Source organism: Streptomyces sp. DSM 40868, from assembly GCF_011820545.1.
GTDB lineage: Bacteria > Actinomycetota > Actinomycetes > Streptomycetales > Streptomycetaceae > Streptomyces > Streptomyces eurythermus.
Window position 1 is genome coordinate 5,045,001 of the sequence record NZ_CP050504.1, and the last position, 54,997, is coordinate 5,099,997.

Here is a 54,997-nt window from a genome sequence, read left to right on the forward strand (position 1 = left end):
AGTACCGCGGGAGCGGAGTGAAATAGTACCTGAAACCGTGTGCCTACAAGCCGTGGGAGCGTCGGAACGAGGCTTGCCTTGTTCTCGTGACTGCGTGCCTTTTGAAGAATGAGCCTGCGAGTTTGCGGTGTGTTGCGAGGTTAACCCGGGTGGGGAAGCCGTAGCGAAAGCGAGTCCGAATAGGGCGATTTTAGTAGCACGCTCAAGACCCGAAGCGGAGTGATCTAGCCATGGGCAGGTTGAAGCGGAGGTAAGACTTCGTGGAGGACCGAACCCACCAGGGTTGAAAACCTGGGGGATGACCTGTGGTTAGGGGTGAAAGGCCAATCAAACTCCGTGATAGCTGGTTCTCCCCGAAATGCATTTAGGTGCAGCGTCGTGTGTTTCTTGCCGGAGGTAGAGCACTGGATAGGCGATGGGCCCTACCGGGTTACTGACCTTAGCCAAACTCCGAATGCCGGTAAGTGAGAGCGCGGCAGTGAGACTGTGGGGGATAAGCTCCATGGTCGAGAGGGAAACAGCCCAGAGCATCGACTAAGGCCCCTAAGCGTACGCTAAGTGGGAAAGGATGTGGAGTCGCAGAGACAACCAGGAGGTTGGCTTAGAAGCAGCCACCCTTGAAAGAGTGCGTAATAGCTCACTGGTCTAGTGATTCCGCGCCGACAATGTAGCGGGGCTCAAGCGTACCGCCGAAGTCGTGTCATTGCAGCATGTACTCCCAACGGAGGCTGTGATGGGTAGGGGAGCGTCGTCTGCCGGGTGAAGCGGCACTGGAAGGTAGTCGTGGACGGTTGACGAGTGAGAATGCAGGCATGAGTAGCGATACAAACGTGAGAAACGTTTGCGCCGATTGACTAAGGGTTCCTGGGTCAAGCTGATCTGCCCAGGGTAAGTCGGGACCTAAGGCGAGGCCGACAGGCGTAGTCGATGGATAACCGGTTGATATTCCGGTACCCGCTGTGAAGCGTCAAACATCGAGCATCGTGATGCTAAGGCCGTGAAGCCGTTCCGGACCCTTCGGGGAATGGAAAGTGGTGGAGCCGCCGGACCAAGCGGTTAGTAGGTGAGTGATGGGGTGACGCAGGAAGGTAGTCCATCCCGGGCGGTGGTTGTCCCGGGGTAAGGGTGTAGGACGCAAGGTAGGCAAATCCGCCTTGCACATAGTCTGAGACCTGATGCCGAGCCGATTGTGGTGAAGTGGATGATCCTATGCTGTCGAGAAAAGCCTCTAGCGAGTTTCATGGCGGCCCGTACCCTAAACCGACTCAGGTGGTCAGGTAGAGAATACCGAGGCGTTCGGGTGAACTATGGTTAAGGAACTCGGCAAAATGCCCCCGTAACTTCGGGAGAAGGGGGGCCACACCTGGTGATGAGCTTTACGCTCTGAGCTGGGGGTGGCCGCAGAGACCAGCGAGAAGCGACTGTTTACTAAAAACACAGGTCCGTGCGAAGCCGTAAGGCGATGTATACGGACTGACGCCTGCCCGGTGCTGGAACGTTAAGGGGACCGGTTAGCTCACTTTCGGGTGGGCGAAGCTGAGAACTTAAGCGCCAGTAAACGGCGGTGGTAACTATAACCATCCTAAGGTAGCGAAATTCCTTGTCGGGTAAGTTCCGACCTGCACGAATGGCGTAACGACTTCTCGACTGTCTCAACCATAGGCCCGGTGAAATTGCACTACGAGTAAAGATGCTCGTTTCGCGCAGCAGGACGGAAAGACCCCGGGACCTTTACTACAGTTTGATATTGGTGTTCGGTTCGGCTTGTGTAGGATAGCTGGGAGACTGTGAAGCTCGCACGCCAGTGTGGGTGGAGTCGTCGTTGAAATACCAGTCTGGTCGTGCTGGATGTCTAACCTGGGTCCGTGATCCGGATCAGGGACAGTGTCTGATGGGTAGTTTAACTGGGGCGGTTGCCTCCTAAAGGGTAACGGAGGCGCCCAAAGGTTCCCTCAGCCTGGTTGGCAATCAGGTGTTGAGTGTAAGTGCACAAGGGAGCTTGACTGTGAGACCGACGGGTCGAGCAGGGACGAAAGTCGGGACTAGTGATCCGGCGGTGGCTTGTGGAAGCGCCGTCGCTCAACGGATAAAAGGTACCCCGGGGATAACAGGCTGATCTTCCCCAAGAGTCCATATCGACGGGATGGTTTGGCACCTCGATGTCGGCTCGTCGCATCCTGGGGCTGGAGTCGGTCCCAAGGGTTGGGCTGTTCGCCCATTAAAGCGGTACGCGAGCTGGGTTTAGAACGTCGTGAGACAGTTCGGTCCCTATCCGCTGTGCGCGTAGGAGTCTTGAGAAGGGCTGTCCCTAGTACGAGAGGACCGGGACGGACGAACCTCTGGTGTGCCAGTTGTTCTGCCAAGGGCATGGCTGGTTGGCTACGTTCGGGAGGGATAACCGCTGAAAGCATCTAAGCGGGAAGCCTGCTTCGAGATGAGGACTCCCACCCACTTGATGGGGTAAGGCTCCCAGTAGACGACTGGGTTGATAGGCCGGATCTGGAAGCACGGTAACGTGTGGAGGTGACCGGTACTAATAGGCCGAGGGCTTGTCCTCAGTTGCTCGCGTCCACTGTGTTGGTTCTGAAACCACGAACAGCCCCGCTTTTTAAGCGGTCTGGTTGATTGTTTCATAGTGTTTCGGTGGTCATAGCGTGAGGGAAACGCCCGGTTACATTCCGAACCCGGAAGCTAAGCCTCACAGCGCCGATGGTACTGCAGGGGGGACCCTGTGGGAGAGTAGGACGCCGCCGAACAATTTTTGGGAAAACCCCCGCACCTCACGGTGCGGGGGTTTTCTGCGTTATGGGCCTGTTCACGACGGGTCCATTAGGGTCGACGGCATGCGCTATGACCTCGTCATCTTCGACAACGACGGTGTCCTCGTGGACAGCGAGCCCATGTCCAACCGGCTCCTGGCCAGCTATCTCACCGAGCTCGGGCACCCGACGTCGTACGAGGACTCCGTCCGCGACTACATGGGCTCGGCGATGCACCGTGTCCACGACCTGGTGCTGGAGCGCACGGGCCGGCGGCTGCCGGAGGACTTCGACGAGGTCTTCCACGCGCGGGTGTTCGCCGCGTTCGAGCGGGAGTTGCGGGCCGTGCCCGGGGTGACGGACGTACTGGAGAAGCTGGCCGCGGACGGGGTGCCGTACTGCGTGGCCTCCTCCGGGAGCCACGAGCGGATACGGGTGGGGCACCGCACGACCGGGCTCGACCGGTGGTTCACCGACGAGCGGATCTTCAGCTCCGAGGACGTCGGGCGGGGCAAGCCGGCGCCGGACCTGTTCCTGTACGCGGCCGAGCGGATGGGAGTGGCCCCCGGGCGGTGCGTGGTCGTGGAGGACTCCCCGCTGGGCGTCCAGGCGGCCGTGGCGGCCGGGATGGACGTGTACGGGTTCACCGCGATGACACCGCCGGAGCGGCTCGAGGGCGCCGGTCGACTCTTCGCGGACATGAGCGAGTTGGCCGGCCTGCTGGTGTGACCCGGGACCGGGGCCCGGGCTGACATTTGTCATGCGGAGCCGCGGACGATCGTTTCTACTGCCGGACCCCGCCCGAAGGCGATGCTGAGGGCATGACGAAGACCACGGGGAACCAGGACGGCACGCCGAGCGCGTTGGACCACTTCAAGCCACTGCTCATCGACGTGGCGGTGCCGCTCGGCTCGTACTACCTCTTCAAGGAAGCCTTCGGGATGAGCACCTTCGCGGCGCTCGCCTGGAGCAGCGTGGTACCGGCCGTGCGGACCGTGTGGGCCCTGGTGAACGAACGCCGTACCAATGCGCTGGCCGTCCTGATCCTCGCCGTCAACGTCGTCTCGCTGTTGCTGAGTTTCGTCTCCGGCGACCCGCGGCTGATGCTCGCCAAGGACAGCGGGGTCAGCAGCACGGTGGCCATCGGCATCCTGGTCTCCGTCGGGCTGGGGAAGCCGATGATGACCGAGGCCATGAAGCCCTTCCTCGTGAAGGGCGACCCGGCCAGGGAAGCCGCCTTCCGGCGACTGGTGTCCGGGGCCGCGGCCGGGTCCGCCGCCTTCCGGCGCAAGGAGCGGGTGTTCTCCGTGGTGTGGGGGCTGGTCCTGCTGATCGAGTGCGTGGTGCGAGCAGTGGGCGCCTACACCGTGCCGGTGGACACCATGGTGTGGCTGGGCCCGGTCCTCCTGGTCGCGGCCATGGCGATCGGCTTCCTGCTCAGCGGCGGCCTGGCCGCCGGACCGATGGAGGACATGCTCACGGCCGAGGTGGAGGCCGGCCGGGTCGAGCGTCCGGCGGTGGCCGCCGCAGCCTGACTCCACCGCGGAACCGGTGGAGCTGAGGGAAATTCACCTTTGGCTGGATCTACCCACGGATACCCAGGGGCCCTACCCTCGCCGCCATGACCGATGTGCTGCGGCGCGGCCGGGCCTCGCTGGCGTTCGCCTTCTTCGCGCAGGGCGCCGCCTTCGCCCTGCTGGTCACGCGCATCCCGGCCGTCCAGGACCGGTACGGCGTCTCCGACGCGCTGCTCCCCGTCTTCCTGGCCGCCGTACCGGTCCTCGCCGGGGCCGGCAGCGTGGCCACCGAGCGGCTGGTGAAGCGGGTCCGGCCGAGCCGGGTGCTGCGCTGGTCCCAGCCGGTGGTGCTGCTGGCCCTGCTCGGGGCCGGTGCGGGCGGATCCGGGCAGGTGGCCGTGCTGGCGGTGGCACTGGGCGTCTTCGGCCTGGCGGTGGGCGCGCTGGACGCGTCCATGAACATGCTCGGGGTCAGCCTCCAGCGGTCGTACGGGCGCAGCATCATGCTGGGTTTCCACGCCGTGTACAGCCTGGGCGGGATCGTGGGGGCCTCGCTGGCCTGGGTCGGGGCGCACTGGCAGCTCGCGCTGTGGGTGTCGTACCTGCCGGTGGTGGCCGTGCTGCTGCCGGCGGTGCTGCTGGGGAGCCGGTGGTACGTCGACGGGGAGCCGGCGCCGGAGGGTGAGGCCCGGGGAGCCGGCGGTGGGGTCGGCTTCAAGTTGCTGTTGCCGCTGTGTCTGGTGATGACCTTCGCCTACATCGGGGACTCCACCGTCTCCAACTGGAGCGCGAAGTACCTGAAGGACGTGCTGGGCGGCTCGGAGCAGCTCGCGACCGTGCCGTACAACGTGTACATGGTGACCACGCTGGCCGGGCGGGCCGTCGGGGACCTCGGGGTGCGGCGGTTCGGGGCGGTGGCGGTCGTCCGGCTCGGGTCGCTGGTCGCGGCCGGCGGGTTCGCGGTGGTGGCGCTGGCGTCCGGCCCGTGGGTGGGGATGCTCGGGTTCACGCTGCTGGGCCTGGGGCTGTGCGTGCTCGTGCCGCAGACCTTCGCGGCGGCCGGGCGGCGCGCTTTCGAGCAGCACGGTCCGGGGGCCTCGGACGCGGCGATCGCGCGGCTGAACATCTTCAACTACGTGGGTTTCCTGATCGGTTCGCCGTTGGTGGGCGCCCTGGGGGACGCCTGGAGCTACCGGGGCGCGATGCTCGTACCGATGGTGTTGGTGCTGGTGACCCTGGGGTACGCCAGGTCGTTCGCGGCTCAACCGGACCGATACGGTGGCGGGCATGAGCGGCCGCGCACAGCTGATGTGGGACGAGGCAGTAACGGGCTATGACTTCGGTCCGAGCCATCCGATGGATCCGGTCCGGCTGGAGCTGACCCGCCGGCTGGTCGGCGCCTTCGGGCTCGACCGGGAACTGGCGGTCGTCGCGGCCAAACCGGCCGGCGAGTCGACGCTGAAGCTGGTCCACCGGGAGGACTACATCGACGCGGTGAAGACCGCGTCGGCGGACCCGGCGGGGGCCGACGGGTCGTACGGGCTCGGCACGCTCGACGATCCGGCGTTCGCCGGGATGCACGAGGTGTCCGCGCTGATCGCGGGCCAGTCCGTGGGGGCCGCCGAGGCGGTGTGGCGGGGGGACGCCGAGCACGCGGTGAACTTCGCGGGCGGGCTGCACCACGCGATGCCGGGCGGCGCGTCGGGGTTCTGCGTGTACAACGACGCGGCGCTCGCGATCGCGCGGCTGCTGGAGCTGGGCGCCGAGCGGGTCGCCTACGTGGACGTCGACGTGCACCACGGGGACGGGGTGCAGGCCGCGTTCTGGGAGGACCCGCGGGTGCTGACGATCTCGCTGCACGAGCACCCCGGCACGCTGTTCCCGGGGACCGGGTGGCCGCAGGAGACGGGCGCGGGCGCGGGGGAGGGCGCCGCGGTGAACGTGGCGCTGCCCGCCGGCACGGGCGACGCGGGGTGGCTGCGGGCGTTCCACGCCGTGGTGCCGGAACTGCTCGCCGGCTTCCGGCCGCAGGTCCTGGTCTCCCAGCACGGCGCCGACACCCACTTCGAGGACCCGCTCGCGCACCTGGCGGTCTCGCTGGACGCGCAGCGGGCGGTGCAGCTGGCGTGCCACGAGCTGGCGCACGCGCACGCGGACGGCAAGTGGGTCGCGCTCGGCGGGGGCGGATACGCGGTCGTCGACGTCGTACCGCGCTCGTGGACGCACCTGGTCGGGATCGTGGCGGGCCGGCCGGTCGCGCCGGAGACGGAGATCCCCGAGGGCTGGCGGCAGGACGTGTTCGCCCGGACCCGGCAGCTCGGGCCGCGGCGGATGACGGACGGACGGTGGCCGGTGGAGTACGGCGACTGGGAGGCGGGATACGACCCCGCCGACCGGCTCGACCAGGCCGTACTGGCCACCCGCCGGGCGGCGTTCCCACTGCGGGGCCTGCTGCCGTAGCACCGCCTGCCCCGGCCCGGCCGGCCGACGGTGCCACCCGCCGCCCGCCGGTCGTCGCTCGCCGCCTGTCGCTCGTTGTCTGCCGTCTGCCGTCTGCCGTCTGCCGTCTGCCGCTCGCCGTCCGCTGCTCACTGTCCCCGCTCGCTGTCTGCCGTCCCCGCTCGCCGCCCGTCCTCCGCCGCTGGGCGCTCGTCGTCCGCCGCCCGGCGGCCAAGCCCCGGCGGCGTGAGACTGCCCGCGGCCACGCAGGCTGCCGTAAGACCGTCGGCGCGCACAGGCAGCCCGTAAGACGGCCTCCGCCCTCGCCCGCGGACGGGCCGTTAGGCCATCCGCGCGAATCCCGCTGTTTCCGCCCCGCCGTCGGCCCCGATGGGCCACCATCGCATCCGTGTCCTCCCCCGCCCGGCTCCGCGCCCACCTGGTGGCCGCCGGGCTGGCCGGGGTGGTGGCGACCTCGCGGGAGGAAAGCCTGCGCAGTTACCGGCTGTTCGCGGCCCGGGATCCGCGCGTGCTGATCGGGATCGATCCCGAGGGCGCCTGGGAGTTCCCCGACCTGCTCGCGCTGATGGCGCGCACGTGCGGGGTCTCGGCCGACCCGTGCCACACGAGTGGGCCGGACGTGATCGATCCGGAGCGGACGCTCGCCGCGCTGGACGCCTTCGCCGGGCGGATCCGTCAGGCGGCCCGGCGCGGCGCGCCCGTGCTGCTGGGCACCGGGCACCCGCGGCGGCTGCTCGGTTTCTACGCCGGTCTGGCGGACGCGCTGTCAACGGCGGGATGTGAGGTCCTCACTCCGGCGCAGGGTCGTTGTGTCGACATATTGACCCGGTTCGGTCTACGTCCGCATCGCCTCGACTACGTACGAGGGGTTGCCCTGATGCGGGAACCGGCGAGCGGGCGCCCCGGTTGTGAGCCGGGTGCCCACAGCCACTCACCGCTGCCGGTTCGGGTCGCGCTGGAGGCCGCCGCACAGGCCGGCGGGCCGCTCCCCGAGCTGGTGATCGGAGATCACGGATGGGTCTGCGGCGCAGGTCAGCTGGGGTTCGAGGCCATCGGGCTGGCCGACACCGACGACCCGGCGCCGTTCGTCGGCGAGGCCGAGGGGAGGGTGGCCGTCGTCGTTCCGGTTGATGACGCAGTCCGGTCTGGTCACTACCGGCCGCTGGCCCGCTACGTGCTCAATCGGGCCTGTCTGTCACAGTAGCCGCTGATGGGTGCACCTCTTCCCCACTCGCATCACCCGCCCCTAGTCTGGGGAGTGAGCACGCAACGACGAAGAGTCACCGGAAGGGGAAGCCGGTGGCCGTCGAGTGCGGAAGGTTCAGGTGTGTCATGGCTGCAGCTGGCGAGAGGCCTCTGAACGAGGTTCAGTTCCTTACCGTGGCGGAAGTCGCCTCGGTGATGCGAGTGTCCAAGATGACCGTGTACCGCCTGGTGCACAGCGGTCATCTGCCCGCGATCCGGGTGGGGCGGTCCTTCCGCGTCCCGGAGCAAGCGGTACACGAGTACCTCCGCGACAGCTATGTGGGGGTGGAGACGGCCTGACGGCGACCCCCGGGTGACCGGGGGAGACCCCCTCGATTACGACCTCGGCGCTCGGTTGGGTAGGCTAGCCCCTCGTAGGTCGTGTGGGCCCATGGCGCCCAAACAACCGAGTGATGAGAAGTGAGCGAGGGTAGTCGTGGGCTCTGTTATCAAGAAGCGGCGCAAGCGGATGGCCAAGAAGAAGCACCGCAAGCTGCTCAAGCGCACGCGCGTTCAGCGTCGCAACAAGAAGTAAGCGGTTCCCCGCGCAAGCGGGTGTCCGTGAGCGACGCCGCGAGAGCGTGACGTCTGTGGCCCCCCACCAGCAGTGGTGGGGGGCCACAGGCATGTTCCGGGCATGTGCCGGACGGGGAAATTCCGTCCCCCCGCGCACCTGGGGTCCTGCCACCGCACCGCCGACCGGCTAGGTTGGCCGTGCAGGGGAAGGCGGGACACCGGATACGCGGGAGGGAGGCGGCGATCGTGGGAAGGGTCGTGCTCGTCACCGGGGTGGCCCGGCAGCTGGGCGGCCGGTTCGTGCGGCGGATCCAGCGGGACCCGGAGGTGGACCGGGTGATCGCCGTGGACGCCGTGCCGCCCGAGCACCATCTGGGCGGCGCCGACTTCGTCCAGACCGACATCCGGCAGCCGACCATCGCCCGCGTGCTCGCCGAGACCGGCGCCGACACGGTGGTCCACCTGGACGTGACCGGCACCGCGCTGGGCGGCGGCAGCCGGGCCACGGTCAAGGAGACCAATGTCATCGGCACCATGCAGCTGCTCGGCGCCTGCCAGAAGGCACCGGCCGTGCGCCGGCTGGTGGTGAAGTCCAGCACGAACGTCTACGGCTCGGCGCCGCGCGACCCGGCCGTGTTCACCGAGACGACCCCGCCCAAGTCGCTTCCGAGCGGCGGTTTCGCCAAGGACACCGTCGAGGTGGAGGGGTATGTGCGCGGGTTCGCGCGGCGGCGGCCGGACGTCGCCGTGTGCGTGCTGCGGTTCGCCAACATCCTCGGCCCCACCGTGGACACCCCGCTCGCCTCCTACTTCTCGCTGCCCGTCCTGCCGACCGTGTTCGGCTACGACCCGCGGCTGCAGTTCGTGCACGAGGACGACGTCGTCGAGGTGCTGCGGATCGCCTCGCACGAGCCGCGCCGGTCCACCCTCAACAGCGGCACCTTCAACATCGCCGGGGACGGCGTGCTGTTGCTGTCGCAGTGCTCCCGGCGGCTGGGCCGGCCCACCGTGCCGCTGCTGCTGCCCGCGGTCACCTGGGCCGGGTCCCTGGTGCGTACGCTCGGTATGACGGACTTCTCACCGGAGCAGATCCGGCTGCTCACCCACGGGCGGGTGGTGGACACCGGCCAGATGCGCGAGACGCTGGGCTTCACCCCCCGCTACACGACGGCCGAGACGTTCGCGGACTTCGCGCACGCGCTGGGCCCGGGGCTGCTGCCGCCTCAGGCCCTCGCCGGGGCCGTCGACCGGGTCGCCGCGCTGTCCGCGAGGGCGGTCGGCCACCCCCAGACGCACAGCGCCAACTGAGGAGCGGCAACTATGGCGGACGCCAAGGTCATTCCGTTCGACGACGACCGGTCCCGGGGGAGCGCCGCACAGCGCCAGGCGCGCCGCCGCGGCGGGGGCGGCCGGCGTGGCGCGCTCGGGGAACCGGGCGAGATGGGCGCGGTCCAGCCGCTGCCGGGCCGCGAGTGGGCAGGGGAGGACGAGCCGGTGGAGCCGCCGAGGACCGACGGGCAGGACGACGGGCGGGGCGGCGGCCTGGAGCGGCGGGTGGCGGCCGGGCTGGCCTTCCTGCGGCGCCGGCTCACCGGGGACTACGAGGTCGACGACTTCGGCTACGACGAGGAGCTGACCGACCAGGTCCTGATGTCGCTGCTGCGGCCGGTGTACGAGAAGTACTTCCGGGTCGAGGTGAAGGGCATCGAGAACATCCCGGCCGAGGGCGGGGCGCTGATCGTCGCCAACCACTCCGGGACACTGCCGCTGGACGGCCTGATGATGCAGGTCGCGGTGCACGACCACCATCCCGCCGGCCGGCACCTGCGGCTGCTGGCGGCCGACCTGGTCTTCGTGCTGCCGGTGGTCAACGAGCTGGCCCGCAAGCTGGGCCACACCCTCGCCTGCGCGGAGGACGCGGAGCGGCTGCTGGGCCAGGGCGAGCTGGTCGGGGTGATGCCGGAGGGCTTCAAGGGCATCGGGAAGCCTTTCGGCGAGCGCTACAAGCTCCAGCGGTTCGGCCGGGGCGGCTTCGTCTCCACGGCGCTGCGCCAAGGGGTGCCGATCATCCCGTGCTCGATCGTCGGGGCGGAGGAGATCTACCCGATGATCGGCAATGCCAAGACGGTGGCCCGGGTGCTGGGCATCCCGTACTTCCCGCTGACGCCGACGTTTCCCTGGCTGGGGCCGCTGGGGGCGATCCCGCTGCCGACGAAGTGGACGATCCAGTTCGGCGAGCCGATCCCGACGGACGGCTATCCGCCGGAGGCCGCCGAGGACCCGATGCTGATGTTCAACCTGACCGACCAGGTGCGCGAGCAGATCCAGCACACGCTGTACAAGCTGCTGGTGCAGCGGCGGTCGGTGTTCTTCTGAGCGTTCTCCCGCGCGCTGCGCCGGGGGGTGTATGGCCGTGGGGGCGCCCCTGCTCGGAAAGAGGCGCCCCCACGGCCGTGGCCGTACCGGGCTAGTCCGCGTCCTGGCCGTCGATGCCGAGGTCGGGGAGCAGGTCCGGGATGAGCGGCGGGATGGTGACGTCCGGCTGGGCCGACGGCGACTTGCCGGCGGACGGGGAGCTGCCGGTGGTGCCGCTCTTCGGCGGGTCGAGCAGGCCGCCGGTGTCGCCGCCGAGGAGGCCCTCGCCGCCGCTGCCGGTGGCCGGGTCGCTCGGCGTGTCGGTGCCGGAGTGCCGGCCGGGGGACGGGGTGTGGTGGCCGGTGGAGCCGGGCGGGGCCGACCGGTCGGTGCCGGAGGAGCCGGGGGACGCCGGTCCGGAGCCGCCCCGGTGCCTGCCCTCGCCGGGCCGGGCCGGCTGCTGCGGGAGCAGCGACTGGAGCGGGGCGACCTCTTCGTCTATGGCGTCGAAGACCGAGGACACCTCCTGTTTGACGTCGCCGAGCTGGACGGGGAGCTTGTCGCTGAGCGTGCTCCACGCCTGGCGGTGGGACCGGGAGAAGGCGTCCAGCGCCTGGATGGGGCCCAGGGAGTCAGGGTCGGCCTGGTAGGCCGCGTGCAGCAGCCGGTGGCCCTCGGTGACGTCGTGCCGCATTCCGGACAGGGTGCGGCGGATCTCGCCGATGGACTCGTGGTCCAGGTGGCCGCCCCGGCCGCGCTCCAGCAGCCGGCGGACCTCGCCGAGCCGGGTGGATGCCTGGTCGAGGTAGGTCTGGCCGCGCTGGTCGTCGCCGTCGGTCAGGTAGTTGAGCTTGAAATCCTCGATGCCGCGCTTCAGCCCGTACAGCGAGTCGCCGGGCAGGGCGTCGGAGCTGGCGGCGGCGACCCCGCCGAAGGCCCCGGCGGCCACGCCGACGCTGAGCCCGCCGGCCGCGAGGCCCTTGGTCAGCCTGGTGCGCGGGCGGAACTTGCCGAGCGGGCTCGCCCGGTGCTCGCCCCTCGCCCGGTGGGAACGCTGTTCCGGTACCGACGTGTCCGCCGCCCCGGTCCCCTCCTGGAGCATGGCCTCCATCGCGGCCACCAGCTGGGCCCGCTGGACGGCCTTGACCTCCGGGTCGAGCTGCGGCCTGGGCAGTGCGCCGAGACCCGCCGCCAGGGCCAGCAGCTCGCCCTGTCCGGTCGGTTCCTCGGCGGTCGGCGGGGAACCCGCCGGGTCTTCGGACTGCTCGGCCGCCGTGTCCCGGTCGGACTGCTCCTCCAGGGCCTGGGCGAAGGCGTTCGCCCGCCGGTGCGCCGATACGTTCGCGATCACTGGCGGCACCTCCTCTCGTCATGACGGTCGACTCCCCAGGGGGTCCTGAGGGTTGCACGCCCACGGCCGGGCCCCGGATCGGGTGATCAGGGAGGGCCGGGACGTGACCACAGGGAGCCTGTATCCCGCACAACGACTGGCGCGGCACTTGGGTTACGGACGGCGGGCGGGCGGTTCGGAAAGGCAACACGCCTTTACGGAGGGTGAGTTGGGTGTAGCGGACCGTCGCCCCGCTTCAGCGGGCGTCGTCGGGCAGCAGCCGGGCGAGGGTCCGCACGGCGCGGTACTGGAGGGTCTTGATGGCGCCCTCGTTCTTGCCCATGACACGGGCGGTCTCGGCGACGGAGAGGCCCTGGAGGAAGCGGAGCGTCACGCACTCCTGCTGCTGCGGGTTGAGCCGCCGTACGGCGTCCAGCAGGGCGGCGTTGGACAGGGATTCCAGGACGGAGTCCTCGGGGGAGCGCTCGACCTCGTTGGCGTCGAGCATCTCGCCGGTGGTGACCTCCAGGCGGAAGCGGCTGGACTTGAAGTGGTCGGCGACCAGGTTCCGGGCGATGGTGACCAGCCAGGCGCCGAAGTCGCGGCCCTGCCAGGTGAAGGTGCCGATCCTGCGCAGTGCCCGCAGAAAGGTCTCGCTGGTGAGGTCCTCGGCGGTGGCCCGGCCGCCGACGCGGTAGTAGATGTACCGGTAGACGGTGTCGCTGTACTGGTCGTAGAGGCGCCCGAAGGCCTCGGCCTCGCCGGACTGGGCGCGTTCGACGAGGTCCATCATGCGGGCGCTGTCGCTGTCGGCGGCCGGCCGGCGGGCGGTGGCCGCGCCGGTGGCGCGGCCCCGTCTGCCGACGGCGGCGCCGCCGTCGGCCAGTGCGTAGCACGGGCCAGCGGGCGCGGCGGCTGCGAAGGCGGGGACGGCGTACGCGGTGGGGACGAAGCCGCGCAGTGTTTCCTTGACCGTCGCGACCGTTGCGCGCAGCGTAGCCAGGCCCGAGGCGTCAACCCCGACGTGTGGGTACACGGGACTCCCAGAGGCAGAGCTTCCATCACGTGCAGTGCGGGACCGTTCACCCGTCGTAGCGACGGAGGGGTTCCGGTTTGCGTCTGAGGAGAATAACGCTTCGTACAGGCACCGCTACACCGAGTTGCTCAAATCGTCGTTTGCGTCGCTTCTGTTGCCGTTTGATGCCCGATCAAGTTCATGAATTTGATCGGTTGTTGAACGAAAAGAGACGTGTTTCGGTGAAGTACGAGACGTGTTGAAATGAGCGCGGCACAATCGTGCGCGCGGACGGGAGCTGTGCGGATGGGAGCTGTGCGGCCGGGAACTGTGCGGCCGGTCCGCGGCTACCGGCGGCGCCGGCTCAGGGCGATCGCGGCCGCGGTGCCGCCGGCGACCGCGCCGACGCCCGCGGCGGCCGGGATGCCGACCTTCGCCGCCTTGCGCCCGGTGCGGTAGTCCCGCAGCCGCCAGTCCTGCTCGCGGGCGTGCCGGCGCAGCTTCGCGTCCGGGTTGATGGCGTAGGGGTGGCCGACCAGGGAGAGCATCGGGATGTCGTTGTGGCTGTCGCTGTAGGCCGCGCAGCGGGAGAGGTCCAGCCCCTCGGCGGCGGCCAGCGCGCGCACCGCCTCCGCCTTGGCCGGCCCGTGCAGGGGCTCGCCGACCAGCCGTCCGGTGTAGACGCCGTCGACCGACTCGGCCACCGTGCCGAGGGCGCCGGTCAGGCCGAGGCGGCGCGCGATCACCTGGGCGATCTCCACCGGGGCGGCGGTGACCAGCCACACCTTCTGGCCCGCGTCCAGGTGGGCCTGGGCCAGGGCGCGGGTGCCGGGCCAGATGCGGTCGGCCATGTACTCGTCGTAGATCTCCTCGCCGATCGACTCCAGCTCGGCGACCCGGTGGCCCTTGACGATCGACAGCGCCGAGTCGCGGGCGTCCTGCATGTGCTCGGGGTCCTCGACGCCGGCCAGCCGGAACCACGCCTGCTGCCAGGCGAACCGGGCCAGGTCGCGGGTCTCGAAGAACTTCCGCTTGTACAGCCCGCGGCCGAAGTGGAAGAGCGCGGCGCCCTGCATCACCGTGTTGTCCAGGTCGAAGAAGGCGGCGGCCTTGTCGTCGCCGATCACCGGGAATTCCGGTTCCTCGGGCGTGGCGGTCTCCTGCGAGGACTTGCGGGCGGCCTCCGCCGAAGCCTCGCCTGCCAACACGCTCCGCGCCGTGGCGGAGCGCCTACGGGGAGTGAGCCATCCGAGAGCGGCCATGACGCGAGCATAGCCACTGTGTCCGAAGGTTCCGGAGTCGAGAGGTTGGCGTGGTGTGAACGCCGGGCGAAGGGGGAGCCGGGGCGCGCGAGAATGGCCGGTATGAGTCCGCTCTTCCGACGCAAGGCAGAGCCGCGAGCGCGGCTGGTGACCCTCATCCGCAAGCCCGGCTGTCATCTGTGCGACGACGCGCAGGTGGTGGTCGAGAAGGTGTGCGGCGACCTCGGAGTGCCATGGGAGGCCGAGGACATCACCCAGGACCGGGAACTCCACGACCGCTACTGGGAGCAGATCCCCGTGGTCCTGGTCGACGGTGAGCAGCACACCTTCTGGCGCGTGAACGAGGAGCGGCTGCGCCGGGCACTGACCGACTAGTCCAAAGCGACCGGAAAGTCGCTTAGGATCGACGGCGGTTTGGTCTCGGGGGCGGGATTCGTGAGGAGTGTGTGCGGTTTTGCCCCCAGTAACGAAGGAACGGCGGCGCGTGTGCGCTGGTTCCCGCTCCGGGCGTGAAAATGGCGTGACCCCGGTCACTTCTGCCGGGCAAATCGGACACCATCTTTGTGCACGCGTTCACAAAGACATAGCCTGCTGTCGACGGGGCGGTCTGGGGACGTGTGACCGCCTACAGCCCCGCTCTACCCGCAGGAGCACCGTGGCAACTGGCCGAACACACCGACCGGCGACCCGTAGCCGAGGGATTCCCGAGGCCACCGTCGCCCGGCTTCCGCTGTACCTCCGAGCGCTGACCGCACTGTCGGAGCGCTCGGTACCCACGGTCTCCTCCGAGGAGCTGGCCGCGGCGGCGGGGGTCAACTCCGCCAAGCTGCGCAAGGATTTCTCGTACCTGGGCTCCTACGGAACGCGTGGCGTCGGCTACGACGTGGAGTATCTCGTCTACCAGATCTCCCGCGAACTCGGCCTGACCCAGGACTGGCCGGTTGTGATCGTCGGCATCGGCAATCTCGGCGCCGCCCTGGCCAACTACGGCGGCTTCGCCTCCCGTGGCTTCCGGGTCGCCGCGCTGATCGACGCCGACCCGGCCATGGCCGGCAAGCCGGTCGCGGGCATCCCGGTGCGGCACACCGACGACCTCGAGAAGATCATCAAGGACAACGGGGTCTCCATCGGTGTGATCGCCACCCCGGCGGGCGCCGCCCAGCAGGTCTGCGACCGGCTCGTGGCCGCCGGCGTGACCTCCATCCTGAACTTCGCGCCGACCGTGCTGTCCGTCCCGGACGGCGTGGACGTGCGCAAGGTCGACCTCTCCATCGAGCTGCAGATCCTCGCCTTCCACGAGCAGCGCAAGGCCGGCGAGGAGACCCCCGCGGGCGACGGCGCCCTGCCCGCCGCCACCCCCCGCGCGGCCTCCGCCGACCAGGGACCCGACGGGGACGTCCCCGCCGTGATGCCGGCATGAGCCTCCTCGTCGTAGGTCTCAGCCACCGCAGTGCCCCGGTCAGCGTGCTGGAGCGGGCCGCGCTGAGCGCGGACGCCCAGACCAAGCTGCTCCAGGACACGGTCGCCGCCGAGCCCGCCACCGAGGCCGCGGTGCTCGCCACCTGCAACCGCATCGAGCTGTACGCCGACGTGGACAAGTTCCACGCCGGTGTCGCCGAGCTGTCCACGCTGCTCGCCCAGCACAGCGGGGTCGGCCTCGAGGAACTGACGCCGTACCTCTACGTGCACTACGAGGACCGGGCCGTCCACCACCTGTTCTCGGTGGCCTGCGGACTGGACTCGATGGTCGTCGGCGAGGGCCAGATCCTCGGTCAGATCAAGGACTCCCTGGCCCGCGCCCAGGAGCTGCAGACCGCCGGCAAGCTGCTGAACGAGCTGTTCCAGCAGGCCCTGCGGGTCGGCAAGCGCGCCCACTCCGAGACCGGCATCGACCGCGCCGGCCAGTCCCTGGTCACCTTCGGCCTGGAGCAGCTGGCCGTGGGCGCGGCCGTGCCCGACTGGGCCCGTGGCAAGAAGGCCCTGGTCATCGGTGCCGGATCGATGTCGTCGCTGGCCGCCGCCACGCTGGCGCGCGCCGGGGTCGCCGAGGTCGTCGTCGCCAACCGCACCTTCGAGCGCGCCGAGCGGCTCGCCCGGATCCTGCTGGAGGCCGACGACAACACGGTCACCGCCCGCGCGGTGCCCATGGACGCGGTCGCCGACGAGCTGACCCGTGCCGACGTCGTCGTCTCCTGTACCGGGGCGACGGGCCTGGTGCTCACGGCGGAGGCGGTCGCGCACGCGGTCGAGGGCCGCACCGGGCACCCCGTCGCCGAGACCGGCTTCACGGCCGTGAAACCGGCGGCCCCGCAGCGCCCCACCGGCCTCGGCGCCGACGACAACTGCCCGCTGGACCTGGCCGCCGTACAGCCCGGCTTCTCCGTCATGGGCGAGGCCGCCGTGGCCGGCATGGACGCGGCCACCCTGGAGCAGCACGCGGCCTGGGTCGCCGGCGGCAGCACGGTCGACCGCCGCGAGCGGCGCAGCCCCGAGGCGGACGCCGAGCTGATCACCGCGCTCGCCGCGACCGCCGCCACCGTCGGCCGGATCCCCGAGCGGCGCAAGCCGGAGCCGGTGGCCGAGCGCCCCGCGCCCTTCTTCTTCCTGCTCGACCTGGCCATGCCCCGCGACATCGACGCGGCCGTGCACCGGCTGGCCGGGGTCCGCCTGGTGGACATCGAGTCGCTCGCGGAGGCCTCCGCCGACGCGCCGATGGCCGCCGACGTGGACCAGGTCCGGCGCATCGTCGCCGACGAGGTCGCGGCCTTCGGCGCGGCCCTGCGCGCGGCGCACATCACCCCGACCGTGGTCGCGCTGCGCACCATGGCCGCCGACGTGGTCGCCAGCGAGCTGGCCCGCCTCCACGGCCGTCTGCCCGACCTGGACGAGCGCCAGCGCGGCGAGATCCGGCAGACCGTGCACCGGGTCGTCGACAAGCTGCTGCACGCGCCGACCGTACGGGTCAAGCAGCTCGCGGCCGAGCCCGGCGGCGCCGGGTACGCGGACGCGCTGCGCACCCTGTTCGACCTCGACCCCGAGACGGCTGCCGTCGTGTCCGGAGCCGGGGACAGCACGCGGAACAAGAACCGAGGGCCAGCATGAGTGAGAAGGCACTGCGGCTGGGGACCAGGCGGAGCAAGCTCGCCATGGCCCAGTCCGGTCAGGTGGCCGAGACCGTCCGCGAGGTGACCGGCCGGCCCGTCGAGCTGGTCGAGATCACCACGTACGGCGATGTGTCCCGGGAGGCGCTGGCGCAGATCGGCGGCACCGGTGTGTTCGTCACCGCGCTGCGGGACGCGCTGCTCAAGGGCGAGGTCGACTTCGCGGTTCATTCGCTCAAGGACCTCCCGACCGCGCAGCCCGAGGAACTGGTCCTGGCGGCCGTACCGGAGCGCGAGGACCCGCGGGACGTCATCGTGGCGCGCGACGCGCTGAAGTTCACCGACCTGCCGCGCGGCGCGCGCATCGGCACCGGCGCGCCGCGCCGCATGGCGCAGCTGAACGCGTACGCCCGCGCGCACGGACTGGACATAGAGACGGTCCCGATACGCGGCAACGTCGACACCCGCATCGGGTACGTCCGCGACGGCGAGCTGGACGCGGTCGTACTGGCCGCCGCCGGCCTCAACCGGATCGGCCGCGTCGGCGAGGTGACCGACTTCCTGTCGGTCGACACGGTTCTGCCCGCCCCCGGCCAGGGGGCCCTGGCGATCGAGTGTGCCGCGGACAACGCGGAACTGATCGCCGCGCTCGGTGAGCTGGACGACCCGTTCACGCGGGCCGCCGTCACCGCCGAGCGGTCACTGCTCGCCGCCCTGGAGGCCGGTTGCAGCGCACCCGTGGGAGCGCTGGCCGACCTTCTGGCCGACGGGCAGATTGTCAAGGAAATGCGCCTGCGCGGCGTCGTCGGCACGACCGACGGCACCCGCATGGTGCAGCTGTCCACCACCGGTCCCGTGCCCCAGACGCACGACCAGGCGTGGGCACTCGGTCGCGAACTCGCCACCGAGATGCTCGCCCAGGGCGCGGCCGGTCTGATGGGGGAGCGAGCACATTGAGCCCCACCGCCCTTCCTGCCGCCGGTCCGGAACACGGGCACGTCACCTTCCTAGGTGCCGGACCCGGGGATCCGGGACTGCTGACTCTGCGCGCCGTGGAGGCGCTGTCGAACGCGGACGTCCTGGTCGCCGAGCACGAGGTGCTCGACGTCATCCGGACGCACGCCCGACAGGGCGTCTCCGTCGTGCAGACGGACGCCGATGCCTCTTCGGTCTCGCCGCCGGGCACGGGCACGCCCCAGCTGACGGTAGTTGACGGCACGTCAACACCCGCCGCTGTCCCGGGCGGTGCCCCGGATGCCGCTCATCTTGTCATGGAGGCCGCGCGGGGCGGCAGGCGGGTCGTCCGTGCGGTGTCCGGGGATCCGGGACTGGACACGTGCGCGGCGGAGGAGATGCTCGCGTGCGCCGCGGCCGGGGTGCCCTTCGAGGTCGTCCCCGGGGTCGCGGCGGCGGTCGGCGTGCCCGCGTACGCCGGTGTGCCGCTGCGGGACGCCGACGGCGCGGACGTCCGCTTCGTGGACGCCCGGACCGCCTCCGACCGCTGCTGGTCCGAGGTCGGCACCTCCGACAGCACGGTGGTCGTCTCCACGACGCTGGACTCCGTGGCCGGCGCGGCGGCCGAGCTGGTCTCGGCGGGCCGCAAGCCGGACACCCCGCTGTCGGTGACGATCGCCGGTACGACGACCCGCCAGCGCACCTGGACGGCGACGCTCGGCACGATCGCGCAGACGCTGAAGCAGGCCAAGGTGCTGCCGTCGCCGGACGGCGGCCGGCCGGTGATAGCCGTGGTCGGCGAGCGTTCCGCCGCGGCCCGCCGCGACCAGCTGTCGTGGTTCGAGTCCAAGCCGCTGTTCGGCTGGAAGGTGCTCGTGCCGCGGACCAAGGAGCAGGCGGCCTCGCTCTCCGACCAGCTGCGCTCCTACGGCGCGGTGCCGCACGAGGTCCCGACGATCGCGGTGGAGCCGCCGCGCACCCCGCAGCAGATGGAGCGGGCGGTCAAGGGCCTGGTCACCGGCCGGTACGAGTGGATCGCGTTCACGTCGGTCAACGCGGTCAAGGCGGTCCGGGAGAAGTTCGAGGAGTACGGCCTCGACGCGCGTGCCTTCGCGGGCATCAAGGTGGCCGCGGTGGGCGAGCAGACCGCCAAGGCGCTGGTCGCCTTCGGCGTGAAGCCGGACCTGGTGCCGAGCGGTGAGCAGTCGGCGGCCGGCCTCCTGGAGGACTGGCCTCCCTACGACCCGGTGTTCGACCCGATCGACCGCGTCTTCCTGCCGCGCGCCGACATCGCCACCGAGACCCTGGTGGCCGGGCTGATCGACCTGGGCTGGGAGGTGGACGACGTCACGGCCTACCGCACCGTGCGCGCCTCGCCGCCGCCGGCGGAGACCCGTGAGGCGATCAAGGGCGGCGGCTTCGACGCGGTCCTGTTCACCTCCTCCTCCACGGTCCGCAACCTGGTCGGCATCGCGGGCAAGCCGCACAACGTGACGGTGATCGCCTGCATCGGACCGGCCACGGCCAAGACCGCCGAGGAACACGGCCTGCGCGTCGACGTCATGGCCCCCGAGCCGTCCGTCCACAAGCTGGCGGAGGCCCTGGCCGACTTCGGCATGAAGCGGCGCGCCGCCGCGCTGGAGGCGGGCGACCCGGTCACCCGCCCGAGCGAACGCCGCCCGGGCGCACGCAGGCGCCGGTCGACGACCTGAGACAAGCACGGCCGGGGGCCGGCGGGCACGTCCCGCCGGCCCCCGGCCGTCTCGTTTCCGGGCCGACTCGGCGTCGGCAAAGGCATGGGTGGGGCGGGCGTAGCGTAGATGGCATGACGAAGTACGGATCCTTTCCCGGTACGCGTCCCCGGCGGCTGCGGACCTCGCCCGTCATGCGGCGGATGGTCGCCGAGACACGGCTGCACCCCGCCGACCTCATCCTCCCGGCGTTCGTCCGGGAGGGCGTGAGCGAGCCGGTGCCGATCGGCTCCATGCCCGGGGTCGTGCAGCACACCCGGGACAGCCTGAAGAAGGCCGCGCTGGAGGCGGTGGAGGCCGGGATCTCCGGGATCATGCTGTTCGGCGTGCCGGAGGAGTCGAAGAAGGACGCCCGGGGCACCGTCGGCACCGACCCGGACGGGATCCTCCAGGTCGCCCTCAGGGACGTGCGCGCCGAGGTCGGCGACGACCTGCTCGTGATGTCCGACCTGTGCCTGGACGAGTTCACCGACCACGGACACTGCGGGGTGCTGGACGCCGAGGGCCGGGTCGACAACGACGCCACCCTGGAGCGGTACGCCGAGATGGCGCAGGTCCAGGCAGACGCCGGCGCCCATGTCGTGGGCCCCAGCGGGATGATGGACGGCCAGATCGGCGTCATCCGCGACGCGCTCGACCAGATCGGCCGCGAGGACGTGGCGATCCTCGCCTACACCGCCAAGTACTCCTCGGCGTTCTACGGCCCCTTCCGCGAGGCCGTCGCCTCGTCGTTGCAGGGCGACCGCAAGACCTATCAGCAGGACCCGGCCAACTGGCGGGAGTCCCTGCGCGAGCTGGAGCTGGACCTCGCCGAGGGCGCCGACATGGTGATGGTCAAGCCGGCCGGCCCCTACCTCGACATCCTCGCCCGGGTCGCGGACGCCGTGGACGTGCCGGTGGCCGCGTACCAGATCTCCGGCGAGTACGCGATGATCGAGGCCGCCGCCGAGAAGGGCTGGGTGGAGCGGGACCGGGCCATCTTCGAGACCCTGACCGGCATCAAGCGGGCCGGCGCCCGGAACATCCTCACCTACTGGGCCACCGAGGTGGCCCAGAAGCTCCGCTAGTTCCGTGACCCCGTGGGTTCGCCGCGCCGGCGGGCCGGCGAACCCACGGGGGGCTCGGTCGCGGTCTAGGCGTCGGTCAGGGTGATGTGGTCACCCAGTACGGCCCAGCGCTGTCCGGGTTCGGTGGCGGACACCCTGGTGCGGACCTCCGGTGTCCCCCAGGTGTTGGAGAGGGAGTAGTTGGGGTCGGCGGCCAGCAAGAAGTGGTCGCCGACGAGCTTCCACCGCTGTCCGGGTTCGTCGGCGCACACCCTGGTGCGGACCTCGGGCGTCCCCCACGTGTTGGACAGGCAGTAGTGGGGGTCGGCGGCCAGCACGACGTGGTCGCCGACGATCCTCCAGCGTTGTCCGGGTTCGTCGGCGCACACCCTGGTGCGGACTTCCGGTGTCCCCCAGGTGTTGGACAGGCAGTAGTTGCCGATCGCGGAGGTGCTGGAGCCCGGCGCGGCGGCCGTGGCGGCGGCCGACGGGAGGGCGGCTGCCGCCAGCGCGAGAGCGAGGACGCCGAGGGACTTGCGGAACGCGAAAGCCATGAAGGGGTCGCCTTTCATCCAGCGGGTTGCGGAGACCGGGGCCGTGGCGCCGTGCGACGCCGGCGGCCGAGGCTCTCCGGGGGCATGCGCCGGGAGCCTTTCCCGGGCCATGCCCCCGAATGCGGCAAACCGCCCTTAGAGGTGATATGTGGATGAAGGCGTTGCCGTTCACCAGTTGGAGATGGCGTCCAGGTCCGACCGCCAGTACGTCACCTTGAGCGTGCTGTCGTAGTAGACGCCCTTGGCGGGCAGGGCCGGCGTCGCGGACGGGCCGCCGTCGCTGTTCGGGGTCATCCCCTGGAAGCCCACCGTCAGCTTGTGCGCGGCCATCCCGCCGGTGCCGCTGCCGTCGGCGGCCGACAGCAGCACACCCGCGTACGCCGACTGGCCGGGTGCCAGCGACACCACGGACTGCGGCTGGGTGCTCTCGTCGGCCTGCGGCACCCACTGCATCTGGTCGAAGCGCAGGACCGGGTAGTACGGCAGGTCGCAGGTCTTGCCGCCGGTGTTCTTCACCGTCAGCAGCATGTGGTTCAGGGGCCGGCTGAGCAGCTGGGCGGTGACGGACGTGTTCGTGCCGTTGCACAGCACCACGGACCGTGTGGCGCTCTGCCCCTTCCGGCCGGCGGAAGCGGCGGGCTTGGAGCCGGGCGCGTCGGTACGGGACACGGGGGATGCCTCGGTGGCGCCGCTGTCGGTGTCGGTGCCGGTGCCGGTGGTGTCCTTCGCCGGGGTGCTGCTCTCAGGCGACTTCGAGACGTTCGTCTCCGCCGCCGCCACCGTCGCCTTCGGGCGGGCGGCGCCCTCGTCCTCGGTGCCCGTGCCGTTGTCGCACGCGGTGAGGGCGAGGGCGGCCACGGCGGTTCCGGTAGCGGCGATCAGACGAATGTGGCGCATACGCATGGCAAGTCCTCTTTCGGGCTGGGCCGGTTGTCGTGCTTGGATGACCAACAGCCTGTGGGCGGACTCGTCCCGACGGCCAGCGTTGGCCGTCAATCCGGGATGCTGGAACGCCGGAACCGGCTTTGACCTGCGGAAACAACACCTCCCTGGAACGCCGGGGTGGGACGAGGGGGACTGGAGGAACGGTGTCGGAGGGCATCCCCGAAAGCGGTTTCGCCGAGCTGCTGCGGGAATTGAAGAACCGCTCCGGGCACAGCTACGGCACGCTCGCGAAGCGGCTCCACATGAGTACGTCGACGCTCCACCGCTACTGCAACGGGGACGCCGTGCCGACGGACTACGCCCCCGTGGAGCGGCTCGCCCGGCTCTGCAAGGCCACGCCCGGGGAACTGGTGGAGCTGCACCGCCGGTGGGTCCTGGCGGACGCGGGCCGGGGACGGAAGGGAGCGGAGCCGGTCGTAGTACCGGCGGCGGAGCAGGTACCGGAGGCGGCCCCGGAACCGGTGGCTGAGGCGGCCCCGGAGGTGGTGGCTCAGGCGGTTCCGGAACCGGTGGCTCAGGCGGCCCCGAAGGTGGTGGCTCAGGCGGTTTCGGAACCGGTGGCTCAGGCGGCCCAGGAGCCGGAGGCGGCTGCCGGACCGGACCCGGCCCCGGACCCAGCTCCGGCTCCGGCTTCGGCGGCACCGGTGGCGGCACCCGAACCCCCACAGGCCGGCCGGTGGCGTCGGGGCCGGTCCCTGATCGCCGGCGGTCGCCGCACGGCCCTCCTGGCGGCCGTCACGGTCACCGCGCTGATCGTCGGCGGCACGGTGTTCGCCCTGAACCGGCCGTCGGACGAGGGCAAGGGGCGGGACGACGCGAAGGCCACGACGGCCAGTGCCGGTTCCGCGCTCGTCCAGGGCAGCACCACCTATCGGCCGCCGAAGTCCGGGAGCCCGAGCCCTTCGGCCACCCGTTCGGCTTCCACCTCCCCCTCCGCCTCTGCCTCCGCCGAGGCGCGGGACCTGGCCCCCGACACCACCGACGGGAAGCCCACGGGGAAGCCGTCGGCCACCGCACGCCAAGAGGCGTCACAAGCCGTGCCGTTGACGGTCAACACCAACCCCTACAGCTGGCTGAGTCCCTGCTCGCAGCACTACCTGATCGACCGGCCGCCGACCGCCGTGGGCCCGCCGCCGACGGAGCCGCAGGCGCCCGCGTGGGTAGCCGTCAACAAGGCGGTGTCGGCGGGGGAGCAGTTCATCACCTTCACCGTGCAGGGCACCGGAAGCCAGACGGTCGTCCTGGAGCGGCTGTCGGTCCGCGTGGCGGGCAAGCGTTCGCCGCTCGCCTGGAACGACTACGCCATGGGCTATCCGGGGGTCGGTTGCGGCGGTGGCGTGCCGACGCATTCCTTCACGGTCTCCCTGGACGCGATGCGCCCGTCACCCGTACCGGAGGCCGGGGGCGACAACTTCCCCTTCAAGGTGAGCCAGTCGGACCCGGAGGTCTTCTACGTCATGGCGGACGCGTCGGCGTACGACGTCAGCTGGTACCTGGAGTTGACGTGGTCCAGCGGTGGCCGCCACGGCACGCTGCTGATCGATGACGCCGGCCACCCGTTCCGCACCAGCGGGAACAACAGCCGGCCGGCGTACGCGTTCCCGCTGGGCGGTCAGAAGTGGAAGCCGGCGTCGGAGTTCGAGTGACTCAGTCCCACCAGAAGGCCCAGCTGGTGGCGCCGAGCAGCGTTTCGGCGTACGCCCGCACGCTTCCCGGACCACTCTGGACGACGGCGTGCGGGCACAGGGCGTAGTGCTCGGCGGCGAGGACCTCGGCGTCGGCGAGCGTGCCGGGCGGGGCGGCGACGGACACCACGAGGGCGTCCAGCCCGAGCGCCACGATCCGGATGCCGAACCGGTCCTCCCAGGACCGCAGGACGGCGCAGACGCGGGCCACGTCGTGGTCGTAGTTCAGGGCACCGGTCCAGCCGATGGCGGCGGGTATGTCGGCGGACCGGCGGGCCGGGACGAGGGCCAGGTGCGGTTCCTCTATCCACTCCGACCATCGCGCCGGATCCCGGTGCAGGGCGTCGGCGACCGTGGCGGCGCGGGTGTCGGGATCGGCGTTCGGCACGCCGGGGGAGGCGAGCCCCGGCCACTCGGCACCGAACGGCTCGATCTCACCGCTGTCCTGCCCGTCGGTCTCCTCCTCCCAGTACTCCGAGAGCACGTCCTCGACGAGGTGATCCCCCGGGTACGAGGCGTCGCCCGGCAGCAGCCCCCAGTCGTCGACGCCGACCCGGCAGCCGGCCAGGTCCACGAGGACGGGCAGCAGCCCCGTACGGGCCGCCGGCGCGCCCAGGGCCTTCCAGGTGCCGGGCGAGGAGGGCTTTTCCGCGTGCCACAGCAGGGGTTGGTGCCAAGGCCCGTCGTCCGTCGCGTCGACCAGCCTGCCGGGCGGCAGTTGGAGCCCCAGGGAACGCCCACTGGGGTCGGTGGCCAGTTTGGGCAGCGGGTTGGGAAGAGTCGCCATGCCGCTGACTGTAGGGGCAGGCACTGACAACGGCGTTGAGCTGGGCCGGGGTTGTCACGGTTGCCGTGGGGCCGCCCGCTTCTCGGTGAGTGTCGTGCTTCCGTGAGCTGAGTCAAGGGCGCTTGCGCGTCGGCTGCGCCGATGGGCCTGCGGCCCACCCTTGACACACCTCACTCCAGCACGGGGGAGAAGCGAGCGGGCGGCCCGGAGAAAGTGGCCGGCTGGACCTGGTTGGGCCCTGCGGTGGGCTGCGTTCGCATCGTGGGTCGGGGATGCGCGCTGGCGTCTCGCCTGCACGCCGGGTGGGCTTAGCGGCTTGCGGCCCGGTGGGAGGCGGGGGGCGCCGGAACGTGGGGAGGTTTGTTTTGGAATGAGTGGTGCAGAAGGAGGGGTGGCAGGGGGAGCCAGGATCACCCGCAGGCCGCCGGACCGGCCCGGCGTGCTGGCGAGACGTGGGTGCGCCCCTCACCGACGGGGCCTGGTCGGCTCGCCTGGGGCCCGGTGCCGGGCTGGGCCACTGTCCTTCCGGGCCGCTCGCTCGCTTCTACCTCGTGCTGGAGCGGGCCGGGTCAAGGGTGGGCCGCAGGCCCATCGGCGCAGCCGACGCGCAGCGCCCTTGAGGCGGCCCGTGGAAGCACGACACTGACCAAGAAGCGAGCGGCCCAACGGTCACTTGAGGGAGGAGGTGAAGGCGTCCCACGTGCCAGGGCTGATGCACAGGGTTCGGTCCTGGGAGGGGGCTTCCTTGGAGTCCCTGATGTGCACGGCGCCAGGAGACACGGCCACTTCAAGGCACTCGCCGCCGTTGCTTCCGCTGTAACTGGACTTCTGCCAGGAAACGGCGGCCTCCAGACAAGCACCGCCCTCGCTGCTGCTGTAGCTCGACTTGAACCACTGAAGGACTTCGGCGCTCATCGCTACTCCTAGTAGACGTCGGTCACTTGAGAGAAGAGGTGAAGGCATTCCAAGTGACAGGGCTGATGCGGAGGGTACGGTCCTGGGAGGGGTTTTCCTTGGAGTCCCGGATGTGCACCGCCCCGGGAGACACGGCCACTTCGAGGCAGGCGCCGCCTTCGCTGCCGCTGTAGCTCGACTTGTGCCACGTGAGGGCGACTTCGAGGCACTGGCCGCCCTCGCTGCCGCTGTAGGTCGACTTGAACCACTGAAGGGCTTCGGCGCTCATTGCTCTCCTAGCAGGCTGTCGAGCAGGTCCATCGAACGATGAGTGGTCAGGGCCTGTGTCCGCAGCATCGCATACTTGCGCGCCAGGCGGGAAACCTCCTCCGGGTCAGAAACCCATTGGCTGCCGCGTTGCGATTCGGTGTAGGCGAGGTGCTGATGATCCGGAGTTTCGAACAGCGCGAACGGCCCGTCCAAGCCAGCATGGTCGGGACTGTCCAGCGACAGCACTTGGAGTGAGACACAGGGGAGTTCGGCTGCCTCGCGCAAGAAGCGCAACTGGTCCTTGTGAACCTCACGGGTACCGACGTTGACCAGTAGCGCCGGCTCCCACACCACAAAGCTCAGCGTCGGCGGGTTCTTGCGGTGCAGGATCTCCTGACGGTCGAGCCGCAGTCGTAGGGCCTTCTCCAGCTCCTCGTCCTCGTACGCCGGGACTCGGTTCCGCAGGACGGCGCGAGCGTACGCTTCACTCTGGAGCAGACCCGGGATGACGGCGTTGTCGTACCAGGACAGCGAGATGGCGACCTTCTCCTGATCCATGTACTCCTCCGCCCACAACGGAAACTGATCCACCTCCGGCAGGTTGGCCACCCCCGCCGCCAGCATCCCCTTGGTCTCCAGGAACTCGTCGAACAGCTCGGCCATGTCCAGCTTCAGCACCCGTCGGCCCTGCTCGATGCTGGCCACCGTCTCCTCGTGGATGTTGAGCGCCGCGGCCAGACCAGGCTGACTCAACCCCTTCGCGCGTCGAGCCGCGGCCAGTTGACGGCCCAGCATCTTCATGGCCGACTGGTTCTTCCTCCGTGTAGGCGTCATGCCTGCTGAACTCCCCACGCCGACCGGTGCACCACCCCGCAGCAACCCGTACAAAAACCTTGTACGGGACTACGCGCTGAACCAGAGTCGTTACGCTGCGCCACATTCGTCCCGTGAACGAGCACATTGAACTCCCCTGCCACCGCGACCAGTTCTACGTCCGCAGTCGCCGCTCGGTCCCGGCGGCCAGGCAGCTCACCGAGCGGTCGCTGAAGTGGTGGGGGCTGGATTCCTGGGACCGGTCCCACGACCTGTCGCTGTGCGTGAGCGAGCTGGCCACGAACGCCCTGCTGCACGGCGTACCGAGGGGCCGGGGCTTCCTGCTCCGCCTGCGGTACGACGGCGAGCTGATCCGCGCGGAGGTGCACGACAGCGGCCCCGGCATCCCTCGCGTCCCGGACGAGCCGGGCGGGCCGGAGAGCGAGGGAGGCAGGGGCCTGCTGCTGGTGGCGGCGCTCAGCGACAAGTGGGGCGTCGGGGAGCGCACGCCGGGAAAGATCGTGTGGTGCGAGTTCGCCGTGCCGTGAGGAGGGCGCGGCGTCAGGCCAGGGTCGTGATGCAGAACGGGTGCCCGGCGGGGTCGAGAAGGACCCGCCACCGTTCCGGCTGAGGTTGGTCGTCCGGCTTGACCGCGCCCCGGGTGAGGAGGTGCGCCTCGGCGGTGTCCAGGTCGTCGACGCCCACTTCGATGTGGGCCTGCTTCCCCTGGGCGGGGTCGGGCCAGGTGGGGCGGCGGTAGTCGGGGACGCGGGTGAAGCCGAGGCCGGGCGTGCCGTTGTCACCGCCGAGGTAGACGAAGTCGTCGGTGGAGAAGGTGACGGCGAGGCCGAACATGTCGCCGTAGAAGCGGGCGAGTTCGGCGGGGTCGGCGCAGTCGAAGGTGACGGCGACGCAGCGGAAGGCGGGTGCGGACGTGGTTTCCGTGCTCATGGGGAGGACGGTAGGGCGTGACCCGGACAGGTTCGGTCCTGGTTGGGGCGGGCGGTATGAAAAACTTCCGCCCGTGCTGAGCGCGTCCGCCCGTCTGCTGCGTCTGCTGTCGTTGCTCGCCGCCCGGCCCTCGTGGACGTGCGGCGAGCTGGCCGAGCGGATGGGGGTCACGGACCGCACGGTGCGGCGGGACGTCGCGAAGCTGCGGGAGCTGGGGTACAGCGTCGATTCCGAGGTCGGGCCGTGGGGTGGTTACCGGTTGCGGGCCGGCTCCCGGGTGCCGCCGCTGATCCTGGACGACGAGGAGGCGCTGGCCGTGGCGGTCGGCCTGCGGGAGGTGGCGTTCGGCGGGGTCCTCGGCGGGGACCAGGCCGCGCTGTCGGCGCTGCTGAAGCTGCGGCAGGTGCTTCCGGCGGGGGTGGCCGGGCGGCTGGGGGAGTGGGACCAGGCGCTCGTACGGCTGCCGTGGCCGGAGGAGGCGCGGTTGCGGCCGGGGATGCTGCTGGAGCTGGCGGCGGCGTGCCGGCGCGGGGAGCGGGTGCGGCTGTCGTACCGCGACGGGAAGGGCAGGGGCACGGTCCGGGACGTCGACCCGTACCGGCTGGTGCACACCGGCAGGCGCTGGTACTTCGTGGCGCGGGACGTGGTCCGGGGGTGGCGGACGTTCCGGGCGGACCGGGTGGAGCACGTGAACCCAACCGGGGAGCAGGTTGAGATCACGGACCCCCCGGACCCGGCGCAGTTGGTGTCCCACAACACAGCGAACGGCCCGTACCCCCTGTCGGCGAGGATCCGCCTCCCGCTCCCCCTGCGGGAGGCTCAACGCCTGATCCCCCCGACCATCGGCACCCACTACCCCGACGGCGGGGAAGCGACCGTGGTCGAGATAGGAGGCCCGACCCCGGAGGGCCTGGCCCACTACCTCCTCGGCCTGGCCACGCCCCTACAGGTCCTGTCCCCCGACTCGGTCCGCGAGGCCCTCATCCACCGGACCCGCGAGCTCTTGAGATCCGTCGGCCAGGACACGTCCGCCTAGGTGAAGACGCCGCCTTCGAGGTTGTCGAACAGTTCCACCCATTCGCTGTGTTCGTGGGCGAAGGGAAGGGGATCGATCCGGCGGATCCCGTCCAGCAACGCGGCGACTTCACGCTTCCGGCGGGCGTACTCCTCGTCCTCGTCCTCGTGCTCGCCCCGGCTGTAGGACGAGATGTATCCGAGGAAGGAGACCATGGTCTTCACCAATGAGGAGACGTCACCATGGATCGGGATCGCCTGTCGGGTGGCGTCGGTGTACTGGTACACGATCCCGGTGTCCGGGTCCACCACGACCGCGTTGACCGGCAGATTCCCGATCTTCACGACCCTCCGCACTCCACCCGGCAAGGCGCAGTCCCAGACGAACCTCGCGTCGAACTCGGCGGGCAGGCCGAACGAGAACTCGAAGTCCTCGGCGCTCGGGATTCCGGTGCGGACGAGGAAGTCGAGAGTCTCGCCGGCGAAGCCGTATCGTGCCGCCGTCGATTCGGGCAGCAGGGACACCTCGGCCTCGCCGACCAGCTTCTCGTGATCGATGTCGAAGAGCATGCCCTCAGGGTCTCCCCCGGACCCCGAGGGCCGGGCGTCAGAGCTTCTCGGGGGTGCGGATGCCCATCAGGGTCATGCCCTGGTGGAGGGTGCGGGCCGTGAGGTCGGAGAGGAAGAGGCGGTTCTCCACCTGCTCCGGCGTCTCGGCGCGCAGCACCGGGCACTTGTCGTAGAACGTCGTGAACAGCGAGGCCAGCTGGTACAGGTACGCCGCCAGCTTGTGCGGGGCGTACTCCGCGGCCGCCTCGCGGACCGTCTCCGCGAAGGAGTCCAGGTGCAGGCCGAGGGCGCGCTCCGCGTCCGCCAGGGGCAGCTCGGGGTGGGGCGCCGGGCGGACCTCGCCGGCCTTGCGGAGGATGGACTGGATACGGGCGTAGGCGTACTGGAGGTAGACGGACGTGTCGCCGTTCAGCGAGACCATCTGGTCCAGGTCGAACTTGTAGTCCCGGTTCGCCGACGTCGACAGGTCCGCGTACTTCACCGCGCCGATGCCCACCTGGGCGCCCCGCTCGGCGATCTCCTCCTCGGACAGGTCCTGTGCCTTCTCCCGGACCACGGCCGACGCCCGGTCGATCGCCTCGTCCAGCAGGTCGACCAGGCGGACCGTCTCGCCCGCACGGGTCTTGAACGGCTTGCCGTCCTTGCCGAGGACCGTGCCGAAGGCGAGCTGGACCGCCGTGACGTCGTCGCCCAGCCAGCCGGCCCGGCGCGCGGTCTCGAAGACCATCCGGAAGTGCAGGGCCTGCCGGGCGTCCACCACGTACAGCAGGGTGTTCGCCTTGAGGTTGAAGACGCGGTCGCGGATCGCGGACAGGTCGGTGGCCGCGTAGCCGTAGCCGCCGTCCGACTTCTGCACGATCAGCGGGACCGGGTTGCCGTCCGGGCCCTTGATGTCGTCGAAGAACACGCAGAGCGCGCCCTCGGAGCGGACCGCGACGCCCGACTCCTCCAGCAGGCGGCAGGTCTCCGCGAGCATGTCGTTGTAACCGGACTCGCCGACGATGTCCGCGTCCCGGATCTCCATGTCCAGCTTCTCGAAGACGGAGAAGAAGTAGATCTTCGACTCGTCCACGAACTTCTGCCACATGGCGAGCGTGTGCGGGTCGCCGGCTTGGAGGTCCACCACCCGGCGGCGGGCGCGCGTCTTGAACTCCTCGTCGGAGTCGAACAGCTTGCGCGCGGCCTTGTAGAGGCGGTCGAGGTTCGACATCGCCTCCTCGCCGGTCACCCGGTCGGCCTCGTGGTCCAGCTCGTGCGGGTGCTCGTCCAGGTACTGGATGAGCATGCCGAACTGGGTGCCCCAGTCGCCGATGTGGTGGCGGCGGATCACGTTCTCGCCGGTGAACTCCAGCAGCTGGACGACCGAGTCGCCGATCACCGCGGAGCGCAGGTGGCCGACGTGCATCTCCTTCGCCACGTTCGGCTGGGCGTAGTCGATCACCGTCGTGCCGGGGTCGGCGGCGGTGGGCACGCCGAGGCGGCCCGTGTCGTCCGCGTACCGCGCGGCCAGGTTCTCGGTGATCGCCTTGTCCGCGAGCGTGATGTTGAGGAAGCCGGGGCCGGAGACCTCGACGTCCTTGATCACGTCACCCGTCACCACCCGGCCGACGACCTCGGTCGCCAGCTCCCGGGGGTTCGCCTTCGCCTTCTTGGCCAGGGCCAGGATGCCGTTGGCCTGGAAGTCGGCCCGGTCGCTTCGTCGCAGCAGCGGGTCCGCGCCGGCGGCCTCGGGCAGGGTGGCCGCGAGGGCGGACGCGAGGTGCTGCTGGACGTTGTCGCTGAGGGACGTGACCGAGGCCATGGGTGTGGGTGCCGTTCTCCTCGTGGATGGATAGACCCACCCAGTATCCCATGGGGGGTAAAGCCGTTTTCCCGGTCGACGGGCGGTCTGTGAGAATGGAGGCTCACCCCGTTCAGAAAGAAGGACGTGCCGATCGTGGCTCAGAGCACCGAGACCACCGACTGGGTCTCCCGTTTCGCGGATGAGGTCATCGAGGAGTCGGAGCGTCGGGCCCCGGGCAAACCGGTCGTCGTCGCGTCCGGACTCTCCCCCTCGGGTCCGATCCACCTCGGCAACCTCCGCGAGGTCATGACCCCGCACCTGGTCGCCGACGAGATCCGCCGCCGTGGCCGCGAGGTCCGGCACCTGATCTCCTGGGACGACTACGACCGCTACCGCAAGGTCCCGGCCGGTGTCCCCGGTGTGGACGAGAGCTGGGCGGAGCACATCGGCAAGCCGCTGACCTCGGTCCCGGCGCCGAAGGGCTCGTCGTACCCGAACTGGGCCGAGCACTTCAAGGCCGCCATGGTCGAGGCGCTGGCCCAGCTCGGCGTGGAGTTCGACGGGATCAGCCAGACCGAGCAGTACACCTCCGGCGCCTACCGCGAGCAGATCCTGCACGCCATGAGGCACCGGCACGACATCGACGCGATCCTCGCCCAGTACCGGACGAAGAAGGCGCCGAAGAAGCAGCAGCAGAAGGCGGTGGACGAGGCCGAGCTGGAGGCCGAGGAGGGCTCCGGCGCCGCGTCCGAGGACGACGGCAGCTCCGGCTCCGCCGGGTACTTCCCGTACAAGCCGTACTGCGGCGGCTGTGGCAAGGACCTGACGACGGTCACCTCCTACGACGACGACACCACCGAGCTGTCGTACACCTGCACCGCCTGCGGCTTCGCCGAGACGGTCCGGCTCAGCGAGTTCGACCGGGGCAAGCTGGTGTGGAAGGTCGACTGGCCGATGCGCTGGGCGTACGAGGGCGTGATCTTCGAGCCCAGCGGTGTGGACCACTCCTCGCCCGGCTCCAGCTTCCAGGTCGGCGGGCAGATCGTGCCGATCTTCGGTGGCGAGCAGCCGATCGGGCCCATGTACGCGTTCGTGGGCATCTCCGGCATGGCGAAGATGTCGTCCTCGCGCGGTGGCGTGCCCACCCCGTCGGACGCGCTGAAGATCATGGAGCCGCAGCTGCTGCGCTGGCTGTACGCCCGCCGCAAGCCGAACCAGTCCTTCAAGATCGCCTTCGACCAGGAGATCCAGCGGCTCTACGACGAGTGGGACAAGCTGGCCGCGAAGGTCGCCGACGGCTCCGCGCTGCCGGCCGACGTCGCCGCCTACACCCGCGCCGTCGGCACCGCCGCCGGTGAGCTGCCGAAGACGCCCCGCCCGCTGCCGTACCGCACGCTGGCGTCCGTTGCGGACATCACCGCCGGTCACGCGGACCAGGCGCTGCGGATCCTGTCCGAGCTGGACCCGGAGCAGCCGCTGGCCTCGCTGGACGAGGCGCGCCCGCGCTACGACCGGGCCGAGGCGTGGATCAACACGTACGTGCCCGCCGACCAGCGGACCATCGTGCGCGAGGAGCCCGACGCCGAGCTGCTGAAGTCCCTGGACGAGGCGTCCCGGCAGTCCGTGCGGCTGCTGCTGGACGGGCTCGCCGACCACTGGTCCCTCGACGGGCTGACCCACCTCGTGTACGGCGTGCCGAAGGTGCAGGCCGGGTTCTCCGCCGACGCCACGCCGAAGGAGCTGCCGCCGGAGATCAAGACGGCCCAGCGGACGTTCTTCGCCCTGCTGTACCACCTGCTCGTCGGCCGCGACACCGGCCCCCGCCTGCCCACCCTGCTGCTGGCCGTGGGGCAGGAGCGGGTGCGGACGCTGCTCGGGGAGTAAGCCGTACGGGAAAAGGGGCCCTCTTCCGGGAGAAGAGGGCCCCTTTTCCGTCACGCGATGTGGTCCTCTTTCCGTTCCGCGTTGAGGCGGTCGGTGAAGCGGTTGGCCATGCGCTCCGCGTCGCGTGGGGTGAGCGCGATGCCGTACGTCGCCTCGACCGCCTCGGCGAACTGGGGCAGGGCGGCGGGGACGTCGCCGCTCAACTTGCGGAAGAGCTCGTAGAGGTCCTCCTCCGTCGGGTTCGACTCCGGGCTGCCGCCGCGCTCGCCGGGTTCGCGGGTGCGGGCCGGCGGGATCGGGAAGCTGCCCGTCTCCTCCGGGGAGGGCTGCTGGAAGTCCTCCGGGGCCTGCTCCTCGTACCAGCCCTCGTACTGCTCCTCGGGGGCGTACTGGGGTTCCTGGAGCATCGGGTCGTAGGTGGGGTCGTAGCCGCCGTGGTACTCGACCTCGCGCGGGGCCTGGAACCAGGGGCTCTGCTCGTCCACCGGGGGCACCTCGGCGGGCGGCTGCCCGGCGGCGGGGGCCGGCTGCCGCTGGGCCGGGACGGTGGCGGGCGAGCGGTCGGCCTCGGCGGGGGCGAGGGCCTGCGGCTGCGGGGCCGGCGGGAGCAGGACCGGGTCGATGCCCGCCGCGGCCAGGCCCGCCGGGGCCGTCTCCGCGAGCGGGACGCCGTAGCGGGCCAGGCGCAGCGGCATCAGGGACTCCACCGGGGCCTTGCGGCGCCAGGCGCGGCCGAAGCGGGAACGCAGCCGGGCCTGGTAGACGAGACGTTCCTGCTCCAGCTTGATGACCTGCTCGTAGGAGCGCAGCTCCCACAGCTTCATGCGGCGCCACAGCAGGAACGTCGGCAGCGGGGAGAGCAGCCAGCGGGTGAGGCGGACGCCCTCCATGTGCTTGTCCGCCGTGATGTCGGCGATGCGGCCGACCGCGTGCCGGGCCGCCTCGACCGACACCACGAACAGCACCGGGATCACCGCGTGCATGCCCACGCCCAGCGGGTCCGGCCAGGCGGCGGCGCCGTTGAACGCGATCGTCGCCGCCGTCAGCAGCCACGCCGTCTGGCGCAGCAGCGGGAACGGGATCCGGATCCAGGTCAGCAGCAGGTCGAGGGCGAGGAGGACACAGATGCCCGCGTCGATGCCCACCGGGAACACATAGGAGAAGTTCCCGAAGCCCTTCTTGACGGCCAGCTCACGGACGGCCGCGTACGAACCGGCGAAGCCGATGCCGGCGATGATCAGCGCACCGGCCACGACCACGCCGATGAGAACGCGGTGCATCCGAGTCAGCTGCGGTGACGCGGCCACTCGTACTCCCCTCCCGTTGCGTGTTGTTGCGCGCAACAGCGTGGCACACGTGTTCGGCGAACGCGGTACCGGTCACCCGCTACGCCCGTACGGTCAGGCCTTCTTCGCCGCCGCCTCGGACGCGGACGCGCTCGGCGAGGCCGACTGCGAGGGGGTCCCGGACGCGGAGTCCGACGGCTGCGAACCCGGGTCCGCCGACGCGCCGTTGGCCTTCGACACCGACGCCACGGCTTCCTTCAGCGCCTTCTCCGCGTCCTTCGTCAGGTCATCGGCGTCCGGCGTCTTCTCGCCCGCGAGACCGGCGCCGTTGTAGTCCAGGGTGACCACGACGTTCTCCACCCGGGCGACGACCGTCTGCTGCTTGAAGAGGCCCTCCTTCTTCTTCAGCTCGTAGCGCACCGTCGCCGCCTCCGCGCCGGTCCCGGACAGCGGCACCATCTTGGTGTCCTTCGCGCCGTCCACCGACTGGGCGTCCTTCACCTGCCGGCTGAAGTACGCGTGCGCCTGCTCGTCGGCGGCGCCCCGCGTGACGTCCGAGTCGAAGCGCAGCAGGGAGACGTTCAGCCAGCGGAACTGCGAGCCCTTCACGCCGTTGTTGGCCAGGCTGTCCCAGGCGCAGGAGGCACGCGACGACGGCTCGTCGGTGCCGCCCTTCTTGCCCGACGTCGACGCCTCGGGGACCAGGTCGCCCAGGGTCTTCTCCGACAGCACGGTGCAGGGGTCGGGCAGCTTGGCGTACGCGGCGGGCCGCACGGTCGGCGACGCGCTCGCGGACGGCTTGGTGCTGCCGCTCGCCGTCCGGCCGGCGCTCTCGCCGGCCTTGGCCTTGGAGTCGCCGGAGTCCGAGGAGCAGCCGGCGGTGATCAGGACCGCGGGAACGGCTGCCGCGCAGACAAGCGCGCGGCGCAGGCGCTTGGCTCGCTGGTGTCGCTGGGCACGGTCGTCTCGCTGGGCTGCTCGCTGCATGGTTCCTTCACTCATGACGCTCGGTGTTCGTGCGGGTTCCTGCGGGGCCACGGTACGCGGTGCGGAAGCCGTGCGGTTTCCGTCCGCGCGCCGGGCGGCGGGGCCGGCCGGGCGGTCAGCCGCCGAGCGCGTCGTCCAGCCGGGCGGCCAGATCACGGGCCCTGTCCTGCATTTCCTTGCTGTCCGGGACCGTTCCGATGGCCGTCGGCTGCTCCTCGTACTGGAGCGTGACGACGACGTTGGACGTGCGGAACACCACAGTCACCGTGCGCTGTTCGACGGTCGGACCGGAGGTGCTCAGCTGGTCGTCCAGGTACGCCTCGTCACCGAGGTCGGACAGGGTGCGGGGCTGGAGCTCGGCGGAGGCGTCGGCGGAGCCGGACGGCGTGGCCGGGGCGGAGCCGGAAGCGGCCGACGACGACGGGGAGTTGGCGGACGGGCTTTTCGCGGACGCGGACGGGGACGCGCTGCCGCTCGGGGAGCCCTTCGCGGACGCCGTCGGCGTGGGCGTCGTAGGCGGTGCCGTGACACCGCTCGGCGCGGGCAGGTCGGCGGCGGCCTGCTTCTCCTGGAACAGCCGCTGCGCCTGGTCGTCGTCGCTGACCGTGTTGTCGTACGACACCACGCGCTCGAAGTCGACGGAGAGCCGGTCGGTGACGTCGGCCGAGTCGACCTTCCAGCGGCAGCCCACCTTGCGGTCGGTGTCGTAGGTCAGCGCGGCCTCGCCCTGGTAGGCCCGGTCCCGCTGGACGGGGTCGGTGATCCGCTGGATGCCGGGCAGCAGCGTGTCCAGGGCGTCGTGGCCGACCGCGCCGCAGGGCTCGGGGAGCGTGCGGTACTTGCCGGGCTGCGCGGCGGCGGTCGGCCGGCCGGTGTCGCCCGGGTTGGCGTCGTCCGTGGGGCCGGCGTCCCCGGAGCCGCTCGTGCAGCCGGCCAGCAGCGCCGCGAGGAGGGCGGCGGTGCCGGTTGCGTAGGCCTTCCGCTGCACGGTCGGGCTCCTCTCGACGGTGTGTGCGCACTTGCTGCTCCAGTGTCCCCGCCGGTTATTCGCTTGCCGCGGCGGGGCGCCCCCTGCAGACAATGTGTATCGCACGCACTGCCGTGGCCGCCGGTCCCTTGTCCCTTTGGCCGACCTTGGCGCCTCTTTTGCGTTTTGCTGCTCTTAAGCCTTTTGTTGCCATTTTCCGGGGGAAAGAGGAAGACATGTCGTACGTGGAGATACCGGGCGCGAAGGTGCCGATCCGGATGTGGACGGACCCGGCGACGGTCGAGGACGTGGCCCTGCGCCAGCTCCAGAACGTGGCGACCCTCCCGTGGATCGAGGGCCTGGCCGTCATGCCGGACGTGCACTACGGCAAGGGCGCGACGGTCGGCTCGGTCATCGCGATGCGGGACGCGGTGTGCCCGGCGGCGGTGGGCGTGGACATCGGCTGCGGGATGTCGGCGGTCAAGACCTCCCTGACCGCGAACGACCTGCCCGGGGACCTGTCCCGGCTGCGGTCGAGGATCGAGCAGACGATCCCGGTGGGCCGCGGGATGCACGACGACCCGGTCGAGCCCCGGGGCTTCCACGGACTGGCCACGGCCGGCTGGGAGGACTTCTGGAAGCGGTTCGGCGGGGTCGCGGAAGCGGTGAGGTTCCGGCAGGAACGGGCCGTCGCGCAGATGGGCACCCTGGGCGGGGGAAACCACTTCATCGAGGTGTGCACCGACACGGACGGTTCCGTGTGGCTGATGCTCCACTCCGGCTCCCGCAACATCGGCAAGGAACTCGCCGAGCACCACATCGGCGTCGCCCAGAAGCTCCCGCACAACCAGGGCCTGGTCGACCGCGACCTCGCCGTCTTCGTGGCGGACACCCCGCAGATGGCGGCCTACCGCAACGACCTGTTCTGGGCGCAGGAGTACGCCAAGTACAACCGCATGCTCATGATGGCGCTCCTGAAGGACGTGATCCGCAAGGAGTTCAAGAAGGCCAAGCCGGTCTTCGAGCAGGAGATCTCCTGCCACCACAACTACGTGGCTGAGGAGCGGTACGACGGCATGGACCTGCTCGTCACCCGCAAGGGCGCGATCCGGGCCGGCTCCGGCGAGTACGGCATCATCCCCGGCTCCATGGGTACGGGCTCGTACATCGTGCGCGGCCTCGGCAACGAGCTGGCGTTCAACTCGGCCTCGCACGGCGCCGGCCGCCGGATGAGCCGGAACGCGGCCAAGCGGCGCTTCTCCACGAAGGACCTGGAGGAGCAGACCCGGGGCGTGGAGTGCCGCAAGGACTCCGGTGTCGTGGACGAGATCCCGGGCGCCTACAAGTCGATCGACCAGGTCATCGACCAGCAGCAGGACCTCGTACAGGTGGTGGCCAAGCTGAAGCAGGTCGTCTGCGTCAAGGGCTGACGCCGGGACCGGCCGGGAGCGAGTCCAGCCAGTGCAGCAGGCGGGTGGCCTCGCGGGTCGTGACGGACGGGTCGCGCAGGGCGTGGGTCAGGGCGGACATGCCCTGGTGGGCGGAGACCAGGGTGAGGGCGTGGCCCTCGGGGTCGGGAACGCCCCAGGCGCGGAACTGGGCGGCGGTCCAGTCCAGCAGGCGGCGGAGCACCGCGCCGGCCTCGGCGGCCGGCGTGCCGTCCGCGCGCTTGCCGAGCTCTGCGGCCAGGGTGCCGGTGGGACAGCCGAACCGGGCGGTGGTCTCGCGCTCGGCCACCCAGGTCTCGACCAGGGCCTTGAGACGGTCGCGCGGGGCCGGGAGCCGGTCCAGCCCGGCGGTCAGCTCGTCCAGCCGGTCGCGGTGCTCGCCGAGCGCGGCCCGGACCAGCTCGTCCTTGGTCTTGAAGTAGTAGTAGACGTTCCCGGCCGGGACGCCGGCCTCGCGCGCGATGTCGGCGAGGGTGGTGCGCTCGACGCCCTGCTCGTGCAGGACCCGGGCCGCGGCCGCCGCGAGCCGCCGGCGCTTCTGTGCCGCCTGCGTCCGACGGTCAACCGAGTTCGTCATCCGACCGACTATAGGCGGCAGTGTCCGGTTCCTACTTCGCGTGCCGTACGGCGTAGATCATGACGAACGCGACGAAGTGGATGCCGAAGAGGAAGTAGGCCAGGAAGTACCAGACCTGCCGTTCGTCCTTCGTCTCCTGGGCCAGCCGGCGCCGCTCCAGGGACCTCGCCGCGTCGTCCGCCGGGGGCGCGCCCTCGGTCACCCCTGCTCCCGGTGCACCTTGGTGTTGGACGCCTGGGCGCGCGGGCGCACCACCAGCAGGTCGATGTTGACGTGGCTGGGGCGGGTCACCGCCCAGGTGATCGTCTCGGCCACGTCGTCGGCGGTGAGGGGCTCGGCGACGCCCTCGTACACCTTGGCCGCCTTGTCCGCGTCGCCGCCGAAGCGGGTCAGCGCGAACTCCTCCGTGCGGACCATGCCGGGCGCGATCTCGACGACCCGGACCGGCCGGCCGACGATCTCCAGGCGGAGGGTCTCGGCGAGCACGTGCTCGCCGTGCTTGGCGGCGACATAGCCGGCGCCGCCCTCGTAGGTGCCGTGGCCGGCGGTGGAGGAGACGACCACGACCACGCCGTCGCCGCTCGCCTCCAGCTTCGGCAGCAGCGCCTGCGTCACGTTCAGCGTGCCGATGACGTTCGTCTCGTACATCGCGCGCCAGTCCGCCGGGTCGCCGGTGGCCACGGGGTCCGCGCCGAGGGCGCCGCCCGCGTTGTTCACCAGGACGCCGATCGTCTTGAAGGCGGAGGCGAACTCGTCCACGGCCGCGCGGTCGGTCACGTCGAGCTGGTAGGCCAGCGCCGAGTGCCCGGCCTTCGTCAGCTCTTCGGCGAGGGCCTCGATGCGGTCCTTGCGGCGGGCGGTGAGGACGACGCGGTAACCGGCCGTGGCGAGCCGGCGGGCCGTGGCGGCGCCGATGCCACTGCTCGCGCCGGTGACGACGGCGATGCGGGAGGCGGCGGACGGGGCGGCGGTGGCCATGGCGGCTCCTGTGCTTGCGTCGGGACGGTTCCGTCCAGCGTAAGTGAGTGATCAGCCGCCGTTCCGGGGTGCCCACATGATGATCGCCATCCCGGCCAGGCAGACCAGCGCGCCGGCGAGGTCCCAGCGGTCGGGCCGGTAGCCGTCGGCGACCACGCCCCACAGGATCGAGCCGGCCACGAAGATCCCGCCGTAGGCGGCGAGGATGCGGCCGAAGTGGGCGTCGGGCTGGAAGGTGGCGACGAAGCCGTACGCGCCGAGCGCGAGGACGCCCCCGGTGATCCACAGCGGGCCCCGGTGCTCCCGTACGCCCTGCCAGACCAGCCAGGCGCCGCCGATCTCGAACAGCGCGGCGACGGCGAACAGGGCGGCGGAGCGGAGGATCGGCATACGGGCAGCCTCGCACGCGGTGTCCGAGTGATGCGTACGCCCACCGCGGCCGGGGAGGAATACGCGGGCCCCGGCTACAGTTGGAGGGGTGTAGTTGAACGGTCAACCAAATGGAGGCGGTCATGCAGTTCGGGATCTTCAGCGTCGGGGACGTGACCACCGACCCGACCACCGGACGGACCCCGACCGAGGGCGAGCGGATCAAGGCGATGGTCGCCATCGCGCAGAAGGCGGAGGAGGTCGGGCTGGACGTCTTCGCCACCGGTGAGCACCACAACCCGCCGTTCGTGCCGTCCTCCCCGACCACGATGCTCGGCTACATAGCCGCCCGCACCGAGAAGCTGATCCTGTCCACCTCCACCACCCTGATCACCACCAACGACCCGGTGAAGATCGCGGAGGACTTCGCGATGCTCCAGCACCTGGCCGACGGCCGGGTGGACCTGATGATGGGCCGGGGCAACACCGGCCCGGTCTACCCGTGGTTCGGCCAGGACATCCGGCAGGGCATCAACCTCGCCGTCGAGAACTACGCCCTGCTGCGCCGGCTGTGGCGCGAGGACGTCGTCGACTGGGAGGGCAGGTTCCGCACCGCGCTGCAGGGCTTCACGTCCACGCCCCGCCCGCTGGACGGCGTCCCGCCGTTCGTCTGGCACGGCTCCATCCGCTCCCCGGAGATCGCCGAGCAGGCCGCGTACTACGGCGACGGCTTCTTCCACAACAACATCTTCTGGCCCGCCGACCACACCAAGCGGATGATCGAGCTGTACCGCACGCGCTACGCCCACCACGGGCACGGCACCCCCGAGCAGGCGATCGTCGGCCTGGGCGGCCAGGTGTTCATGCGGAAGAACTCCCAGGACGCGGTACGGGAGTTCCGCCCGTACTTCGACAACGCCCCGGTCTACGGCCACGGGCCCTCCCTGGAGGACTTCACCGAGCAGACCCCGCTCACCGTCGGCTCCCCGCAGCAGGTGATCGACAAGACGCTCTCCTTCCGCGAGTACGCCGGCGACTACCAGCGCCAGCTGTTCCTGATGGACCACGCGGGACTGCCGCTGAAGACCGTCCTGGAACAGCTCGACCTGCTCGGCGAGGAGGTCGTCCCCGTACTGCGCGAGGAGTTCGCCAAGAACCGTCCGGCGGACGTGCCGGACGCCCCCACCCACCAGTCCCTGACCGCCGCCGCGCGGACGAAGGAGGCCGTCGCATGAAGCTCGTCGTCATCTCGGCGGGGCTGAGCGTCCCGTCCTCCACCCGGCTGCTGGCCGACCGGCTGGCCGCCGCCGTCCACGGGCACACCCCGGTGGACGTCCGGGTGGTCGAGGTGCGCGACCTCGCCGTCGAGATCGCGCACCAGTTCACCAGCGGATTCCCGGGCAAGGCGCTCGCCGCCGCGCAGGACGCGGTGGCGGAGGCCGACGGGCTGATCGTGGTCACTCCGGTGTTCAGCGCGTCGTACAGCGGACTGTTCAAGTCCTTCTTCGACGTACTGGACAAGGACGCGCTGGCGGGCAAGCCGGTGCTGATCGCGGCGGCCGGCGGCTCGGCACGGCACTCGCTGGTGCTGGAGCACGCCCTGCGGCCGCTGTTCGCCTACCTGCGGGCCGTGGTCGTACCCACCGCCGTCTACGCCGCCTCCGAGGACTGGGGCGCCGAGGGGCTGCCCGAGCGGATCGAGCGGGCGGCGGGGGAACTGGCCGCGCTGATGCCGGGGACGGCGGCCCGGCGCGCGGCGGACGACGACGTGGTGCCGTTCACCGAGCGGCTGGCGGCGCTGGGGCGGTGACGGACCACGGGCCGCCGTCGCCCGCCCGGCCGGCGGGGAGGCACGTCGGCCGGGCGGGCGACGGGGAGGTACGCGGGCGGCTCGGTACCGGGGGCCCCGTGGGTCGGGCGGGTGGCGGATTGAGTGGTCCGGCGGGGCGGGCGGCCGGTCCGGCGGGCCCGTTCGGTCCGCGCGGGTCCGTCCGGGCTCCCCGGGACGGTGAGGGGCCGGCGGGCCTCGGTGGGCGGGTGGCGGGTTCGGTGAGAGGGCGGTGGCCGGTGAGAGGGCGGTAAAAAGCGTGCTGGGGGGCCATCGTGTCCCGCCGGGCCGCCGGAGGCCTTGGCAGACTGGGGGCGTGCCCCAGACTGTGCTGCTCGCCGAAGACGACCGTGCCATCCGCCATGCCCTGGAGCGTGCCCTGACGCTGGAGGGGTACGAGGTCACGGCGGTCGCCGACGGTGTGGAAGCGCTGGCGCAGGCCCACACCAACCCGCCGGACGTGCTCGTCCTCGACGTGATGATGCCCGGCATCGACGGCCTCCAGGTGTGCCGCGTGCTGCGCGCCGAGGGCGACCGCACCCCGATCCTGATGCTCACCGCCCTGGTGGAGACCGCCGACCGCATCGCGGGCCTGGACGCCGGCGCCGACGACTACGTGGTCAAGCCGTTCGACGTCGAGGAGGTCTTCGCGCGGCTGCGCGCGCTGCTGCGCCGCACCAGCCCCGCCCCGGTCGCCCCCGCCGGCCCCCCGGAGGGCCCGGCGCGGGAGGCGGCGCAGGCCGGGAGTCGCCAGCTGGAGGCCGCCGGCCTGCGCATGGACCTCCAGGCCCGCCGGGCCTGGCGCGGCCGGCGCGAGCTGGAACTGACCCGCACCGAGTTCGAGCTGCTGGAGCTGCTGGTGCGCAACGCGGGCATCGTCCTGGACCACTCCACCATCTACGACCGGATCTGGGGCTACGACTTCGGCCCCGGCTCCAAGAACCTCGCCGTCTACGTCGGCTATCTGCGCCGCAAGCTGGACGAGCCCGGCGCCCCGCAGCTGATCCACACCGTGCGGGGCGTGGGTTACGTGCTGCGGGAGGACTAGATGGGCCCGCGTCGGCGGCTGCCGGAGCGGCCCCGGCCCCGGCTGGTATCCCTGCGCACCACCTTCGCGGTCTCCTTCGCCGCCGTCACCGCCGCCGTCACGGTCCTCGTCGGCATCCTGTCGTACAACTCCGCCGCGCGGCTCGTCCGGGTCGACCAGCAGTCGGTGTTCACCCAGGTCGTGCAGGACGTCCGGGACGAGGTCCGGCAGCAGCCGATGGGCCCCGAGGACTTCTCCTCCTCCCGTCCCGGGCACGACCTGGTCCGCCCCGCCCGCACCGACGTCCAGGTGCTCGGCGCGTGGGGGCAGATCGTGGACGACGGCTCTCCGGTGCTGCCCGTCACCTCCCGGGACCGGGCGGTGGCCGTCGCCCGGCGGGCCGGGGAGGTCGTCGAGCACAAGGACGTACGGGTGGACGCGGACCTGTTCCGCATCGCCACGGTCTCGCTCGGCGACGGGCGGGGCGCGGTGCAGGTCGCGCAGGAGTTCAGCGACACCGAGGACCTCCTGCGGGCTCTCCAGCAGCGGACACTGATCCTGATGGTGGCGGTCGTGGTGGCGGCCGGGCTGTTCGGCTGGTGGCTGGCCCGGCGCATCACCCGCCGGCTGGTGGTGCTGACCTCCGCCGCCGAGGACGTGGCCCGCACCCGGCGGCTGGGCATCCAGGTGCCGGTGACCGGGCTGGACGAGGTGGGGCGGCTGGGCCGCGCCTTCGACCGGATGCTGGGGCGGCTCGCACAGTCGGAGGAGGACCAGCGCCGGCTGGTGCAGGACGCCGGGCACGAGCTGCGCACCCCGCTCACCTCCCTGCGCACCAACATCTCGCTGCTGCGGCGCATCGACGAACTGCCGCCCGCGTCCCGGGAGGAGCTGGTCGCCGACCTCACCCAGGAGGCCCGGGAACTGACCGACCTGGTCAACGAGCTGGTCGACCTCGCCGCCGGGCAGTCCGACGCCGAGCCGCCGCAGCGGGTGGACCTCGCCGACCTCGCCGAGGACGTGGCCGGGCTGGCCCGGCGCCGCACCGGGCGGCGGGTCGTGCTGCACGCGAGCGGCGAGACGACGACGTACGGGCGGTCCGGCATGCTCCAGCGGGCCATCTCCAACCTGGTCGAGAACGCGGCCAAGTTCGACCGGGACGGCACCGCGCCGATCGAGGTGAGCGTCACCGGGCCGGCCCGGCCGGGCACGGTACGGGTGGAGGTGCTGGACCGGGGGCCCGGGATCGCCGACGGCGACCTCGTGCGCATCTTCGACCGCTTCTACCGTGCCGCCGACGCCCGCTCGCTGCCCGGCTCGGGGCTCGGCCTGTCCATCGTCCGCGAGGTCGCCCTGGCCCATGGCGGAGCGCCGTTCGCCTACCGGCGCGAGGGCGGCGGCTCGGTCATCGGCTTCACCGTGGGCGGCGGTCCGGTGGGGGACGGCGGGGGTGGCGGCTGAGCCGGGTGCGTGCCGGGAGCGGTGGCCGGGTACGGGGATCTGCCCCGGGGGCTGAGTACGGGTACCTATCCGGAGCGGGTAGCCGTGCCCATCCCCGGGCTGTCCGGGGCGCCGTAGCGTCGCCGTATGCCCGACGAGACCACACCGGCCGCGACCACTCCCACCAGCACCGATACCGCCACCGGCACCGGGCGGGGGCCGGTCGCCGGCTGCCTGGGCTGCGGGGGGCTGCTCGTCGCCCTCGTCCTCGCGCTGGTCGCCGTGCTCGCCTGGAACGCCGGGGCCGGGACGGACCTGCCCCGGGTCGCGCCCCAGGACAGGGCGGACCGCGCCTTCGGGTACTCCCGGGAGGCGTACGGCGTCCTGGGCTTCACCCGCGCCCTGCCGCCGGGCACCGGCAGCCGCGCGCGGAACGAGTTCGGCGCGGAGTACTGCCACGACGGTGGGCTGCTCGGCATGGAGGACAAGACCGTCGACGGCGCCTACCGGCTCTACCACGAGTGGGCGCTGGACGACGTCCCCGCCGACCAGGCCGTCCCCGGTCTGCGGCGGCTGCACCGGCGGCTGGCGGACGAGGGCTGGAGGGTCACCTCGTACACCGAGGGCGGGACGGGCAAGGACTGGTCGCTGTACGTCCAGCGGGACCGCCGGGCCGAGTGGATGACGTTCACCTGGGACCCGGAGCAGCGGTACTTCACGGGCGGCGCGGGCGTGCCCTGCGCCTACGACCCCGCCTGGACGCACAGCGACAGCGACACGTACGCCGTTGACACCTACGACCCGGACACCGCCGCCGAGGCCGTGACACCGCCCGTGCTCGGCCCGAGCGGCCGGTGAGCGTCAGCCGCCGTCGCCCGCGTCCCGCTCGCGCCGCCGGTCCGCCGTCAGCAGCCAGGCCAGGTTGCCCACCGCGGCTCCGGCGGCCACCGCGGCGGCGATCACCCCGCCGGTCGCCAGGCCGTCGCTGAACAGGTGCGGGCGCCGGTCCAGGCTGTGCAGCCCGAAGCCGCACAGCTCGTACACGCCGACGGCGGCGATGGCCAGGCTGACGACCAGCACGGTGACCGTCGGCGCGAGACTGTGCGCACAGACCTCCGTGCCGGGCTCCGACTCGGTCGTGTCCTGCATGCGTCCCCCGTTGAACAGGCGTGTGAACGGCCCGGTAGTTGCTGGCGGTTGGGAACCTACAATACGTAGGGTCGGAGCCGTGCGGATCTACATCAGCGCGGACATGGAGGGCGTCACCGGGCTCGTCGACGCGGACGACGTCCAGCCGGGCGGCCGGGACTACGAGCGGGGCCGCGCCAAGATGGCCGAGGACGTGAACGCCGCCGTACGGGGCGCGCTGGCGGCCGGCGCCGTCCACGTCCTGGTCAACGACGCCCACGGCCCCATGCGCAACCTCCTCCCGGAGGCCCTGCACCCGGCGGCCCGCCTGGTGCGCGGCAGGCCCAAGCAGCTCGGCATGCTGGAGGGGCTGACCGGGGAGTACGACGCCGTGCTGTGCGTCGGCTACCACTCCCGGGCCGGTGCGCCGGGCGTGCTCAGCCACAGCTTCATGGGGCACGAGATCGAGGACATGTGGCTGGACGGCCGCCCCGTCGGCGAGATCGGGCTCGCCCAGGCCACGGCGGCGGCCCTCGGCGTGCCCGTCGTGGCCCTCACGGGTGACGACGCTGCGTGCGCGGAGATGACGGAGTGGGACGCCTCGGTCGCCACCGTCCCGGTGAAGTACGCCCGCGACCGGTTCTCGGCCGAGCTGCGGCCCGAGGCGGAGGCGCGCGAGGCGATCGAGGAGACGGTGGCCGCCGCGCTGACCCCGGCCCCGCGCCGGCCCGCCCCGTCCGCCGCCGAGGCCACCCTCGCGGTCCGCTGGCAGTCCGCCTCCGTCGCCGCGACCCTGCTCGGCATCCCCGGGGTGACGGCCGACGACCCCCGGACGGTCCGGGCGACCGGCCCGCTGCCCGCGTTGTACCGGCAGTTCGGGGTGTGGATGCGGGTGGCGTCCTCGCTCACCGACCAGCCTCCGTACTGCTGACGGGTACCGACCAGCCGCCGTACCGCTGACGGAAAGACGGCACCACCCGCGCCGCTCGCCCGGTGGGCCGGGCGTGGCACGGGTGGTGGCGGTCGCCGGTGGGCCTGCCGCGTCCGGGCCGGACCGTCCGTCACCGGCGGCGGGGCTTGCGCAGGAACACCGCGCTGCCGACGGTGCCGGCGAGGGCGAGGGCCGCGTTCAGCGCGATCGCGGTCTTCAGCCCGCCGAGGACGGCCAGGGTGCCCGTACCGGTCATGGCGGCGGTGGCGACGGCGCTCATCACCGGCGTGCCCATGGTGATGCCGATCTGCTGGGTCATCGTCGCGAGCCCGGTGGCCAGGCCCTGTTCGTCGTCGGCGAGACCGGACGTGGCGGACACCATGAACCCGACGATGACCAGCATGTTGCCCACCCCGCCCGCGAAGGTCGCGGCCAGCAGCAGCCACAGCGAGGCGTGCCCGGTGCCGAGCCCCAGCAGGGCCGCCGTGAACAGCGCCTGGGTCAGACCGCCGGCCAGCAGCGTCCGGGTCGCGCCGAAGCGGCCGATCAGCCGCGGGGCGAGCGCGCCGCCGGCCACGGTCCCCGCGCCCAGCACGCCGAACGACAGCCCGGCCGCCAGCGGGGAGAAGCCCAGCACCTCCTGGAGGTAGAGGGTCAGCAGGAACACCAGGGACGTCTCGGTGAGGAACGCGGTCAGCCCGGCGAGGTTGCCCCACGCCACCGACCGCCGGCCCAGCACCCGGGGCGGCACCAGCGGCGCGGACACCCGGCGCTCCACGGCCGCGAACACCCCGAGCAGCACCACCCCGGCCGCGAGCGGCAGCAGTGTGGCCGGTGCGCCCCAGCCGTGCTCACCGGCCTGGGTCAGCCCGAGGATGACCGCCAGCAGACCGAGGGTGACCGTGACGGCACCCGGTACGTCCAGCTTCGGCCGCTCGGCGGGCCGGGACTCGGCGATGACGGCGGGCGCGACGAGGAGCACGGCGAGGGCCACGGGAACGTTGATGAAGAACGCCCAGCGCCACGACAGCAGGTCGGTCAGCAGGCCGCCGAGGATCGCGCCCGTGGTGAAACCGGCCGACATCAGCGCCCCGTTGAGACCGAGCGCCTTCTCCCGCAGCGGGCCCTCCGGGAAGGACGTCGTCAGCAGGGACAGCCCGGCCGGGGTGACCGCCGCGGTGGCCAGCCCCTGGAACACCCGGGCCGTGAGCAGTACCTCCGGGCTCTGCGCCAGCCCGCCGGCCAGCGAGGCAGCGCCGAGGACGACGAGCCCGCCGAGGAACAGCCGGCGGCGGCCGAAGAGATCGGCGACCCGCCCGAACAGCAGGGTGAACCCGGCCGCGCACAGGGCGAACGCGGTGCCGATCCACTGGAGGTGGTCGAGGGAGAAGCCGAGGCCCGCGCCGATCACCGGCAGGGCCACGTTCAGGATGGAGAAGTCCACGGCCAGCATGAACTGGGCCGCGAGCAGCAGCACCAGCACCAGGCGCAGCCGCGGGGTCAGCACGGCGGGCGCGGTGTCGGCCGGCCGTGTCGCTGTGACGGACATGACGGGTCCCTTCTGTACGGCGGGGCCGCCGGGTCTACGGCGGATCGGGGCGGTGGGGCGTACGGCGAACTCATCGGAGTCGCATCGGAGTTGCCGTGCAGAAGACTCGTCCGCCGCGTCCGGCCCAGCCAGCACCGCCGTGGGACCGGTCGCCGTGAGGGTGGTCATCGCGTGACCACCCTCGGGCATCCCGTTCGCGCCGCCGGGCGGGCAGGATGGACGACGACCGCCGTACCCGTCGTACCGGCAGTACCTGCGGTACCCGTCGTATCGCCGTACCTGCCGTATCCGCCGTACTCGCCGTAGGAGTACGCCGTACACCCCGGAGGCATCCATGGACGCGTCGTCCGAGCTCGGAGAGTTCCTGAAGTCACGCCGTGCCGCGCTGCGGCCTCAGGACGTCGGGATCGCGACCGCGCCGGCCCGCCGCCGGGTCGCCGGGCTGCGCCGCGAGGAGCTGGCCCTGCTCGCGGGCGTCAGCATCACCCACTACACCCGCCTCGAACAGGGCCGCGCGGCCGGGGTGTCCGACTCAGTGCTGGAGGCGATCGCCCGCACCCTGCGGCTCACCGAGGACGAGACCGCCCATCTGAAGGACCTGGCCCGCCCCGCCGCCCCGCGCCGCCCGGCCGCGCCCCGCGCCGAGCACGCCTCCGCCTCGGCCCGCCGGCTGCTCGCCGCCATGACGGACGTACCCGCGCTCCTCCTGGACCGGCGGGGCGACGTGCTGGCCTGGAACCGGCTCGGTCACGCCCTGCTCGCCGCGCACCTGCCGTGGGAGGGCCCGGAGACCGCCGGCGGCCGGCCCAACCTGGTGCGGATGCTGTTCCTGGACGAGGAGTACCGGGCGAGGTACACCGACTGGAAGGAGGAGGCCCACCTCGCGGTCGCCTCCCTGCGCCTGGTCGCCGGCCGGCACCCCGACGACCGGGCGCTGGCCGAGCTGGTCGGCCAACTGTCCATACAGAGCGAGGAGTTCACCACGCTGTGGGCCCGGCACCCGGTCCGCACCTGTGTCTCCGGCACCAAGTCCCTGCGCCACCCGGCCGTCGGCACCCTGGAGCTGGGCTTCGAGAACCTGTGCCTGCCGGGCACCGCCGGCCAGCGCGTGATCACCTACACCGCCGAGCCCGGCTCCCCGTCCGACGCGGCCCTGCGCCTGCTGGCCGCCACGGCGGTACCGGCCGCGCGGGAGGACCTGCCCGCGCCGGCCGCGCGCCGGACCGTCTGACGCCGCCCTGAGGCGTGCGGTCGCGTCAGGTCCGCGGTCCGGCCCCGAGGACGTCGAGCATGGCCCGGGTCGCCGGGCTCGGCGGGAAGCGGCTCCAGGCCAGGTACTCCACCCGGTGCGGCCCGTCGGCCACCGGGACCAGCGCCAGCCCGGGGTCGGCGGCGGCCAGCGGCCGGACGAACGCCGAGGGCAGCAGCGCGACACCGAGCCCGCGCCCGATCAGCCCGGTGATCAGCTCCACCACCCCCGCCTCGTAGGCGACCTCGCGGACCAGGCCCGCCGCGGCGAACGCCTGGTCCGACTGGGCCCGGGCGGGCGTCCCGGCCACGAAGTCCACGAACGCCTCCCCGGCGATGTCCCGCAGCGTGACGCGCTTTGCCCCGGCCAGCCGGTGCCCGGCCGCCACCACCAGCACATGCTCGTCGTGGTCGAGCGCCACGCACTCCACCCCCGTGGGCCGCTCGCCCTCCGGCAGCCCGAGGAAGGCGATGTCCAGCTCGCCGCGGCGGATCGCCGCCGCCAGCTCGTCACTGCGCCCGGACCGCAGCAGCACCCGCACCTCCGGGTGCCGGGCACGGTAGCGCTGCAACAGCTCCGGTACGTCCACGGCGGCGGTGGTCACGATCACGCCGACGGCGAGCCGGCCGCGCACCACGCCGGTCGCGGCGGCGGCGTCGGCCACCGCGCGGTCGGCGGCGGCCAGTGCCTCGCGCGCCCGGGCCACGAACGCCTCGCCCGCGCCGGTGAGTTCGACCCGGCGGCTTGAGCGGGCGAACAGCCGTACCCCCAACTCCCGCTCCAGGCCGGCGATCCGGTGGCTGAGCGAGGACTGCGTCACGTAACACCGCTCTGCGGCACGGGTGAAGTTACGGGTCTCGGCGACGGCGACGGCGTACCGCATCTGCTGGAGGTCCACCCGGCCATGGTTTCCGTACATGGCTGCGATGGCAACCATGTCTTGGACGCATGACGGAGGGGCGGCCGAGACTCCTCGCATGTCCTCGTCCGCCCAGCCGCCGGCCACCGCGGTGCCCGCCACCGCCGGGCCGGCCGCCCACCGGTCGGCCACCGTCCTGCTGACCGCCCTCGCCCCCGCCGCCTGGGGCACCACCTACGTCGTCACCACCGAACTCCTCCCGCCCGGGCACCCGTTGTTCGCGGGCCTCATGCGCGCCCTGCCCGCCGGGCTGGTGGGCCTGGCGCTCACCCGGGTGCTGCCGCGCGGGGACTGGTGGTGGAAGGCCGTCGTCCTCGGCCTGCTGAACATCGGCGGCATGCCCCTGCTGTTCGTGGCCGCCGAACGGCTCCCCGGCGGGGTCGCCGCCACCCTCGGCGCGGCCCAGCCGCTGCTGGTCGCCGCCCTGGCCGCCGTTGTCCTGCGCGACCGGCCGACGCCCTGGCGGCTGGCCTGGGGCGTGCTCGGCGTGGCCGGCGTCGGGCTCATGGTCCTCGGCCCCGGCGCCCGGCTGGACGCCGTGGGCCTGCTCGCCGGCCTCGGCCATACGGCGACCATGGCGGGCGGGGTCGTCCTGACCAGGCGCTGGGGCCGGCCGGCGGGGGTCGGTCCGCTGGCCCTGGCCGGCTGGCAGCTCACGGTCGGCGGGCTGCTCCTGCTCCCGCTGACCCTCGCCTTCGAAGGCGTGCCGGAGCGGATCGACGCCGGCGCGGCGGGCGGCTACCTGTGGCTGGGCAGCATGGGCGGCCTGATCGCGTACACGCTGTGGTTCCGCGGCATAGCCACCCTCCCGGTGGGCGCCATCGCGCCCCTGGTCCTGCTGTCCCCCCTGGTCGCCACGGCCATCGGCGTGACCCGGAGCGAATCCCTGAGCCCGTCCCAGACCTGCGGCTTCGCCCTGTCCCTGGCGGCGCTGCTCGCCGCGCAACTGAACCCACCCCACCGCAGAAGGAGCACCTCCCCGATGACTTCCGCCCTGACGATCGCGGTCCTCGGCGCCACCGGAATGGTCGGCAGCCGGATCACCGCCGAGGCCACCGCACGCGGGCACCGGGTGCTGGCGCTCGCCCGCAAGCCGGTGAGCGGGCACCCGTCCGTGACCGCGGTCCCGCTGGACGCGGCGGACCCGGACGCCGTACGCCGGGCGCTGACGGACTCGGGCGCGCACGCGGTGGTGCTGACCCTGCGGACCTACCCGGCGGACGAGGACTTCCTGGTCGGCGCCACCCGGGCCGTCCTGGACACCGCCGCCGGCCTCGGCATCCGGGTCCTGGTGATCGGCGGCGCCGGCGCCCTGCGCACCCCCGGCAGCCCGGACCTGCTCCTGGCCGACAACCCGGCCTACGTCCCCGCGGAGCTGCGCCCGGTCGCCGCGGCCGGAGTGGCCCAACTGGACGCCTGCCGCGCCCACGCCCACCCCGACTGGACCTACCTCAGCCCCCCGGTCCTCCTCGAGCCCGGCGCCCGTACCGCCCGCTACCGCCGTGGCACGGACACCCTGCTCACCGCACCCGACGGCCGCTCCCGGATCAGCGCGGAGGACCTCGCGGCGGCGGCCGTGGACGAACTCGAACATCCGGGCGCGGAACGGCACTTCACGGTCGTACAGGCCTGACGGAAAAGATCCCGTCGGCCCCGCGGGGCACGTAGGCTCGGGGCGTGCGGCCGGCCGCGGGCGCGCCGGGCCGGTGCCCGAGGGGTTGGACGAAGGGAGCGTCCCGCTGTGACGCATGCGCACGAGGAAGAAGTCCTGGCCCGGATCGCCAAGGGGCTGGTCTACACGGAGTCGGAAGCCGCCTTCCAGGCCCCTCGGCGGCGCACCGAGCAGATCTTCGCGTACAACCACACCCCGCCGGGCGAAACGGAGAAGCGTCGCTCGCTGCTCGTCGAGATCTTCGGCTCGGTCGGCGAACGCACGGTGCTGCTGCCGCCGTTCCACGCCGGGTTCGGCAGCAACGTGCACATCGGCGACGACTTCTTCGGGAACGTGAACCTCACGTTCGTCGACGACGTGGACATCCGCATAGGCGACGGCGTCATGATCGCGCCCAGCGTGACCCTGACGACGACGGGCCACCCGGTGCATCCCGACCGCCGCGCCGACTTCGGACGCTTCTCCGAGCCGATCGTCATCGAGGACAAGGTCTGGATCGGCAGCAACGCGGTCGTCCTGCCCGGCGTCCGCATCGGCTACGGCTCGGTCATCGGCGCCGGCAGCGTCGTCAGCCGCGACATCCCCCCGATGACGGTGGCGCTCGGCACCCCGTGCCGCCCGGTCCGCGCGATCACGGAGCGGGATCTCATTACGCGCACGGCCGGGGACTAGCCCCCGGCGGGGGCCGCGGCGGGGCGGGGCTCCCCGCGGAAGACCTGCCGGGTGTGCCAGTCGCGGTGCGCGGCGGCGATCCGGCGGGTACCGGGCTGGGGGCCGGTGAGCGGCCGGCCGGCGAGGGCCGTGACGTGCTGCCGGGCGGCGGCGCTGTGCCCGACGAAGCGCCGGCTGACCAGGACGCGGTGATCGTCCCCCACCCCGAGGACCCCCTTGTCGAAGAGCTTGTGGTGCAGCGAGCACAGGCACAGCCCGTTGTCGATGTCGTCGGGGCCGCCGAACGCCCACCAGCGCACATGGGCGGCCTCCAGCCCGACCGGAACGGTTCCGATCCTGCCGTCGTATCCGCAGAAGGCGCACCGGTACTCGTAGGCGGTCAGCACCAGTTCCCGCATCCGCGGGTCCCGCTGCCTGCGCGCCGGCACGAGCCGGCCGGACTCGGCCGGCTCCAGCTCCAGCCCGACGGCCTCGCACAGCTCACCGTGGAGGGAGGGCGGGAAGTGCAGGTCGAGCAGTAGCCGGGCGATCCTGCCGAGCAGATCCGGTTCACGCCGCAACGCCGCCCGCAACTCCGGCGCGAGCCGCCCGGTCGCCCCCGTCTGCCGCAACTCCCGCACCCCACTCCCGGGACTGCCGTCCCCCCGGTCGGTACGCACCTCCCACACCCCGTCACTGACCAGGTGGTGGAAGGGATAGGCGGGCGTCGTCTTGTGGGGCGGCCCGTACTCGGCGAGCAGGCTCTGCAGGTCCTGCTCCACGGCGGTGTACCGCAGCCCGCCGTCGGCATCCTCCTGAAACCGCGCGAGGGCGTACAGCAGCAGCAACGGCTTGTGCGGAGCCCGAGTCCCGTTCCTGGCCCACTGACGCAGGGCGGCTATGCGGTCCAACCAGTTCATGGGGGGTGATCGTAGGGGGGCGGCATGAGACGGGGTGGTACTCCCAGCCCGGCCCCTGCTCAAGCGGTCGTCTTCTCGGCGGTAGGCCGGAGTTGGGGGAAGACTTACGGCTGGTACCAGTCGTCGTCGCCGGTTCGGAGCGCACGGCTGAGGTAGTCCCGCAGGTTGTTGGCCACCCAGCGGCGGCTGTCGCTCTCGTGCTCCCAGACGAAGATGTCGGGACGCTCTGGCTTCTGGACGAAGGCGAACTGGTCGCCGCCTCCGTTGTCCCCGAAGAAGAGGAGGGCGTCGAACGGCATGTACAACCGGGCGAACGTCTCGTCGGACCAGAAGAGGAGGTTCTTCTCGACGATCTGGTCGAGGGACCAGACGGTGTCCACGAGATAGTGTCCGATCACCCCGTTGCTTTCGAGGAGCAACTGCCGCAGCTCGGCCGGCAAACTTCGCCTGAGCCGCGTCTCCGCCGCGACGAGGTCGGATGGCATTGCCGGTTCCCGGAAGCCGGCGCCAGGGAAGACCTCTGTCACTGCCTCTCTCCACATGATCTAGAGCCTAGTCAATCGCCTGACGGCACCACTTCAGCCGCCAACTGGGAGTCGCCGCATGACCGAACCGACCACCCCGGACAAGAAGCCCTTCCTGTACGTCGTCGTGTGTGCGGCGGGTGTTGCCCGAGATGTCGGCAAGCTGATCACGGCTGCCCAGGAGGCGAACTGGGATGTCGGTGCCGTCGCCACGCCGCAGGGGCTCGGCTTCATCGATGCCGAGACGGTCGAGGCGCAGACCGGCTACCCGATCCGCTCCGCCTGGCGTTCGCCGGGGGATCCGCGGCCCCTGCCTCCGGCGGACGCGATCGCGGTGGCTCCGGCCACGTTCAACACGGTCAACAAGTGGGCCGCCGGGATCTCGGACACCCTGGCCCTGGGCATCCTGTGCGAGGCGTACGGCATGGGTGTCCCGACCGTCGCCCTGCCCTACCTGAACTCCGCCCAGGCCGCCCATCCCGCTTACCGGCAGAGCCTTGACCGGTTGCGGGGGATGGGGGTCCTGATCGGCTCGGGTGAACCGCACCGGCCGAGGGCCGGCGGTGCCTCGGAACGTTTCCGCTGGGAGGAGGCACTGGAACTGCTGGTGCCTTTGGTGGGCAGGGTGCGGTGATGCCGTTCGTCGCCCGGTGAGAGTGGACGGCGTCGAGGGGCCGGCCGGGCTCAGCGGCCGCGGAGCGCGGCGAGCGTCGCGTCCAGGTCCGCCGGGCGGGGCCGGTTGTGCGGCAGCTTGCCGAGTACGGCCGCCATGCCGCAGGTGTCGGTGAGGGCGGAGAAGACGAGGCCGCCCGCGATGCCGGCGGAGAGCAGCTGGAACGCCGGGTGCGCGAGCAGGCCGAGGAGCAGCCCCAGGAGCACCACCGCTCCGGCGGTGAAGCGGACCTGCCGTTCCATGCTCCAGCCCGCCCGGGTGTCGCACGCGGCGGGCCGGTGCAGGTCATGGCCCCGCGCGGCCCACCCGTTGGTGCCGCCCGCGAGGCCGGCGGCCGGGATGCCCTGTTCGGCCAGGATCTCGCAGGCGTTCTGCGAGCGGGCACCGGAGGCGCACACCACGAGCACGTCCCC

Annotated in this window: 54 protein-coding genes, 2 rRNA genes and 2 pseudogenes (2 of these 58 only partly in view); 33 read left to right on the forward strand and 25 right to left on the reverse strand. The window is 71.6% G+C overall.

Going from position 1 to position 54,997, the window contains the following annotated elements; all coding sequences use genetic code 11:
• From HB370_RS22995 to HB370_RS23045, 11 genes are all read left to right on the forward strand, one after another.
• Positions 1–2,557 (forward strand): 23S ribosomal RNA (locus tag HB370_RS22995) (it extends 566 nt beyond the left edge of the window).
• Between the two features lie 82 nt (positions 2,558–2,639).
• Positions 2,640–2,756 (forward strand): 5S ribosomal RNA (rrf, locus tag HB370_RS23000).
• A gap of 87 nt (positions 2,757–2,843) precedes the next feature.
• Positions 2,844–3,488: an HAD family hydrolase gene (locus HB370_RS23005; RefSeq protein WP_030794523.1), complete on the forward strand. Its 645-nt coding sequence runs from the start codon at positions 2,844–2,846 to the stop codon at positions 3,486–3,488.
• A gap of 92 nt (positions 3,489–3,580) precedes the next feature.
• A complete protein-coding gene (locus tag HB370_RS23010) occupies positions 3,581–4,294 on the forward strand; it encodes a VC0807 family protein (protein ID WP_030794526.1) in 714 nt (237 codons plus the stop codon).
• Positions 4,295–4,380: 86 nt separating this feature from the next.
• Entirely contained in the window at positions 4,381–5,613 is a 1,233-nt protein-coding gene (locus tag HB370_RS23015; protein ID WP_030794528.1) for an MFS transporter, read from the forward strand.
• A complete protein-coding gene (locus HB370_RS23020; RefSeq protein WP_030794531.1) occupies positions 5,564–6,736 on the forward strand; it encodes an acetoin utilization protein AcuC in 1,173 nt (390 codons plus the stop codon). The genes HB370_RS23015 and HB370_RS23020 overlap by 50 nt, the downstream gene beginning before the upstream one ends.
• A 388-nt stretch (positions 6,737–7,124) precedes the next feature.
• Positions 7,125–7,940, forward strand: coding sequence for a phosphatase (locus HB370_RS23025; protein ID WP_030794535.1), 816 nt, complete (start codon positions 7,125–7,127; stop codon positions 7,938–7,940).
• Between the two features lie 128 nt (positions 7,941–8,068).
• Positions 8,069–8,281 carry a helix-turn-helix domain-containing protein gene (locus HB370_RS23030; protein ID WP_121791081.1) on the forward strand — a complete coding sequence of 71 codons (213 nt, stop codon included), beginning with the start codon at positions 8,069–8,071 and terminating at the stop codon, positions 8,279–8,281.
• A 136-nt stretch (positions 8,282–8,417) separates the two neighbouring features.
• Positions 8,418–8,516, forward strand: coding sequence for an AURKAIP1/COX24 domain-containing protein (locus tag HB370_RS23035; RefSeq protein ID WP_003948845.1), 99 nt, complete (start codon positions 8,418–8,420; stop codon positions 8,514–8,516).
• Between the two features lie 227 nt (positions 8,517–8,743).
• On the forward strand, positions 8,744–9,805 hold the full coding sequence (locus HB370_RS23040; RefSeq protein ID WP_030794540.1) for an NAD-dependent epimerase/dehydratase family protein: 1,062 nt from the start codon (positions 8,744–8,746) through the stop codon (positions 9,803–9,805).
• Between the two features lie 12 nt (positions 9,806–9,817).
• A complete protein-coding gene (locus HB370_RS23045) occupies positions 9,818–10,873 on the forward strand; it encodes a lysophospholipid acyltransferase family protein (RefSeq protein WP_030794542.1) in 1,056 nt (351 codons plus the stop codon).
• Positions 10,874–10,964: 91 nt separating this feature from the next.
• On the opposite strand, the gene HB370_RS23050 is transcribed toward HB370_RS23045, so the two are convergent.
• From HB370_RS23050 to HB370_RS23060, 3 genes are all read right to left on the reverse strand, one after another.
• Entirely contained in the window at positions 10,965–12,203 is a 1,239-nt protein-coding gene (locus tag HB370_RS23050; RefSeq protein ID WP_030794544.1) for a DUF5667 domain-containing protein, read from the reverse strand.
• 235 nt (positions 12,204–12,438) lie between these two features.
• The gene (locus tag HB370_RS23055; RefSeq protein ID WP_030794547.1) at positions 12,439–13,218 is read right to left on the reverse strand and encodes an ECF subfamily RNA polymerase sigma factor, BldN family; all 780 of its coding nucleotides are present in this window, start codon (positions 13,216–13,218) and stop codon (positions 12,439–12,441) included.
• Positions 13,219–13,544: 326 nt separating this feature from the next.
• On the reverse strand, positions 13,545–14,459 hold the full coding sequence (locus HB370_RS23060) for an HAD-IB family hydrolase (RefSeq protein ID WP_078637853.1): 915 nt from the start codon (positions 14,457–14,459) through the stop codon (positions 13,545–13,547).
• 93 nt (positions 14,460–14,552) lie between these two features.
• On the opposite strand from HB370_RS23060, the gene HB370_RS23065 reads away from it, so the two are divergent.
• From HB370_RS23065 to hemB, 6 genes are all read left to right on the forward strand, one after another.
• A complete protein-coding gene (locus HB370_RS23065) occupies positions 14,553–14,834 on the forward strand; it encodes a glutaredoxin family protein (RefSeq protein WP_106980825.1) in 282 nt (93 codons plus the stop codon).
• A gap of 280 nt (positions 14,835–15,114) precedes the next feature.
• Positions 15,115–15,879 (forward strand): redox-sensing transcriptional repressor Rex, encoded by a 765-nt coding sequence (locus HB370_RS23070; RefSeq protein WP_030794556.1) that lies wholly within the window; start codon positions 15,115–15,117, stop codon positions 15,877–15,879.
• On the forward strand, positions 15,876–17,561 hold the full coding sequence (locus HB370_RS23075; protein ID WP_030794559.1) for a glutamyl-tRNA reductase: 1,686 nt from the start codon (positions 15,876–15,878) through the stop codon (positions 17,559–17,561). The genes HB370_RS23070 and HB370_RS23075 overlap by 4 nt, the downstream gene beginning before the upstream one ends.
• On the forward strand, positions 17,558–18,517 hold the full coding sequence (gene hemC, locus HB370_RS23080; RefSeq protein WP_030794562.1) for a hydroxymethylbilane synthase: 960 nt from the start codon (positions 17,558–17,560) through the stop codon (positions 18,515–18,517). The genes HB370_RS23075 and hemC overlap by 4 nt, the downstream gene beginning before the upstream one ends.
• Complete coding sequence (locus HB370_RS23085; RefSeq protein WP_030794565.1) at positions 18,514–20,226, forward strand: bifunctional uroporphyrinogen-III C-methyltransferase/uroporphyrinogen-III synthase; 1,713 nt, start codon at positions 18,514–18,516, stop codon at positions 20,224–20,226. The genes hemC and HB370_RS23085 overlap by 4 nt, the downstream gene beginning before the upstream one ends.
• 113 nt (positions 20,227–20,339) lie before the next feature.
• Entirely contained in the window at positions 20,340–21,332 is a 993-nt protein-coding gene (gene hemB / locus HB370_RS23090) for a porphobilinogen synthase (RefSeq protein ID WP_030794568.1), read from the forward strand.
• A gap of 65 nt (positions 21,333–21,397) precedes the next feature.
• Here hemB and HB370_RS23095 read toward each other — a convergent pair whose 3' ends face one another.
• Both HB370_RS23095 and HB370_RS23100 read right to left on the reverse strand, forming a co-directional pair.
• Positions 21,398–21,865, reverse strand: a complete 468-nt coding sequence (locus HB370_RS23095; protein ID WP_030794571.1) for an RICIN domain-containing protein — start codon at positions 21,863–21,865, stop codon at positions 21,398–21,400.
• A 168-nt stretch (positions 21,866–22,033) separates the two neighbouring features.
• On the reverse strand, positions 22,034–22,762 hold the full coding sequence (locus HB370_RS23100; RefSeq protein ID WP_037703401.1) for a DUF4232 domain-containing protein: 729 nt from the start codon (positions 22,760–22,762) through the stop codon (positions 22,034–22,036).
• Between the two features lie 191 nt (positions 22,763–22,953).
• Here HB370_RS23100 and HB370_RS23105 point away from each other — a divergent pair, with 191 nt between their 5' ends.
• Entirely contained in the window at positions 22,954–24,456 is a 1,503-nt protein-coding gene (locus tag HB370_RS23105; RefSeq protein ID WP_030794577.1) for a helix-turn-helix domain-containing protein, read from the forward strand.
• Between the two features lies 1 nt (position 24,457).
• Here HB370_RS23105 and HB370_RS23110 read toward each other — a convergent pair whose 3' ends face one another.
• The 4 genes from HB370_RS23110 to HB370_RS23125 form a co-directional block, all read right to left on the reverse strand.
• Entirely contained in the window at positions 24,458–25,282 is an 825-nt protein-coding gene (locus HB370_RS23110) for a DUF4253 domain-containing protein (protein ID WP_030794580.1), read from the reverse strand.
• 669 nt (positions 25,283–25,951) lie between these two features.
• Positions 25,952–26,197, reverse strand: coding sequence for a DUF397 domain-containing protein (locus tag HB370_RS23115; protein WP_030794583.1), 246 nt, complete (start codon positions 26,195–26,197; stop codon positions 25,952–25,954).
• A gap of 22 nt (positions 26,198–26,219) precedes the next feature.
• Positions 26,220–26,465, reverse strand: coding sequence for a DUF397 domain-containing protein (locus tag HB370_RS23120; RefSeq protein ID WP_030794588.1), 246 nt, complete (start codon positions 26,463–26,465; stop codon positions 26,220–26,222).
• Entirely contained in the window at positions 26,462–27,247 is a 786-nt protein-coding gene (locus tag HB370_RS23125) for a helix-turn-helix transcriptional regulator (RefSeq protein ID WP_078637855.1), read from the reverse strand. The genes HB370_RS23120 and HB370_RS23125 overlap by 4 nt, the downstream gene beginning before the upstream one ends.
• Before the next feature lie 146 nt (positions 27,248–27,393).
• On the opposite strand from HB370_RS23125, the gene HB370_RS23130 reads away from it, so the two are divergent.
• Positions 27,394–27,807, forward strand: a complete 414-nt coding sequence (locus tag HB370_RS23130; RefSeq protein ID WP_030794594.1) for an ATP-binding protein — start codon at positions 27,394–27,396, stop codon at positions 27,805–27,807.
• 13 nt (positions 27,808–27,820) lie between these two features.
• Here HB370_RS23130 and HB370_RS23135 read toward each other — a convergent pair whose 3' ends face one another.
• The gene (locus tag HB370_RS23135) at positions 27,821–28,210 is read right to left on the reverse strand and encodes a VOC family protein (protein WP_030794596.1); all 390 of its coding nucleotides are present in this window, start codon (positions 28,208–28,210) and stop codon (positions 27,821–27,823) included.
• A 73-nt stretch (positions 28,211–28,283) separates the two neighbouring features.
• Here HB370_RS23135 and HB370_RS23140 point away from each other — a divergent pair, with 73 nt between their 5' ends.
• Complete coding sequence (locus tag HB370_RS23140; protein WP_030794598.1) at positions 28,284–29,246, forward strand: YafY family protein; 963 nt, start codon at positions 28,284–28,286, stop codon at positions 29,244–29,246.
• On the opposite strand, the gene HB370_RS23145 is transcribed toward HB370_RS23140, so the two are convergent.
• Positions 29,243–29,794 (reverse strand): SUKH-4 family immunity protein, encoded by a 552-nt coding sequence (locus HB370_RS23145; RefSeq protein WP_030794601.1) that lies wholly within the window; start codon positions 29,792–29,794, stop codon positions 29,243–29,245. The two genes, HB370_RS23140 and HB370_RS23145, sit on opposite strands and share 4 nt — an antisense overlap.
• A gap of 37 nt (positions 29,795–29,831) precedes the next feature.
• The gene (gene argS / locus HB370_RS23150) at positions 29,832–31,595 is read right to left on the reverse strand and encodes an arginine--tRNA ligase (RefSeq protein ID WP_030794604.1); all 1,764 of its coding nucleotides are present in this window, start codon (positions 31,593–31,595) and stop codon (positions 29,832–29,834) included.
• A 126-nt stretch (positions 31,596–31,721) separates the two neighbouring features.
• On the opposite strand from argS, the gene lysS reads away from it, so the two are divergent.
• Positions 31,722–33,461 carry a lysine--tRNA ligase gene (gene lysS / locus HB370_RS23155; RefSeq protein WP_030794606.1) on the forward strand — a complete coding sequence of 580 codons (1,740 nt, stop codon included), beginning with the start codon at positions 31,722–31,724 and terminating at the stop codon, positions 33,459–33,461.
• Positions 33,462–33,511: 50 nt separating this feature from the next.
• Here the strand turns inward: lysS and HB370_RS23160 are convergent, their stop codons facing one another.
• From HB370_RS23160 to HB370_RS23170, 3 genes are all read right to left on the reverse strand, one after another.
• The gene (locus HB370_RS23160; protein WP_030794609.1) at positions 33,512–34,741 is read right to left on the reverse strand and encodes a DUF2637 domain-containing protein; all 1,230 of its coding nucleotides are present in this window, start codon (positions 34,739–34,741) and stop codon (positions 33,512–33,514) included.
• Between the two features lie 120 nt (positions 34,742–34,861).
• On the reverse strand, positions 34,862–35,749 hold the full coding sequence (locus tag HB370_RS23165) for a DUF3558 family protein (protein ID WP_030794610.1): 888 nt from the start codon (positions 35,747–35,749) through the stop codon (positions 34,862–34,864).
• 100 nt (positions 35,750–35,849) lie between these two features.
• On the reverse strand, positions 35,850–36,722 hold the full coding sequence (locus tag HB370_RS23170) for a hypothetical protein (protein WP_030794612.1): 873 nt from the start codon (positions 36,720–36,722) through the stop codon (positions 35,850–35,852).
• Positions 36,723–36,937: 215 nt separating this feature from the next.
• On the opposite strand from HB370_RS23170, the gene HB370_RS23175 reads away from it, so the two are divergent.
• On the forward strand, positions 36,938–38,131 hold the full coding sequence (locus tag HB370_RS23175; RefSeq protein WP_030794614.1) for an RtcB family protein: 1,194 nt from the start codon (positions 36,938–36,940) through the stop codon (positions 38,129–38,131).
• Here the strand turns inward: HB370_RS23175 and HB370_RS23180 are convergent.
• The 4 genes from HB370_RS23180 to HB370_RS23195 are packed head-to-tail and all read right to left on the reverse strand — an operon-like array spanning position 38,121 to position 40,094.
• Positions 38,121–38,726 (reverse strand): TetR/AcrR family transcriptional regulator, encoded by a 606-nt coding sequence (locus HB370_RS23180; protein WP_030794616.1) that lies wholly within the window; start codon positions 38,724–38,726, stop codon positions 38,121–38,123. The two genes, HB370_RS23175 and HB370_RS23180, sit on opposite strands and share 11 nt — an antisense overlap.
• Before the next feature lie 31 nt (positions 38,727–38,757).
• Positions 38,758–38,928 carry a hypothetical protein gene (locus HB370_RS23185; protein WP_167345778.1) on the reverse strand — a complete coding sequence of 57 codons (171 nt, stop codon included), beginning with the start codon at positions 38,926–38,928 and terminating at the stop codon, positions 38,758–38,760.
• Entirely contained in the window at positions 38,925–39,704 is a 780-nt protein-coding gene (locus HB370_RS23190; RefSeq protein ID WP_030794618.1) for an SDR family NAD(P)-dependent oxidoreductase, read from the reverse strand. Before HB370_RS23190 ends, HB370_RS23185 begins: the two co-directional genes overlap by 4 nt.
• A gap of 51 nt (positions 39,705–39,755) precedes the next feature.
• Positions 39,756–40,094: a YnfA family protein gene (locus tag HB370_RS23195; protein ID WP_030620997.1), complete on the reverse strand. Its 339-nt coding sequence runs from the start codon at positions 40,092–40,094 to the stop codon at positions 39,756–39,758.
• 122 nt (positions 40,095–40,216) lie between these two features.
• Here HB370_RS23195 and HB370_RS23200 point away from each other — a divergent pair, with 122 nt between their 5' ends.
• From HB370_RS23200 to HB370_RS23220, 5 genes are all read left to right on the forward strand, one after another.
• Positions 40,217–41,308, forward strand: a complete 1,092-nt coding sequence (locus HB370_RS23200) for an LLM class flavin-dependent oxidoreductase (protein WP_167513016.1) — start codon at positions 40,217–40,219, stop codon at positions 41,306–41,308.
• Positions 41,305–41,883 (forward strand): CE1759 family FMN reductase, encoded by a 579-nt coding sequence (locus HB370_RS23205; protein ID WP_030778189.1) that lies wholly within the window; start codon positions 41,305–41,307, stop codon positions 41,881–41,883. Before HB370_RS23200 ends, HB370_RS23205 begins: the two co-directional genes overlap by 4 nt.
• A gap of 346 nt (positions 41,884–42,229) precedes the next feature.
• Entirely contained in the window at positions 42,230–42,949 is a 720-nt protein-coding gene (locus HB370_RS23210) for a response regulator transcription factor (RefSeq protein ID WP_030778191.1), read from the forward strand.
• Positions 42,950–44,389, forward strand: coding sequence for a HAMP domain-containing sensor histidine kinase (locus tag HB370_RS23215; RefSeq protein ID WP_030778193.1), 1,440 nt, complete (start codon positions 42,950–42,952; stop codon positions 44,387–44,389).
• 126 nt (positions 44,390–44,515) lie between these two features.
• Positions 44,516–45,226 carry a hypothetical protein gene (locus HB370_RS23220; protein ID WP_030778195.1) on the forward strand — a complete coding sequence of 237 codons (711 nt, stop codon included), beginning with the start codon at positions 44,516–44,518 and terminating at the stop codon, positions 45,224–45,226.
• Between the two features lie 3 nt (positions 45,227–45,229).
• Here the strand turns inward: HB370_RS23220 and HB370_RS23225 are convergent, their stop codons facing one another.
• Positions 45,230–45,517 (reverse strand): hypothetical protein, encoded by a 288-nt coding sequence (locus HB370_RS23225; RefSeq protein ID WP_030778198.1) that lies wholly within the window; start codon positions 45,515–45,517, stop codon positions 45,230–45,232.
• Positions 45,518–45,596: 79 nt separating this feature from the next.
• On the opposite strand from HB370_RS23225, the gene HB370_RS23230 reads away from it, so the two are divergent.
• A complete protein-coding gene (locus HB370_RS23230) occupies positions 45,597–46,427 on the forward strand; it encodes a M55 family metallopeptidase (protein WP_030778199.1) in 831 nt (276 codons plus the stop codon).
• Between the two features lie 130 nt (positions 46,428–46,557).
• On the opposite strand, the gene HB370_RS23235 is transcribed toward HB370_RS23230, so the two are convergent.
• Positions 46,558–47,976, reverse strand: coding sequence for an MFS transporter (locus tag HB370_RS23235; RefSeq protein WP_030778201.1), 1,419 nt, complete (start codon positions 47,974–47,976; stop codon positions 46,558–46,560).
• Between the two features lie 334 nt (positions 47,977–48,310).
• Here HB370_RS23235 and HB370_RS23240 point away from each other — a divergent pair, with 334 nt between their 5' ends.
• Positions 48,311–49,207: a helix-turn-helix transcriptional regulator gene (locus HB370_RS23240; RefSeq protein ID WP_030778203.1), complete on the forward strand. Its 897-nt coding sequence runs from the start codon at positions 48,311–48,313 to the stop codon at positions 49,205–49,207.
• A 25-nt stretch (positions 49,208–49,232) separates the two neighbouring features.
• On the opposite strand, the gene HB370_RS23245 is transcribed toward HB370_RS23240, so the two are convergent.
• The gene (locus tag HB370_RS23245; RefSeq protein ID WP_030778204.1) at positions 49,233–50,123 is read right to left on the reverse strand and encodes a LysR family transcriptional regulator; all 891 of its coding nucleotides are present in this window, start codon (positions 50,121–50,123) and stop codon (positions 49,233–49,235) included.
• 79 nt (positions 50,124–50,202) lie between these two features.
• Here HB370_RS23245 and HB370_RS41385 point away from each other — a divergent pair.
• The 3 genes and pseudogenes from HB370_RS41385 (at position 50,203) to HB370_RS23255 (ending at position 52,488) form a co-directional block, all read left to right on the forward strand.
• Positions 50,203–51,130: pseudogene (locus HB370_RS41385) on the forward strand (EamA family transporter).
• 74 nt (positions 51,131–51,204) lie between these two features.
• A pseudogene (locus tag HB370_RS41390) lies at positions 51,205–51,777 on the forward strand (NAD(P)H-binding protein); the annotation flags it as partial.
• Between the two features lie 108 nt (positions 51,778–51,885).
• Positions 51,886–52,488 carry a sugar O-acetyltransferase gene (locus tag HB370_RS23255; RefSeq protein WP_030778208.1) on the forward strand — a complete coding sequence of 201 codons (603 nt, stop codon included), beginning with the start codon at positions 51,886–51,888 and terminating at the stop codon, positions 52,486–52,488.
• On the opposite strand, the gene HB370_RS23260 is transcribed toward HB370_RS23255, so the two are convergent.
• A complete protein-coding gene (locus tag HB370_RS23260) occupies positions 52,485–53,387 on the reverse strand; it encodes a phosphorothioated DNA-binding restriction endonuclease (protein ID WP_030778211.1) in 903 nt (300 codons plus the stop codon). The genes HB370_RS23255 and HB370_RS23260 overlap by 4 nt on opposite strands.
• Before the next feature lie 104 nt (positions 53,388–53,491).
• Positions 53,492–53,872 (reverse strand): SMI1/KNR4 family protein, encoded by a 381-nt coding sequence (locus HB370_RS23265; protein WP_244405616.1) that lies wholly within the window; start codon positions 53,870–53,872, stop codon positions 53,492–53,494.
• Between the two features lie 118 nt (positions 53,873–53,990).
• On the opposite strand from HB370_RS23265, the gene HB370_RS23270 reads away from it, so the two are divergent.
• A complete protein-coding gene (locus HB370_RS23270) occupies positions 53,991–54,545 on the forward strand; it encodes a flavoprotein (RefSeq protein WP_030778216.1) in 555 nt (184 codons plus the stop codon).
• 50 nt (positions 54,546–54,595) lie between these two features.
• On the opposite strand, the gene HB370_RS23275 is transcribed toward HB370_RS23270, so the two are convergent.
• Positions 54,596–54,997 carry the 3' portion of a rhodanese-like domain-containing protein gene (locus tag HB370_RS23275; protein WP_030778218.1) on the reverse strand. 186 nt of this gene lie beyond the right edge of the window, so the window shows 402 of its 588 coding nt (coding positions 187–588); its start codon lies off the right edge, out of view; it ends in the stop codon at positions 54,596–54,598.

Coding starts and splice junctions, on each gene's coding strand:
- HB370_RS23235 (WP_030778201.1), bottom strand. CDS start 47,976: ATGTCCGTCACAGCGACACGGCCGGCCGACACCGCGCCCGCCGTGCTG.
- HB370_RS23220 (WP_030778195.1), top strand. CDS start 44,516: ATGCCCGACGAGACCACACCGGCCGCGACCACTCCCACCAGCACCGAT.
- HB370_RS23065 (WP_106980825.1), top strand. CDS start 14,553: ATGGCCGGTATGAGTCCGCTCTTCCGACGCAAGGCAGAGCCGCGAGCG.
- HB370_RS23190 (WP_030794618.1), bottom strand. CDS start 39,704: ATGGCCACCGCCGCCCCGTCCGCCGCCTCCCGCATCGCCGTCGTCACC.
- HB370_RS23120 (WP_030794588.1), bottom strand. CDS start 26,465: ATGAGCGCCGAAGCCCTTCAGTGGTTCAAGTCGACCTACAGCGGCAGC.
- HB370_RS23165 (WP_030794610.1), bottom strand. CDS start 35,749: ATGAGTGAAGGAACCATGCAGCGAGCAGCCCAGCGAGACGACCGTGCC.
- HB370_RS23180 (WP_030794616.1), bottom strand. CDS start 38,726: ATGACGAACTCGGTTGACCGTCGGACGCAGGCGGCACAGAAGCGCCGG.
- HB370_RS23200 (WP_167513016.1), top strand. CDS start 40,217: ATGCAGTTCGGGATCTTCAGCGTCGGGGACGTGACCACCGACCCGACC.
- HB370_RS23265 (WP_244405616.1), bottom strand. CDS start 53,872: ATGCCATCCGACCTCGTCGCGGCGGAGACGCGGCTCAGGCGAAGTTTG.
- HB370_RS23175 (WP_030794614.1), top strand. CDS start 36,938: ATGTCGTACGTGGAGATACCGGGCGCGAAGGTGCCGATCCGGATGTGG.
- HB370_RS23075 (WP_030794559.1), top strand. CDS start 15,876: ATGAGCCTCCTCGTCGTAGGTCTCAGCCACCGCAGTGCCCCGGTCAGC.
- HB370_RS23270 (WP_030778216.1), top strand. CDS start 53,991: ATGACCGAACCGACCACCCCGGACAAGAAGCCCTTCCTGTACGTCGTC.
- HB370_RS23095 (WP_030794571.1), bottom strand. CDS start 21,865: ATGGCTTTCGCGTTCCGCAAGTCCCTCGGCGTCCTCGCTCTCGCGCTG.
- HB370_RS23020 (WP_030794531.1), top strand. CDS start 5,564: ATGAGCGGCCGCGCACAGCTGATGTGGGACGAGGCAGTAACGGGCTAT.
- HB370_RS23125 (WP_078637855.1), bottom strand. CDS start 27,247: ATGAAGATGCTGGGCCGTCAACTGGCCGCGGCTCGACGCGCGAAGGGG.
- HB370_RS23060 (WP_078637853.1), bottom strand. CDS start 14,459: ATGGCCGCTCTCGGATGGCTCACTCCCCGTAGGCGCTCCGCCACGGCG.
- hemC (WP_030794562.1), top strand. CDS start 17,558: ATGAGTGAGAAGGCACTGCGGCTGGGGACCAGGCGGAGCAAGCTCGCC.
- HB370_RS23100 (WP_037703401.1), bottom strand. CDS start 22,762: ATGCGCCACATTCGTCTGATCGCCGCTACCGGAACCGCCGTGGCCGCC.
- HB370_RS23160 (WP_030794609.1), bottom strand. CDS start 34,741: ATGCACCGCGTTCTCATCGGCGTGGTCGTGGCCGGTGCGCTGATCATC.
- HB370_RS23005 (WP_030794523.1), top strand. CDS start 2,844: ATGCGCTATGACCTCGTCATCTTCGACAACGACGGTGTCCTCGTGGAC.
- HB370_RS23015 (WP_030794528.1), top strand. CDS start 4,381: ATGACCGATGTGCTGCGGCGCGGCCGGGCCTCGCTGGCGTTCGCCTTC.
- HB370_RS23030 (WP_121791081.1), top strand. CDS start 8,069: ATGGCTGCAGCTGGCGAGAGGCCTCTGAACGAGGTTCAGTTCCTTACC.
- HB370_RS23195 (WP_030620997.1), bottom strand. CDS start 40,094: ATGCCGATCCTCCGCTCCGCCGCCCTGTTCGCCGTCGCCGCGCTGTTC.
- HB370_RS23225 (WP_030778198.1), bottom strand. CDS start 45,517: ATGCAGGACACGACCGAGTCGGAGCCCGGCACGGAGGTCTGTGCGCAC.
- argS (WP_030794604.1), bottom strand. CDS start 31,595: ATGGCCTCGGTCACGTCCCTCAGCGACAACGTCCAGCAGCACCTCGCG.
- HB370_RS23110 (WP_030794580.1), bottom strand. CDS start 25,282: ATGGCGACTCTTCCCAACCCGCTGCCCAAACTGGCCACCGACCCCAGT.
- HB370_RS23260 (WP_030778211.1), bottom strand. CDS start 53,387: ATGAACTGGTTGGACCGCATAGCCGCCCTGCGTCAGTGGGCCAGGAAC.
- HB370_RS23215 (WP_030778193.1), top strand. CDS start 42,950: ATGGGCCCGCGTCGGCGGCTGCCGGAGCGGCCCCGGCCCCGGCTGGTA.
- HB370_RS23045 (WP_030794542.1), top strand. CDS start 9,818: ATGGCGGACGCCAAGGTCATTCCGTTCGACGACGACCGGTCCCGGGGG.
- hemB (WP_030794568.1), top strand. CDS start 20,340: ATGACGAAGTACGGATCCTTTCCCGGTACGCGTCCCCGGCGGCTGCGG.
- HB370_RS23135 (WP_030794596.1), bottom strand. CDS start 28,210: ATGAGCACGGAAACCACGTCCGCACCCGCCTTCCGCTGCGTCGCCGTC.
- HB370_RS23145 (WP_030794601.1), bottom strand. CDS start 29,794: ATGCTCTTCGACATCGATCACGAGAAGCTGGTCGGCGAGGCCGAGGTG.
- HB370_RS23115 (WP_030794583.1), bottom strand. CDS start 26,197: ATGAGCGCCGAAGTCCTTCAGTGGTTCAAGTCGAGCTACAGCAGCAGC.
- HB370_RS23205 (WP_030778189.1), top strand. CDS start 41,305: ATGAAGCTCGTCGTCATCTCGGCGGGGCTGAGCGTCCCGTCCTCCACC.
- HB370_RS23010 (WP_030794526.1), top strand. CDS start 3,581: ATGACGAAGACCACGGGGAACCAGGACGGCACGCCGAGCGCGTTGGAC.
- HB370_RS23240 (WP_030778203.1), top strand. CDS start 48,311: ATGGACGCGTCGTCCGAGCTCGGAGAGTTCCTGAAGTCACGCCGTGCC.